The sequence below is a fragment of the Vibrio sp. S457-15 genome (assembly GCF_000960545.1).
Lineage (GTDB): Bacteria > Pseudomonadota > Gammaproteobacteria > Enterobacterales > Vibrionaceae > Vibrio > Vibrio parahaemolyticus.
The window spans coordinates 115343-172704 of record NZ_JYOQ01000177.1; the positions used below are offsets into that span (position 1 = coordinate 115343).

General features: G+C 45.6%; 60 protein-coding genes (2 of these 60 running past the window's edge). 33 read left to right on the plus strand and 27 right to left on the minus strand.

What is annotated here, in order from left to right; translation table 11 throughout:
* Positions 1–11, plus strand: partial view of a type II secretion system protein N gene (locus UF05_RS20130; RefSeq protein ID WP_021486905.1) — the final stretch only. Its footprint begins 751 nt before the window's first position; only the last 11 of its 762 coding nucleotides appear in the window; the start codon falls outside the window, past its left edge; its stop codon occupies positions 9–11.
* A 286-nt stretch (positions 12–297) separates the two neighbouring features.
* Here UF05_RS20130 and cysQ read toward each other — a convergent pair whose 3' ends face one another.
* From cysQ to UF05_RS20150, 4 genes are all read right to left on the minus strand, one after another.
* Positions 298–1125 (minus strand): 3'(2'),5'-bisphosphate nucleotidase CysQ, encoded by an 828-nt coding sequence (gene cysQ, locus UF05_RS20135; RefSeq protein WP_025518553.1) that lies wholly within the window; start codon positions 1123–1125, stop codon positions 298–300.
* Positions 1126–1166: 41 nt separating this feature from the next.
* Complete coding sequence (gene nudE / locus UF05_RS20140; protein ID WP_021448936.1) at positions 1167–1736, minus strand: ADP compounds hydrolase NudE; 570 nt, start codon at positions 1734–1736, stop codon at positions 1167–1169.
* A 220-nt stretch (positions 1737–1956) separates the two neighbouring features.
* A complete protein-coding gene (gene nfuA / locus UF05_RS20145; protein WP_005458964.1) occupies positions 1957–2541 on the minus strand; it encodes a Fe-S biogenesis protein NfuA in 585 nt (194 codons plus the stop codon).
* Positions 2542–2638: 97 nt separating this feature from the next.
* Positions 2639–3364 carry an amidophosphoribosyltransferase gene (locus UF05_RS20150; protein WP_017449060.1) on the minus strand — a complete coding sequence of 242 codons (726 nt, stop codon included), beginning with the start codon at positions 3362–3364 and terminating at the stop codon, positions 2639–2641.
* A gap of 84 nt (positions 3365–3448) precedes the next feature.
* Here UF05_RS20150 and bioH point away from each other — a divergent pair, with 84 nt between their 5' ends.
* Both bioH and UF05_RS20160 read left to right on the plus strand, forming a co-directional pair.
* Positions 3449–4216 carry a pimeloyl-ACP methyl ester esterase BioH gene (bioH, locus tag UF05_RS20155; RefSeq protein WP_031818739.1) on the plus strand — a complete coding sequence of 256 codons (768 nt, stop codon included), beginning with the start codon at positions 3449–3451 and terminating at the stop codon, positions 4214–4216.
* A gap of 123 nt (positions 4217–4339) precedes the next feature.
* The gene (locus UF05_RS20160) at positions 4340–4804 is read left to right on the plus strand and encodes a hypothetical protein (protein WP_021486912.1); all 465 of its coding nucleotides are present in this window, start codon (positions 4340–4342) and stop codon (positions 4802–4804) included.
* 128 nt (positions 4805–4932) lie between these two features.
* On the opposite strand, the gene UF05_RS20165 is transcribed toward UF05_RS20160, so the two are convergent.
* Entirely contained in the window at positions 4933–7254 is a 2322-nt protein-coding gene (locus UF05_RS20165) for a Tex family protein (RefSeq protein ID WP_045544786.1), read from the minus strand.
* A gap of 212 nt (positions 7255–7466) precedes the next feature.
* Here UF05_RS20165 and UF05_RS20170 point away from each other — a divergent pair, with 212 nt between their 5' ends.
* The 5 genes from UF05_RS20170 (at position 7467) to envZ (ending at position 12835) form a co-directional block, all read left to right on the plus strand.
* Positions 7467–9347 carry a putative ATP-dependent zinc protease gene (locus UF05_RS20170; RefSeq protein ID WP_082064075.1) on the plus strand — a complete coding sequence of 627 codons (1881 nt, stop codon included), beginning with the start codon at positions 7467–7469 and terminating at the stop codon, positions 9345–9347.
* Positions 9348–9501: 154 nt separating this feature from the next.
* Entirely contained in the window at positions 9502–9993 is a 492-nt protein-coding gene (gene greB, locus UF05_RS20175) for a transcription elongation factor GreB (protein WP_005458979.1), read from the plus strand.
* A 113-nt stretch (positions 9994–10106) separates the two neighbouring features.
* Entirely contained in the window at positions 10107–10499 is a 393-nt protein-coding gene (locus UF05_RS20180; protein WP_045544788.1) for a DUF1090 domain-containing protein, read from the plus strand.
* Positions 10500–10717: 218 nt separating this feature from the next.
* Positions 10718–11437, plus strand: coding sequence for an osmolarity response regulator transcription factor OmpR (gene ompR / locus UF05_RS20185; RefSeq protein WP_005459027.1), 720 nt, complete (start codon positions 10718–10720; stop codon positions 11435–11437).
* Between the two features lie 105 nt (positions 11438–11542).
* Positions 11543–12835, plus strand: coding sequence for a two-component system sensor histidine kinase EnvZ (gene envZ, locus UF05_RS20190; RefSeq protein ID WP_045544789.1), 1293 nt, complete (start codon positions 11543–11545; stop codon positions 12833–12835).
* Positions 12836–12899: 64 nt separating this feature from the next.
* Here envZ and UF05_RS20195 read toward each other — a convergent pair whose 3' ends face one another.
* The 13 genes from UF05_RS20195 to UF05_RS20260 all read right to left on the minus strand — a co-directional run bounded on the left by UF05_RS20195 (position 12900) and on the right by UF05_RS20260 (position 28647).
* Positions 12900–14291: a uracil-xanthine permease family protein gene (locus UF05_RS20195; protein WP_045544790.1), complete on the minus strand. Its 1392-nt coding sequence runs from the start codon at positions 14289–14291 to the stop codon at positions 12900–12902.
* Positions 14292–14523: 232 nt separating this feature from the next.
* Complete coding sequence (gene recG / locus UF05_RS20205; RefSeq protein ID WP_045544791.1) at positions 14524–16605, minus strand: ATP-dependent DNA helicase RecG; 2082 nt, start codon at positions 16603–16605, stop codon at positions 14524–14526.
* A 118-nt stretch (positions 16606–16723) separates the two neighbouring features.
* Complete coding sequence (gene trmH, locus UF05_RS20210; protein ID WP_045544792.1) at positions 16724–17407, minus strand: tRNA (guanosine(18)-2'-O)-methyltransferase TrmH; 684 nt, start codon at positions 17405–17407, stop codon at positions 16724–16726.
* Positions 17408–17464: 57 nt separating this feature from the next.
* Positions 17465–19585: a bifunctional GTP diphosphokinase/guanosine-3',5'-bis pyrophosphate 3'-pyrophosphohydrolase gene (gene spoT, locus UF05_RS20215; protein WP_025795496.1), complete on the minus strand. Its 2121-nt coding sequence runs from the start codon at positions 19583–19585 to the stop codon at positions 17465–17467.
* A 39-nt stretch (positions 19586–19624) separates the two neighbouring features.
* Complete coding sequence (gene rpoZ, locus UF05_RS20220; RefSeq protein ID WP_005379346.1) at positions 19625–19897, minus strand: DNA-directed RNA polymerase subunit omega; 273 nt, start codon at positions 19895–19897, stop codon at positions 19625–19627.
* A 181-nt stretch (positions 19898–20078) separates the two neighbouring features.
* A complete protein-coding gene (gene gmk, locus UF05_RS20225) occupies positions 20079–20702 on the minus strand; it encodes a guanylate kinase (RefSeq protein ID WP_005496750.1) in 624 nt (207 codons plus the stop codon).
* A 305-nt stretch (positions 20703–21007) separates the two neighbouring features.
* Positions 21008–22222, minus strand: a complete 1215-nt coding sequence (locus UF05_RS20230; protein ID WP_045544793.1) for a tetratricopeptide repeat protein — start codon at positions 22220–22222, stop codon at positions 21008–21010.
* 12 nt (positions 22223–22234) lie between these two features.
* Positions 22235–22867, minus strand: coding sequence for an energy transducer TonB (locus UF05_RS20235; RefSeq protein ID WP_005458947.1), 633 nt, complete (start codon positions 22865–22867; stop codon positions 22235–22237).
* Positions 22868–22871: 4 nt separating this feature from the next.
* Positions 22872–23279, minus strand: a complete 408-nt coding sequence (locus tag UF05_RS20240; protein WP_005458951.1) for an ExbD/TolR family protein — start codon at positions 23277–23279, stop codon at positions 22872–22874.
* 25 nt (positions 23280–23304) lie between these two features.
* Positions 23305–23832: a MotA/TolQ/ExbB proton channel family protein gene (locus UF05_RS20245; protein WP_005458945.1), complete on the minus strand. Its 528-nt coding sequence runs from the start codon at positions 23830–23832 to the stop codon at positions 23305–23307.
* A gap of 9 nt (positions 23833–23841) precedes the next feature.
* Entirely contained in the window at positions 23842–25203 is a 1362-nt protein-coding gene (locus UF05_RS20250; RefSeq protein ID WP_020904362.1) for a MotA/TolQ/ExbB proton channel family protein, read from the minus strand.
* A 3-nt stretch (positions 25204–25206) separates the two neighbouring features.
* Positions 25207–25971 carry a DUF3450 domain-containing protein gene (locus tag UF05_RS20255; RefSeq protein WP_005496754.1) on the minus strand — a complete coding sequence of 255 codons (765 nt, stop codon included), beginning with the start codon at positions 25969–25971 and terminating at the stop codon, positions 25207–25209.
* 72 nt (positions 25972–26043) lie between these two features.
* Positions 26044–28647 carry a TonB-dependent receptor plug domain-containing protein gene (locus UF05_RS20260; protein WP_021486907.1) on the minus strand — a complete coding sequence of 868 codons (2604 nt, stop codon included), beginning with the start codon at positions 28645–28647 and terminating at the stop codon, positions 26044–26046.
* 820 nt (positions 28648–29467) lie between these two features.
* Here UF05_RS20260 and UF05_RS20265 point away from each other — a divergent pair.
* The 6 genes from UF05_RS20265 (at position 29468) to UF05_RS20290 (ending at position 35700) form a co-directional block, all read left to right on the plus strand.
* Positions 29468–30493, plus strand: coding sequence for an ABC transporter permease subunit (locus UF05_RS20265; protein WP_005458995.1), 1026 nt, complete (start codon positions 29468–29470; stop codon positions 30491–30493).
* Position 30494: 1 nt separating this feature from the next.
* Positions 30495–31538 (plus strand): ABC transporter permease, encoded by a 1044-nt coding sequence (locus tag UF05_RS20270; RefSeq protein ID WP_025612223.1) that lies wholly within the window; start codon positions 30495–30497, stop codon positions 31536–31538.
* Between the two features lie 38 nt (positions 31539–31576).
* A complete protein-coding gene (locus UF05_RS20275; protein ID WP_005458972.1) occupies positions 31577–33403 on the plus strand; it encodes an extracellular solute-binding protein in 1827 nt (608 codons plus the stop codon).
* 9 nt (positions 33404–33412) lie between these two features.
* A complete protein-coding gene (locus tag UF05_RS20280) occupies positions 33413–34270 on the plus strand; it encodes an ABC transporter ATP-binding protein (protein WP_049878000.1) in 858 nt (285 codons plus the stop codon).
* Positions 34271–34306: 36 nt separating this feature from the next.
* Positions 34307–35146, plus strand: coding sequence for an ABC transporter ATP-binding protein (locus UF05_RS20285; protein ID WP_156147347.1), 840 nt, complete (start codon positions 34307–34309; stop codon positions 35144–35146).
* A 128-nt stretch (positions 35147–35274) separates the two neighbouring features.
* Entirely contained in the window at positions 35275–35700 is a 426-nt protein-coding gene (locus UF05_RS20290) for a phosphate-starvation-inducible protein PsiE (protein ID WP_005458957.1), read from the plus strand.
* Positions 35701–35754: 54 nt separating this feature from the next.
* Here UF05_RS20290 and UF05_RS20295 read toward each other — a convergent pair whose 3' ends face one another.
* Complete coding sequence (locus UF05_RS20295; RefSeq protein WP_015296114.1) at positions 35755–36621, minus strand: YicC/YloC family endoribonuclease; 867 nt, start codon at positions 36619–36621, stop codon at positions 35755–35757.
* Positions 36622–36835: 214 nt separating this feature from the next.
* Between UF05_RS20295 and rph the strand changes: the two genes are divergently transcribed.
* A complete protein-coding gene (gene rph / locus UF05_RS20300; protein ID WP_005459025.1) occupies positions 36836–37552 on the plus strand; it encodes a ribonuclease PH in 717 nt (238 codons plus the stop codon).
* A gap of 104 nt (positions 37553–37656) precedes the next feature.
* Positions 37657–38298 (plus strand): orotate phosphoribosyltransferase, encoded by a 642-nt coding sequence (gene pyrE, locus UF05_RS20305; protein WP_005458955.1) that lies wholly within the window; start codon positions 37657–37659, stop codon positions 38296–38298.
* Between the two features lie 60 nt (positions 38299–38358).
* Here the strand turns inward: pyrE and UF05_RS20310 are convergent, their stop codons facing one another.
* From UF05_RS20310 to coaBC, 3 genes are all read right to left on the minus strand, one after another.
* Positions 38359–39309 (minus strand): Kdo(2)-lipid IV(A) acyltransferase, encoded by a 951-nt coding sequence (locus tag UF05_RS20310; RefSeq protein WP_005496814.1) that lies wholly within the window; start codon positions 39307–39309, stop codon positions 38359–38361.
* A gap of 5 nt (positions 39310–39314) precedes the next feature.
* Positions 39315–39905 (minus strand): nucleoid occlusion factor SlmA, encoded by a 591-nt coding sequence (gene slmA, locus UF05_RS20315; RefSeq protein ID WP_005478760.1) that lies wholly within the window; start codon positions 39903–39905, stop codon positions 39315–39317.
* A gap of 160 nt (positions 39906–40065) precedes the next feature.
* The gene (coaBC, locus tag UF05_RS20320) at positions 40066–41265 is read right to left on the minus strand and encodes a bifunctional phosphopantothenoylcysteine decarboxylase/phosphopantothenate--cysteine ligase CoaBC (protein ID WP_020839956.1); all 1200 of its coding nucleotides are present in this window, start codon (positions 41263–41265) and stop codon (positions 40066–40068) included.
* A gap of 184 nt (positions 41266–41449) precedes the next feature.
* On the opposite strand from coaBC, the gene UF05_RS20325 reads away from it, so the two are divergent.
* The 7 genes from UF05_RS20325 to UF05_RS20355 all read left to right on the plus strand — a co-directional run bounded on the left by UF05_RS20325 (position 41450) and on the right by UF05_RS20355 (position 47007).
* Entirely contained in the window at positions 41450–43123 is a 1674-nt protein-coding gene (locus UF05_RS20325; protein WP_045544794.1) for a methyl-accepting chemotaxis protein, read from the plus strand.
* 113 nt (positions 43124–43236) lie between these two features.
* On the plus strand, positions 43237–43911 hold the full coding sequence (gene radC, locus UF05_RS20330; protein ID WP_005482037.1) for a RadC family protein: 675 nt from the start codon (positions 43237–43239) through the stop codon (positions 43909–43911).
* A 303-nt stretch (positions 43912–44214) separates the two neighbouring features.
* Positions 44215–44451: a 50S ribosomal protein L28 gene (gene rpmB, locus UF05_RS20335; RefSeq protein WP_005467944.1), complete on the plus strand. Its 237-nt coding sequence runs from the start codon at positions 44215–44217 to the stop codon at positions 44449–44451.
* A 13-nt stretch (positions 44452–44464) separates the two neighbouring features.
* On the plus strand, positions 44465–44635 hold the full coding sequence (gene rpmG, locus UF05_RS20340; RefSeq protein ID WP_004410866.1) for a 50S ribosomal protein L33: 171 nt from the start codon (positions 44465–44467) through the stop codon (positions 44633–44635).
* A 175-nt stretch (positions 44636–44810) separates the two neighbouring features.
* Positions 44811–45287 (plus strand): hypothetical protein, encoded by a 477-nt coding sequence (locus tag UF05_RS20345; protein ID WP_031818732.1) that lies wholly within the window; start codon positions 44811–44813, stop codon positions 45285–45287.
* A gap of 102 nt (positions 45288–45389) precedes the next feature.
* Positions 45390–46199 carry a bifunctional DNA-formamidopyrimidine glycosylase/DNA-(apurinic or apyrimidinic site) lyase gene (mutM, locus tag UF05_RS20350; protein WP_045544795.1) on the plus strand — a complete coding sequence of 270 codons (810 nt, stop codon included), beginning with the start codon at positions 45390–45392 and terminating at the stop codon, positions 46197–46199.
* Positions 46200–46308: 109 nt separating this feature from the next.
* Positions 46309–47007: a glycosyltransferase family 25 protein gene (locus tag UF05_RS20355; protein ID WP_017449080.1), complete on the plus strand. Its 699-nt coding sequence runs from the start codon at positions 46309–46311 to the stop codon at positions 47005–47007.
* Between the two features lie 24 nt (positions 47008–47031).
* Here the strand turns inward: UF05_RS20355 and UF05_RS20360 are convergent, their stop codons facing one another.
* The 5 genes from UF05_RS20360 to UF05_RS20380 are packed head-to-tail and all read right to left on the minus strand — an operon-like array spanning position 47032 to position 51109.
* Entirely contained in the window at positions 47032–47976 is a 945-nt protein-coding gene (locus UF05_RS20360; RefSeq protein ID WP_024700440.1) for a glycosyl transferase family 90, read from the minus strand.
* Positions 47973–48458, minus strand: a complete 486-nt coding sequence (gene coaD / locus UF05_RS20365; RefSeq protein WP_017449082.1) for a pantetheine-phosphate adenylyltransferase — start codon at positions 48456–48458, stop codon at positions 47973–47975. Before coaD ends, UF05_RS20360 begins: the two co-directional genes overlap by 4 nt.
* Positions 48451–49254, minus strand: a complete 804-nt coding sequence (locus UF05_RS20370) for a glycosyltransferase family 2 protein (RefSeq protein ID WP_025525627.1) — start codon at positions 49252–49254, stop codon at positions 48451–48453. The genes coaD and UF05_RS20370 overlap by 8 nt, the downstream gene beginning before the upstream one ends.
* Entirely contained in the window at positions 49251–50018 is a 768-nt protein-coding gene (locus UF05_RS20375) for a glycosyltransferase family 2 protein (RefSeq protein WP_005481414.1), read from the minus strand. Before UF05_RS20375 ends, UF05_RS20370 begins: the two co-directional genes overlap by 4 nt.
* A 35-nt stretch (positions 50019–50053) precedes the next feature.
* Positions 50054–51109: a glycosyltransferase family 9 protein gene (locus UF05_RS20380; protein ID WP_005459672.1), complete on the minus strand. Its 1056-nt coding sequence runs from the start codon at positions 51107–51109 to the stop codon at positions 50054–50056.
* Between the two features lie 107 nt (positions 51110–51216).
* Here UF05_RS20380 and UF05_RS20385 point away from each other — a divergent pair, with 107 nt between their 5' ends.
* The 10 genes from UF05_RS20385 to UF05_RS20430 all read left to right on the plus strand — a co-directional run.
* Positions 51217–51624 (plus strand): diacylglycerol kinase, encoded by a 408-nt coding sequence (locus UF05_RS20385; protein WP_005459671.1) that lies wholly within the window; start codon positions 51217–51219, stop codon positions 51622–51624.
* Between the two features lie 10 nt (positions 51625–51634).
* On the plus strand, positions 51635–52345 hold the full coding sequence (locus UF05_RS20390; RefSeq protein ID WP_045544796.1) for a 3-deoxy-D-manno-octulosonic acid kinase: 711 nt from the start codon (positions 51635–51637) through the stop codon (positions 52343–52345).
* A 92-nt stretch (positions 52346–52437) separates the two neighbouring features.
* Positions 52438–53502 (plus strand): dTDP-glucose 4,6-dehydratase, encoded by a 1065-nt coding sequence (gene rfbB, locus UF05_RS20395; RefSeq protein ID WP_045544797.1) that lies wholly within the window; start codon positions 52438–52440, stop codon positions 53500–53502.
* A complete protein-coding gene (gene rfbA, locus UF05_RS20400; protein WP_024700435.1) occupies positions 53502–54383 on the plus strand; it encodes a glucose-1-phosphate thymidylyltransferase RfbA in 882 nt (293 codons plus the stop codon). Before rfbB ends, rfbA begins: the two co-directional genes overlap by 1 nt.
* Positions 54370–54912, plus strand: a complete 543-nt coding sequence (locus UF05_RS20405; RefSeq protein WP_025525985.1) for a GNAT family N-acetyltransferase — start codon at positions 54370–54372, stop codon at positions 54910–54912. Before rfbA ends, UF05_RS20405 begins: the two co-directional genes overlap by 14 nt.
* 8 nt (positions 54913–54920) lie before the next feature.
* The gene (locus UF05_RS20410; protein ID WP_017449089.1) at positions 54921–55985 is read left to right on the plus strand and encodes a 3-oxoacyl-ACP synthase; all 1065 of its coding nucleotides are present in this window, start codon (positions 54921–54923) and stop codon (positions 55983–55985) included.
* A 13-nt stretch (positions 55986–55998) separates the two neighbouring features.
* Entirely contained in the window at positions 55999–56217 is a 219-nt protein-coding gene (locus tag UF05_RS26615; RefSeq protein ID WP_017449090.1) for a hypothetical protein, read from the plus strand.
* Between the two features lie 9 nt (positions 56218–56226).
* Positions 56227–56970 (plus strand): SDR family NAD(P)-dependent oxidoreductase, encoded by a 744-nt coding sequence (locus tag UF05_RS20420; protein WP_017449091.1) that lies wholly within the window; start codon positions 56227–56229, stop codon positions 56968–56970.
* 10 nt (positions 56971–56980) lie between these two features.
* Entirely contained in the window at positions 56981–57268 is a 288-nt protein-coding gene (locus UF05_RS20425) for a hypothetical protein (protein WP_017449092.1), read from the plus strand.
* Between the two features lie 9 nt (positions 57269–57277).
* Positions 57278–57362, plus strand: partial view of an SDR family NAD(P)-dependent oxidoreductase gene (locus UF05_RS20430; protein ID WP_017449093.1) — the beginning only. It continues 617 nt past the right edge of the window; 85 of the gene's 702 nt are visible here — the first part of the coding sequence; the start codon lies at positions 57278–57280; its stop codon lies off the right edge, out of view.

The following is a 57362-nucleotide window of genomic DNA, read 5'->3' on the forward strand; positions in this document are numbered from 1 at the left end:
GCCGATTCTAATCTCGATCCAACGTAATACAGAAAAGAGCTGCCAATGTGCAGCTCTTTTTGCTTTTGGATCATAGTAGGCCAAACCCTCTATTCGCTGTACGTAAATAAACGAGGGCCAAAGCTGATTATTTAAGTTTTTGTATTTTAATGGAATTGTGTGATTTTGTGCAGTTTAATTAGCTTTAGGTATATGGTAGGTCAAATACTGTTAAAGCTGCTCATGCGGGAAAAAGAAAAGGCCGTGAACGGAATTCACGGCCTAATGATACAAGTTGAGTTACGCAAGTATAAGTACTTAATCTTTGCGTTGCAGGATGTTATCCCAAGGCAAATTCGTATCGCCCAGCACGATAAAGTTCGGGTTCTCTAGCGTTTCCCGTTCGTTGTAAGACAAAGGTTCGAGGTGAGTGCTGAGAATGCGTCCGCCGGCTTCTTCCACGATGCATTGCGTTGCTGCTGTATCCCATTCGCCAGTAGGGCCCAAACGTAAATAGCAATCGACCGCTCCTTCCGCCACCAAACACGCTTTTAGTGCTGCAGAACCGAGAGGAATTAAGTCGTAGTTCCAAGCGCTGCTCATGCGGCTGGTGATGCGATTAATGTCTTGGCGACGGCTGATAGCAATGGCAATGTTTTGTCCTGCTTGTTCATGTTTGTGCGTGTGGATTTTCACGCTTTCAGACATGTCTGGGATTTTCCACGCACCTTTGCCGCTGTATGCGTAATACGTGACGCCAGAAACAGGCCCATACACCACGCCCATCGCTGGCTTGTTGTTGTCAATTAATGCAATGATGGTCGCAAAGTCGCCACTGCGTGCGATGAATTCTTGTGTGCCATCTAGTGGATCGACCAACCAATAACGCTGCCATTGTGCGCGCTGCTCTAAGCTGATGTCGGCGGCTTCTTCAGACAACACGGGGATGTCTGGCGTCAGTTCACTTAAACGTTCAGTGATGAGTTTGTGCGCGGCAATATCGGCGCTTGTGACCGGTGTTTCATCACTTTTGGTGTACGCTTCATATTGCTTTTTCTCGTAGATATCGAGAATCATTTGTCCCGCACTGCGGGCAATTTCGATAACTTGAGGAAGCAGGTGAGATAGATCTTTTGTCATTGGCATAGGTGATAGTCCTTACTCACAATATTTGTCGGTTTACACCGTTATTGATTGTTGTTGTGAGTGGTGTTTGGTAAGTGTTTCAGTGCCAACATTAACGCCGTGATGCTTCGTGCTTCACAGAAGTCCAAATGCGTTAATAGCTCTTCGGCTTGTGCGAGTGGCCAGCGCACAATTTCTAACGGCTCTGGTTCGTCGCCTTCTTGCTTTTCAGGGTATAGCGATTGACCTAGAAACAGCGTCATCTTGCTCGAAAAATAAGAAGGAGCAAGGATCACTTGTTTTAACGGGGTGAGTTCCTTACAACCAAAACCAATTTCTTCTTTTAGTTCGCGGTCAGCGGCCTGATGTGGCGTTTCACCGGGATCGATAAGACCTTTAGGAAAACCCAGTTCGTAACGCTCTGTACCAGCAGCGTATTCACGTACCAACAGTAAATCGCCCTGCTCGGTTATCGGTACAACCATTACGGCATCGCGGCCACTTGGCTTCATGCGCTCATAAGTGCGATGCTCGCCATTGGAGAAGCGAAGGTCGAGGGCTTCCACAGCAAACAGTTTTGATCGTGCGACCGTCTGACAAGAGAGAATCTCTGGTGGGGTCCTTTTCGACATGGCGCTGACTCCTTGGTGTCGTTGGCTTTTGTAAGGTGCGTAAGATTCTTAATATATGAGAACTCTGCAAGAGTTGCTAGTTTGATTTCATCGCTTCGGCAGTGTTCGCTCGATAACCTTGAAAGAGGTCGTGTGTGACGAAGAATCTCACGTGTTTGATGGATTGTTCAGATACAAAAATGGGAGACCAAAGCCTCCCATTTTCACCGACGATAAGCTCTTAGTAGTAAGAGTGGTCACCACGGTCGTGTTCTGTTGCATCTCGAACTGCTGTTAGCTCACCAACGAATTGGTTTAGTAGCTCTTTCTCGATGCCTTCTTTTAGTGTTACGTCAACCATTGAACAACCATTACAGCCGCCACCGAATGCAACGATAGCTACGCCTGCTTCAGTAATCTCAACCAAGTTCACATGACCGCCGTGGCCAGCAAGCTGTGGGTTAACTTGAGTTTGGATAACGTACTCAACACGCTCTACAAGTGGCGCATCGTCCGACACTTTACGCATTTTTGCGTTTGGTGCTTTCAATGTCAGTTGAGAACCCATTTTGTCGGTAACGAAGTCGATTTCAGCGTCTTCAAGGAAAGGTAGGCTTAGCTCATCCACGTAAGCTGAAAAACCTGCGTAAGGGATCTCAGTGTCGGTCGCTTCAACCGCTTCTGGTGGGCAGTAAGATACGCCACACTCAGCGTTTTGTGTACCTGGGTTCACAACGAAAATACGAATGTTAGTGCCTTCTGGCTGTTGGCCTAGAAGGTTAGCGAAATGCGTTTGCGCAGTTTCTGTAATAGTAATATTTGACACGACGAATACCTGAGTAATTTTGTAGGTTACTGCTGCTATTCTACTCCTGTTGACGTATGGGTCTAGTCTTTTTGATGCTAAGGCATGGCGAAGCGAACTAGACAGCACCAGGAGCAGGGGTTCTGCAGATGCAGTAAATATCGACGGTTTCTACGCCAACTTCAAGTAGTAAATGACATAATTGTCGAACCGTGCTTCCCGTCGTGACCACATCATCTACGATTGCGACGTGGTTATACTTTGGTGGCTGATTTAAGGTGAAAGCGCCTTTTAAATTCTGTTCTCGGCTGGATTTCTTGTACCCACGCTGCGACTGGACGTGTTTTACGCGGCGAAACACGTGATTATCAAACCTCACATTAAGGTGACCAGCCAAATGTCGCGCCAGTATGTCGCTCTGATTAAAGCCTCGATAAAAGTAGCGTTGCCAGTGCAAAGGCACTGTGGTGATAAGAGGAGCGGGAGTTGAAATGCGCTGGGCAAGCAATTGCGTTAAAGCGCGAACATGCCATGTTTGTCCGTGATCTTTGAAGCGTTGTACTTCTCGAGACAGCGGAAAATCGTAGTCTCCCAAGGTAAATAGCCGTTGCCAAGGGGGAGGCTCGGAGAGGCACTCGCCGCAAATACTCTCTATATTCGCTTCCTCTGCTTTTAAGCTCAATCCACAACGTTGGCAGCGTTTTACTGGCGTAAGATATTGATAACAGTGATCACACCAACGCAGCGCATTGGGTTGAGCGGCAGCCAGAATCGGGAAGCGACATAAACCGCATTGACTGCTGAGCACACGATGCATGATGTTTTGCCAGTGATGAGATAACATACCGCTTATTCAAGGTTAGATTTTGCACAGCCTAACGCTTGAGTGAAGCGATAAGGAATAAAATAAGTGGGAGAGATTGAGAGCATGAGCACGAATTTACACTGGCAGTCGTTCGGTCAGGGACCGGATTTGGTGTTGCTGCATGGCTGGGGGATGAATGGCGCGGTTTGGCAGCAAACGGTCGAATCTCTGCAGGCGGATTTTTGTGTCCATGTCGTCGATCTTCCTGGATACGGCTTTAGCGCTGAGCATCATGGTGAAGACCTCGCACAAATCGCTGCCATGGTACTAAAAGACGCGCCAGAGAAAGCAGTGTGGCTAGGTTGGTCGTTGGGTGGTTTGGTTGCCACGCACATTGCGCTCAATGCTCCTCAGCGAGTGAGTAAGCTGATCACCGTCGCCAGCTCACCAAAATTTGCCGCAGAAAAACCGTGGCGCGGCATTCAACCGAATGTACTGAGCGCGTTCACCTCTCAGTTACTAGAAGACTTTTCACTGACCATTGAGCGCTTTATGGCGCTGCAAGCCATGGGAAGTCCGTCTGCACGTAAAGATGTTAAACTACTCAAACAAGCGGTGCTATCGCGTCCTCAGCCGAACCCAGAGTCACTATTGGTTGGCTTAAATATTTTGGCGGATGTTGATCTGCGTGATGCTTTGATTTCCCTGACCATGCCAATGCTACGCCTTTATGGTCGCTTGGATGGTTTGGTGCCGATTAAAGTGGCGACCGATCTCAGCCAGCAACTGCCCCATACGCAACAGTTTGTCTTTTCTCAATCTTCTCATGCACCGTTCATGACCGAACATGATGAATTTTGTGCGCAAGTTCGAGATTTCGCTCGGGATTAAAATCGCGCAGTGAAAAAGGCTAAAGTTGATTAAAATTTGGCCGATATAATTGTCGGTAAGGTTTTATTCGTAAATAAGGCCAAGCCATATTGACGAGTTGGGCGACTCTGAGGAGGGTTCGCAATGATTGTGTCACCGACCAACGTAGGTGTGCCACTGATCGCCCCATCCGTTAATGTGCAGACGGAACAAGCTGCTCGTGACAACAGAGTCCGAGAACCTGTGACGCCGACGGTCGCATTGGCAAAAACCAATGCCGAGCGCAAAGTAAAAAGTGATGAAAAGCGACGACGTCAGTCCTCTTGGGATCCCTCTGAGCATCCCGATTACGAAGTGGACCATGAAGTTGATGCGCGTTATCACGAGGAGCCGGAAAACACGCTTGAAAGGCTTTTCGATTTACTGGCACTGAAATCGTACAGTGAAGATCAGGGAAAGGGCTATGCGATACGCTTTCGTTTACCGAAGCGCATTTTGGATGCTGCGATCAACCAAGGATTGATGGAAAAGCGCAGGAAGGTGATCAAATTTCATTATGGTCATTCGGTCGTGCCCCATACCCCGTCAGAAGTGATAGCAGTATTATGACGAATCAATATCCTATCCAATAAAAACGCTCCAATCAGCATGACTGACTGGAGCGTTTTCTTCTGGATGCTTGAAGCCGTCGCCCAGCTGCAACCTTAATATCTCAAGTGCAGCCGTTAAAACCTAGACTACTTCTTTGCTTTGGCGAAAGCCGCCGCAAATGCGCCACCCATCGCATTGTTCGATGAGGAATCATCACGGCGAGGTTGACGACGTTGTGGTTGGTCATTACGACGCGGCGCTGCTGATGAGCGTTGGCTGCGGTTGTCTTGACCCGGCTCGTCGTTTAAACGCATCGATAGACCGATACGCTTGCGCTGTACATCCACTTCCATCACTTTCACTTTAACGATGTCACCTGCTTTCACCACTTCACGCGGATCAGAAACGAAACGATCCGTCAGGGCTGAGATGTGCACTAAACCATCTTGGTGAACACCAATATCGACGAAAGCACCAAAGTTGGCCACGTTCGATACGACGCCTTCGAGAATCATGCCCGGTTCTAGATCTGCAACCGAGTTAACGCCTTCAGCGAAGGTCGCTGTTTTGAACTCCGGGCGAGGGTCTCGGCCTGGTTTATCCAGCTCTTTGATGATATCGGTCACCGTTGGGACACCGAAGTGCTCATCGGTGTAATCCACCGCGTGCAGACCTTTAAGGAACGTCGAATCGCCAATCAGTGCTTTGATGTCTTTACTGTTCTTCTCGGCAATCGCTTTGACTACAGGGTAGGCTTCTGGGTGCACTGCAGAGGCATCCAGTGGGTTTTTACCATCCATAATACGAAGGAAACCCGCACACTGCTCGAACGCCTTAGGACCTAAACGAGGCACTTTCTTCAAGGTTGTACGTGCTTCGAAACGACCGTTTTCATCACGGAAGTCGACAATGTTCTGTGCGATGGTGCTCGACAAGCCTGCAACGCGCGTCAGTAGCGCTGCAGAGGCAGTGTTCACATCAACACCCACCGCGTTTACACAGTCTTCGACAATCGCATCAAGACGTTTTGCCAGCATAGATTGGCTAACATCGTGCTGATATTGGCCCACACCGATCGATTTAGGATCGATTTTAACGAGCTCCGCTAGCGGGTCTTGCAGACGACGAGCAATCGACACCGCACCACGCAGAGATACGTCCATATTTGGGAACTCTTTCGCTGCAAGCTCAGATGCTGAGTAAACCGATGCCCCCGCTTCACTTACGATGATTTTCTGAATTTTCAGGTTGCCGCGTTTGATCACGTCAGCGACAAAGCTGTCGGTTTCACGCGAAGCCGTGCCGTTACCTATTGCAATCAAATCCACGTTGTATTTGCGCACCAACTGATCAACGATTTGCGCTGATTTTTCGTATTGCTTTTGTGGTGGGTGAGGGTAGATGGTTTCTGTTGCAAGCACTTTACCAGTAGGATCGACAATAGCGATTTTAGAGCCTGTACGCAGACCCGGATCGAGACCCAGCGTCGCACGAGGGCCTGCCGGTGCTGCCATCAACAAATCTTTTAGGTTGGTGGCAAACACTTCAATCGCTTCGATTTCAGCGCGTTCTTTCATTGCGCCCATCAGCTCGGTTTCCATGTGCATCGATACTTTGATGCGCCATGCCCAACTGATCACTTGTTTACGCCATGCGTCCGCCGGTGCGCTGCTTAGCGTCACGCCATAATGGTCGGCAATGATGGTTTCGCAGTACGATTGGCGTGCACCTTCTTCTTGTTCTGGGTCGGCGTTCATCGCCAACGTCAAAAAGCCTTCATTACGGCCTCGTAACATCGCCAGTGCACGGTGTGATGGCACTTTGCTCAGTGGCTCGTTATGGTTGAAGTAATCTTTAAACTTCTCGCCTTCTTGCTCTTTACCTTCAACGACACGAGAAACCAGTTCCGCGTTGCGGTTTAGATGAGCACGAATTTTTTCAAGCAGGTTCGCATCCTCAGCAATGCGTTCCATTATGATTGCGCGAGCGCCATCCAGTGCTGCTTTGGTATCTGTGATGCCTTTGTCCGCATCAAGATATTTCGTCGCTTCGCTTTCTGGTTCAGTTTGTGGCTGGTTCCAAAGTGTATCCGCGAGAGGTTCTAAGCCAGCTTCAATCGCGATTTGACCTTTGGTGCGGCGCTTTGGTTTGTATGGCAGGTAAAGGTCTTCCAGGCGAGTCTTGCTGTCGGCTTGCGTGATCTCTCGTTCTAGTTCTGGCGTCAGTTTGCCTTGTTCTTGGATCGACTTCAGAATGGTTTTACGGCGATCGTCGAGCTCGCGAAGGTATGACAGACGGCTGTCCAGAGTGCGCAGTTGGGTATCATCAAGGCCACCTGTCACCTCTTTACGGTAACGTGCAATAAATGGGACCGTGTTACCATCATCAATCAGGGCGACAGCGGCGTTGACTTGCTCTGGGCGAACATTCAGTTCTTGAGCAATCATGCGACAGATAGCTTGGCTCATCCGTGTATTCTCTTTTAATTCGGTTTGGATATTGGTTGTGTATAGAACATTGGGGTCATTCATAGAATTTGCAATGTTTTAAATTAGCTTCGCAAAAATTTACCGGGCGCTGGTGGACATCGGTCAGATTTATGTCAAAACTGTAATTAAATTGAGAACTTATAAGTTCTGTTGGCGACTAATTTTATATACCTTGGCTCACACGGATAATCATGATGAAAAAAATGTCTTTGGCTCTGGCACTCTCTAGTGCTCTCCTGATAGCCCCGTTTGGTTGGGCGCAATCCATCTCTGCAACCACGCAAGATCCCATCTATCAACTTGATGATAAGTTAGTTTTAGGGCGGGTCGAAAGTGTGTATTACAGCGAAATTCCTGAGCTAAGTGACGTCCCTTTCATCGGTAAAATTGATACCGGCGCTGACACCACCTCCATGCATGCAGAAAATATTCACGTAAGCAGCAGCAATCCCAAATACAAAAATCTTAAAGATGACAAACTGCTGTGGGCAATTGTCGACGATTTAGGTGGCACGCAAGCCAAATGGGAAGCCAACAGTTTTGAACCTTATCAAGTCACCGTCAGTTTCACGATTCAGCATCCTTATACTGGCAAAGAGATCACGGTAACCGACGATCTTGAGCGCATCAGTGCTATCCGCAGTCGCACCAGCAAAAAACCGATTTTGCGTCCAACCGTAAAAATGCCGATGACGATTGCTGGGCATACGGTAGATACCGTGGTGAACCTTACCTCGCGTAAACAGTTCTCTGCGCCAATCCTGATTGGCAAAACTTACCTAGATGATAACGCGTGGGTGTTTGCTGGGTATGACTACCTGCAAGAACAACCCAACGCGAAAATGATTGGCAAGAAAGAGACGGTAGAAATCGAAGGCATTCCCTACAAAACCAGCGTTTCGACAAGCAGCCGGTACACCAACGTTCACGCTCTCGACATCAAAGTTGATAAAAAAGCCAAGCAAGTGTCGTTTACTTTAGAGGGTGAGAACGGTAAGCGCCATCCTATGACACTGCCATTGGTGCGCATGTTGAAAACCACCAAGAGCGAGCGACCTTTGGTGTATCTGCCTGTCAAGATTGATGAAAACGAAACTCAGCAATGGTTGGTGTACTTACGAGACCGCAGCAAGTTCAGTTCGCAAATCCGTCTGGGTCGAGACGTAGTGAGCCAAAATTTCGTGATAGATACCGACAAAGAGAATTTGCTCGGTGGTGTGGAAAAAACCTTTAAGAGTGCACTGAAGTCCAAGCCATTGGTGATTTCACCGGAAGAGGAAGTGAACATTGATGGCTACGTGGTTCCCGCTTATCCAACCTTTACCGTTAAAACGCCATTATTACGCGTGAATGGATTTGAACTGAGTGAAAAGGGCAAAGACGAAGTCGCGACGTTCTATTTGAGCAACGAAAAAGGCAAAGAAGAAAAAATCACCAAACCCGTGCTGAAGAAACTCAAAGTCGGCGACATGGTGCGTCCTGTGGTGGAAGGTGACTTCTTGTTCGGTAACAAAGAAAAGTCGATGGAGTTTGCTATTGACGTGCTAGATAAAGATGAAGAGCAGCCGTTTTTCGTTTTCGGCCACAACATGGCTAAAGGTGGCGTGCTACTGAATACGCGCGCAGACCACTTGCTCGATGCCAAACCTTTGTTCCGAGCTGGCCACATCGAAGTGGCCGAAGTGGAAGGTATGTCTTTCCCGGTCAAACTGGACACCGGTGCGGATGTCAGTTCTATCAATGCTAAGGACATCAAACTGTTCCAAAAAGATGGCAAAGACATGGTGAGCTTTACCTACGAAAATGACCTCGGTATGCAAAAAGCCTTTACTCGCGAAGTGGTAGACGTAATGAAAATTACTGCGAAAAAAGGCGAGAAAGCAAACGTACGTCCGGTGGTGGAAATGCACGTCAAACTGGGTGACTTAGAGAAGAAAATTCGTGTGAATTTGCAAGATCGCGGACGCTTTCATTACAGCATGATTTTGGGTAAAAACTTCTTAAAGCACGGTGCGTTAGTAGCGAGTGAAACCAATTACATCGTGACGAAAAAACCAGATTACGAAAAATAGTCGAACCGTCGCCTAACCTAATTGCCAATACCCAAAGTCCGCTCTGAGAATCTTGTGGCTTTGGGTATAATTCTAGGTTTAGGATGAAGATCGCGTAAGCGTCGATGCTGCTGAATGTGCGGCATTTTTTATGCCGAAATGAATAGGAGCCAAATTGAAAACTAAGCTGATTACCCGTGAAGGTTATAACAAACTCAAGCAAGAGCACGATTACCTCTGGAATGAAAAGCGTCCAGAAATCACCAAGATCGTGACGTGGGCGGCCAGCCTTGGCGATCGTTCGGAAAATGCTGACTACACCTTCAATAAACGACTGCTGCGTCAAATCGATCGACGCGTTCGTTTTCTCAGAAAGTTTTTACCTGAAGTCACCATCGTAGATTACTCACCTCAACAAGAAGGCAAAGTCTTTTTTGGTGCTTGGGTCGAGATTGAAAACGAAGCTGGTGATGTGAAGAAGTTCCGCATTGTGGGGCCAGAAGAAATATATGGCGATGCCAAAGATTACATCTCCATTGATTCCCCTATGGCCAGAGCCATGTTGAAAAAGCAAGTGGATGAAGAATTTACCGTTCGAACGCCGGAAGGTGACAAAGAGTGGTTCATTAATTCGATTGAATACAACAAGCAAAGCGCAGAATCTTAACTTCCTCGACCTTGAAACATTCGGCGAGCGAAGTGCGTTTGCCAATGATGTTGACCTATTTTTTATGCGCCCTCATTTGAGGGCACGAGCTGTATTTACTGGAGAGGTTTAAAATGAAAGCCGTGATTTGTGGTGCTGTGTTAACGATGGCTATTTCGCTTCCTACTGTCGCTCAAGAAGAGCTAAAAGGGTGTGATGCCAAAGCGTTTGCACTTGAGCAGCAAATTGAATACGCCACAGTACAAGGTAATCAAAAGCGCATTGATGGATTAAAACGAGCCCTTGCTGCGATTGAGGATGAATGCTCGGAAGAAGATTTACGCGAAAAACTGCAATCAGAAGTCGAACAAAAAGCGCAAAAAGTAAAAGCTCGCGAGCTAGAATTGACAGAGGCACAAACGTCGGGTTCGAGCGACAAAATCGAGAAAAAGCGCCGAAAGTTAGATGAAGCGCAACAAGAATGGTTAGACGCTAAACGTGAGTTGGAATGGAATTACGGCCAGTAGGCACACAAGCTTGAGCTGCGGTTAATACCACCTCTCATCGCGTTTTTGTGGCGTTGTTCACATCTCGAAACAAAGTCAATATCGCTAAATACTTAGGGCGGCGCGCAAATAATTTCCCAAAACCGCGTCTAAGATAAAAAGAGTAACAATTTGCACAAGCACGTTTGAAAAAACAGTGATACATTTTCGTCAATAGATGCTTCTGAAAGGATGTTTCAATGCAGGAAAATCATAAAATTTTAGTGGTTGATGACGATGCTCGTTTGCGTGCTCTGTTGGAGCGTTACCTTTCTGAGCAAGGTTTTCAAGTCCGTAGTGTAGCAAACGGCGAACAAATGGATCGCCTACTAACACGCGAAAACTTTCACCTAATGGTATTGGATTTGATGTTGCCAGGCGAAGATGGTTTGTCGATTTGTCGCCGTTTACGCCACGCCAATAACATGTTGCCAATTCTGATGCTGACAGCAAAAGGTGACGAGGTTGACCGTATTGTTGGTTTGGAAGTTGGTGCGGACGATTACCTACCTAAACCGTTCAACCCGCGTGAACTACTCGCTCGTATTAAAGCGGTTTTACGTCGCCAAACGGTTGAGCTACCGGGGGCGCCAAGTACAGAAGAAAAAGTGGTCGAGTTTGGTGAGTTTCGTTTGAATCTAGGCACGCGTGAAATGTTCCGTGGTGATGAGGCTATGCCATTAACATCGGGTGAATTTGCGGTGTTGAAATCACTGGTAACCAACGCGCGTGAGCCAATGTCGCGTGATAAGCTGATGAATATGGCGCGTGGTCGTGAATACTCGGCGATGGAGCGTTCTATCGACGTACAAATTTCTCGTCTACGCCGCATGCTGGAAGACGATCCGAGCAAACCTCGCTACATCCAGACCGTATGGGGTTTAGGTTACGTATTTGTCCCAGACGGCAAAGAGTCGTAATTCTTACTCGCTTAACCGGCAATCGGTTTTTAAAACTTCGGCCATCAAATTTCCTTCTTATTTGGTGGTCGAGGTTTTCGCAATTAGGGTCATCAGGAAATTTCCATGCGAATCCGAAGTTCACTGACACAATCTATTCTACTGTTCATCTCCTTGCTTCTCGCTAGCCAAGTCTTTTCTTATTACGCCGTTTTTAACTACGCGTTGATGCCAAGCCTGCAACAGTTCAACAAAATTCTTGCTCATGAGTTGAATCTGGTTCTCGATGAAGATGGCCCGCTAAAATCGGATGCACCATTGCGTCGCCAGTTATTAGAAAGGTTGGGCGTGACAGTTCACAGCATCAACAGCGAGAAGGCGGTTGAGTTTAACCATGCGATGTCTATTGATTTGATGTCGGAGGAAATGACTCAAGAGCTAGGCTCACCAACCGAAGTACGCCTGCTGCTAGGTAGTGAAAGCTACATTTTGTGGATGCACATCGAGAAGCTGCCCAATTCCATTATTCGCATCCCGCTGTCTGAGCTGCAAGAAGAGGACTTTGCGCCGCTATTTCGTAACAGCCTGATCATGGCGCTATTAATTATCGCAGGTGGTTGGTTGTTTATTCGCTTGCAAAACCGGCCATTATTGGCGTTGCAACGTGCGGCAGAAGGCGTTGGGAGAGGGGAAATTCCCCCACCGCTACCAGAAAAAGGCGCATCGGAAATTCGTTCGGTAACTTGTGCGTTTAACCAGATGTCGAAAGGGATTCAAGAGCTCGAAGAAGACCGCGCTCTGTTAATGGCAGGCATCAGTCATGATTTACGTACGCCGCTGACGCGAATTCGTCTCGCTACTGAAATGATGTCGCCAGAAGACAGCTATTTGGCGGAAGGGATCATCAGTGACACGGAAGAGTGCAATGAGATCATCAGTCAATTTATGGATTATCTAAAGCCTGTAAACAAAGAATCGTTTGAGTCGGTTGATGTCAGTACCATCGCTAGTGACGTGGCGAGCTCTGAAGGGGGATATGAAGTCGAGATTGAAACGGACTTGAACATGCACCTTCCTCCTGCGAAAGGCAGCCCGATTGCTATTAAGCGAGCGGTGAGTAACTTAGTTGTCAACGCACTGCGTTACGGCAACGGTTGGGTGAAAATCAGCACAGGCGTGACGGCAGACAAACAGTTGGTTTGGATATGCGTAGAAGATAACGGTCCGGGGATTGAGCAGTCGCAAATCGCGAAGTTGTTCGAACCGTTTACCCGTGGTGATACGGCGCGAGGCAGCGAAGGTACTGGTCTGGGTTTAGCGATTGTAAAACGTATTGTTATCCAACATTCAGGTTCGGTGGTAATGCGTAATCGCAGTGAAGGCGGCTTGATCGCCCAAATCAGTTTCCCGACCAAATAATCCTCTAAAACCAAAAAGCCCAACCAAAAATGTGGTTGGGCTTTTTAATTTCTAAGTACAGGTATTAAGACTCTTTCACTTCTTGAGCGACAAGTTCATCTTCTTCTGCCAGTTTTTCTGGAAGCAGCAAGTTCAGCAGTATCGCGGTGATACCGCCAGCAGCCACACCAGTTGAGAAGATGCTTTTAATAAACTCAGGCATAAACTGCAGAATCTCAGGTTTCTGAGCGATACCTAACCCCATCGAGAATGACAACGCCATAATCAGAATTGCGCGGCGGTCGAGGTCAACACGCGAGATAATACGCACGCCTGCAGCGGCAATGGTACCGAACATCACGATAGTTGCACCACCAAGTACAGGTTCTGGGATCAGCTGAACAAAACTGGCCACGCCCGGGAATAGACCAAGAATCACTAACATACCCGAGATAAAGTAACCCACGTAACGGCTTGCGACGCCCGTTAGCATGATAATGCCGTTGTTTTGACTGAAGGTAGAGTTTGGAAAGCTGTTGAATACCGCAGCGATAGCCGAGTTCAGACCGTCCGCTAATACCCCACCTTTGATGCGCTTCATGTAAATAGGGCCTTTAACCGGCTCGCCAGATACTTCAGACGTTGCGGTAATGTCGCCGATCGCTTCCAACGCCGTGATAAAGAAAATCAGCACGAGAGGGATAAACAGTGACCAGTCAAATGACAAGCCGTACTGCATCGGAATCGGTAGCGCAACGAGGTTGGTTTCCCCCAATTTTGAGGTGTCGACCATGCCCATGAAGTATGCCATTACATAGCCAACCAGCATGGCAATCACGATCGAAGCCACGCGAATGTATGGGTTTTTAGAACGATTCAAAATCACAATTAAACCAAGTACGGTACCAGCGAGCGCCAGTTTGTCTAAGCTACCAAAAGTACCGTCGCCCATTGCAGCATAGCCACCACCCATAGAAACCAAGCCGACTTGGATCAGCGTCAGGCCAATCAGAGTTACGACAATGCCAGAGACGAGAGGTGTGATGATGCGACGTGCATGCTCAAGCACACGAGACAGTAAGATCTCGGCAAAGGAGGCAACTAAAATCGTCCCGAAAATCGCCGCCATCATGGTGCTGATGTCCGCGCCACCTGCTTTGAGTGATAAACCCGCACCGATGATTGGACCCAAAAAGTTAAAGCTGGTGCCTTGCACCGATAGCAAGCCGGAGCCGACAGGGCCAAAGGTACGGATTTGGATAAAGGAAGAAACACCAGATGCAAACAGCGACATGCTGATAATGGTGTTGGTTTGATCGGCCGGAACGCCCAAAGATTGGCAAATGATTAAGGAAGGTGTAATCACCGCAACGAACATCGCCAATAAATGCTGAAGTGCAGCAAAAATCGTTTGTGGCAGTGGTGGGCGATCATTTAATTGATAGACCAGTTCCGAAGATCGGTTTGAAGTTGTCATGATTTGTCTCGCTAGTCGCAATGTGTTCCCAGATCTCGCTGAATGGGAGGGCTGGGTGGAGTTGACGTCGTTACCTGTGATTGCTGTTAATCAGTGTCAACTCAGGTTGGTGAAGTGTGATGAGGCACACTCTAGAAATTTTGAGCGCGATTATAGAGAGATTTGTCCAAAAAGCAATCGTTTGCTATTGGTGGCAGCACTAAAAAACGAGCCATTTGGCTTGCTTTAAGATTTACGCTTTGGAGTAGATATCACGCTCGCCTAGCCAGCGTTCGATGATGGCGGCTGCATTGCTTGGGTAATTGTCGTGAATATGACGTGCAATACGCTGAACTTCTGGGATTAAGCGTTGATCTCGAACTAAATCGGCAATTTTGAAATCAGCCAAGCCTGTTTGTTTGGTGCCCAACAATTCGCCGGGCCCGCGGATCTCGAGGTCTTTCTGCGCAATAACAAAGCCATCGTTACTTTCACGCAGCACACCGAGTCGTTTTTGTGCGGTTTTCGACAGGGGGGCGTGGTACAGCAGGACACAGTGACTGGCAACCGAGCCTCGACCGACGCGGCCTCTTAACTGGTGTAATTGAGCCAAACCAAGGCGTTCAGGGTTTTCGATGATCATCAAGCTAGAGTTTGGCACGTCTACGCCAACTTCTATCACCGTCGTGGCTACGAGCAGGTGGAGCTTGTTGTCTTTAAACTCTTGCATGACAGCTTGCTTTTCGGCGGGCTTCATACGACCATGAACTAGGCCAATTTTTACATCTGGCAGTTTGCGCTGCAACTCTTCAGCGGTGTCTGCTGCGGCTTGCGCTTCTAACACTTCTGATTCATCGATCAGCGTACACACCCAATACGCTTGCTTGCCTTCGTTAAGACAAGCGTTTCGTACCCGCTCGACAATGTCGTCACGTTTGGTATCTGGAATGGCGACGGTTTGAATCGGCGTTCGGCCTGGTGGTAATTCGTCTATCACCGACGTTTCCAAATCAGCATACGCTGTCATTGCTAGCGTGCGAGGAATCGGAGTCGCCGTCATGATGAGCTGATGCGGATACGCGCCTTGTTTTGCCCCTTTCTCACGTAACTCTAATCGCTGATGGACGCCAAAGCGGTGCTGCTCATCAATGATGACTAAAGCTAGGTGATGAAATTCCACATGTTCTTGGAAGAGGGCGTGAGTACCCACTATCATTTGCGCTTCACCGCTGGCAATACGAGCCAGTTCCGTCTCTTTGGCTTTGCCCTTGAGCTTACCAGCAAGCCAGCCAACTTGAATGCCCATGGCATCAAACCAGTTGGCGAAATTGATGGCGTGTTGTTCAGCGAGCAGCTCAGTTGGTGCCATTAAGGCCACTTGGTAACCGTGCTCAATGGCTCTGACGGCAGCCAGTGCCGCGACGAGGGTTTTCCCTGAGCCTACGTCACCTTGGACAAGACGCATCATTGGGTGCGGCTTTTCGAGGTCGGATTCAATCTCTTTCACCACGCGTGCTTGAGCATTGGTCGGAGAAAACGGCAGTTGCGCCAACAGCTGTTTTTTCAGTTTGTCACATGGTGCGAGCGGTAAGGCGATATCTTGCTGGCCTTTGCTGCGAACCGCCAACATCGATAAGTTCTGAGCGAGCAACTCTTCCATGATCAAACGGATTTGAGCGGGGTGCTTACCTTCATCAAATTCATCTAAATTAATGGTTGGCGGCGGGCGATGAATGGTGTGCAACGCCTGCGACATAGTAATCTGATGGTTATACAAGCCAGAAGGTAGCAATTCTTGCACTGCCACTTTATCGAGTAGCACCAATGCTTGCTCTGTAAGGTTACGTAAAGTGATTTGACGCAGGCCATCGGTGGTTGGATAAACCGGGGTTAAGCTTTGTTCCACATCTGGCTTTTGTTCACTGGCGTAAAATTTGTAGTCAGGGTGCACAATTTCCAGCCCCATACCACCACGCTTAATTTCTCCGTAAGCGTGTACTAACTTACCCTGTGAAAAATTGTTCTTCATCGCTGCAGTAAAGTTGAAAAAACGCAGCGTGATGGTGCCATTGCCATCACTGATTTTGACTGTCAGCATTTTGCGTTTACCAAAAATGGTATCGACGGTCATGACTTTGCCTTGTACGGCCGCCCAAAGGCCTGCGTGCAGTTTGGCAATAGGATAAATGCGGGTGCGATCTTCGTAGCGTAGGGGCAGGTGGAACAACAAATCTTGAACGCTATGCAAGCCGACTTTAGCGAGTTTTTCTGCGACTTTGGCGCCAACTCCTGATAGAGAAGTTAAAGGAACAGCAGATAGCATTTGGGCAGACATAGAAAGCTCAAGAAAATGGTTAACATAGCAGTATGTTAACCATTGAGCTGTGTTTTTGTACAGGAAAAACTATAAGAAGTGGCGTAGAAAGCGAGGGCTTTCGACGTTATGTTTCAGCTTAAGCTTTTTGCATCTCTTGCCACCACGCCTCATCTGCGATGATTTGACCTTCATCGTCGAGTGGTGGGTATTCCAGTTTCTTGCGTTTCGCTACTTTGGCAAGCACTGGGTGACCACGTTCAAATAAGATGCGATGAATGGTTTCTTTTGGTAGTGCGCTTTCTTCTCGATCATACATGCCTGCCGCTTCACGTTGGCGTTGCGCTTCATACAGAATCACAGCACTGGCGACCGAAACATTCAAAGATTGCACCATTCCAATCATCGGAATAATGATGTCTTGATCGGCGAGTTTTTTCGCTTGTTCAGACGCGCCAATTTTTTCACTACCCAGGATGATTGCAGTCGGTTTGGTGTAGTCGATTTCACGAAAATCGACCGCGCTGTCCGATAAGTTGGTCACCAATACTTGCATGCCTTGGGCTTTGAGCTCGGTAATGGCGGTTTCAATCGAGTTGTGAGTTTCTACTTCAACCCAGTTACGAGCACCTGCAGAAGTGTGGGTTAAAGTGCGCATTTTATCAGGCCAGATAGCATGAACTTTGTGTAAGCCCGTGGCGTCAGCCGTACGAATAACGGCAGAGACGTTGTTAGGTTTGTGAACCTCTTCTAGGCACAAAGTAAGGTCGGTTTGGCGTGCTTTAAGCACCTGATGGATACGGTGGTAACGTTCTAAATTCATAGTAAATAAATAGGGTATAAAAAAATCGCCACCCAGTGCGAGTGGGTGGCGATGAGTTTAGTTCTTTCTTCGTCTGACTCGGGTCGCCTGCGGCATCGCTTTGATTTTTCGCATGATACCTGCAAGGTGGACACGATCTTTGGTGGTCAGCAGAACGGTGACAGTATACAGTCGGCCATCACGTTCTTCGGTCGACAGGCCATGGATATTGGAGCCTGTTTTCGAAATCACGTTGGTCAATTCTGCCAGAGCACCTTGGTGGTTGAGCATGTCGACTTTCAGTTCTGCGATAAACTCTTTGTCGTAATCGTCAGACCACGCAACGGCCATGTATTTGTCCGGCTCTTTTTGGTAACCGCGCACATTTGGACACGTTTCACGGTGAACAACCAAGCCACGGCCAGGAGACACATGCGCAATGATGTGGTCATCTGGAATTGGGTGACAGCAATTAGCAAACGTCAGCAGCAAACCTTCCGCGCCACGAATTGGAAGTTTCTTCTTCGAGTCGGTTGGAATGGAACTGGTTGTCGTTAGTTCTTCAGTATCGCCCAGCAAACGACGAGCAATCACAATACTCATGAGTTCGCCTAAGCCAATTGCTGCGAGTAAATCGTCTGTGCTTTCTAAGCGCAGATCGGTCAGTACTTCTTTAATGTTCTCTGGGTAGATGGAGTCAATCGAGTGACGACCCAAAGCGTGATTCAGTAGGCGGCGGCCGAGCGTGATGGATTCTTCACGACGCATGGTTTTCAGTACTTGACGAATCTTAGTGCGAGCGCGAGAAGTCACGACATAGTTCAACCAAGCGGCATTTGGACGAGCACCTGGCGCACTGATGATTTCTACCGTCTGGCCGTTCTTCAGTGCCTTACTTAGTGGGTAAGGGTTACGGTCAACACGAGCACCAACACAGGAATTACCTACATCGGTATGTACCGCGTAAGCAAAATCTACGGCTGTCGCGCCAAGTGGAAGTTCAACAATACGACCTTTTGGTGTGAAGACGTAAATCTCATCTGGGAATAGATCCGATTTTACGTTTTCAATGAATTCGAATGAGTTACCTGCACTTTGTTGTAGCTCAAGCAAGCTTTGCATCCAACGTTGCGCTTTCACTTGTGCGGTCGTGCCCGACTTATCGCCCTTGTCTTTGTAAGACCAGTGCGCTGCGACACCTTTGTCCGCCATTTGATCCATATCTTCAGTACGGATCTGCACTTCAACAGGCACACCGTGTGGGCCAACCATGGAAGTGTGAAGCGATTGGTAGCCGTTTGCTTTTGGTACCGCGATATAGTCTTTCATGCGACCTGGGCGCGGCTTATACAAGCTGTGCACTTGGCCTAGAACGCGATAACAAGTATCGGCAGTATCAACAACCACTCGGAAAGCGTAGATATCCATGATGGTGTGAAAACGCTGTTCTTTGGTTTTCATCTTGTTGTAGATGGAGAACAGGTTCTTTTCACGACCTACGACGCGTGCATTCAAACCAACATCTTGCAGTCGGCCTTCGATTTCACTGTGAATACGCTGAATCATCTCTTTGCGATTACCGCGAGCCGCTCTCACGACTTCTTTGAGTACGCGATAACGGTTTGGGTACAGCGCTTCGAAACCCAGCTCTTCCAACTCAGTTTTGATATTGTGAATACCAAGACGATGAGCTAATGGGGCATAGATTTCTAGTGTTTCACGAGCGATGCGACGTTTTTTGTCTGGTCGAAGTGCACCTAACGTGCGCATGTTGTGCGTACGGTCAGCCAGTTTGATCAGGATAACGCGGATATCTTGCACCATCGCCAGAACCATCTTGCGAAAGTTCTCAGCTTGAGCCTCTTTCCTGTCACGGAATTTGAGTTTGTCCAGTTTAGATACACCATCAACCAACTCAGCGACGGTGTTGCCGAATTTCTCTTCGAGATCTTCTTTTGTAACGTCACAGTCTTCAATGACGTCATGCAGCAAAGCAGCTTGGAGGGTTTCAATATCGAGGCGCATTTCGGCCAAGATACGAGCCACAGCGACAGGGTGGATGATGTATGGTTCACCGCTAGAGCGGGTTTGCCCTTCATGGGCATCTCTCGCTACCACATAAGATTGACGCAGAGCCTCAATTTGAGGCTCTGTTAGGTATTCTTGGGCAACGTCTTTGAGGCTATCGAATAGATACAAATTATAGGCCCGGGAGGTTGTTGAATTCTAAAGACAGAATTAACGGTTGTGAGCGATGCTGCTTACTGCCGCTAGCTCTGCCGCTTCTTGCTCTTGCTGCTCTTGACGTTCACGAGCGTCTAGAACTTCTTTAGTAATTAAACCTTCTTCGATTTCGCGTAGAGCGATAACCGTTGGCTTATCGTTCTCTTCTGGCACTAGTGCATCTTTACCGCCAGTTTGCATTTGACGAGCGCGGCGAGCCGCAATCAGTACTAGGTCGAAACGGTTGCCAACTTTTTCAACAGCGTCTTGAACAGTTACGCGTGCCATGAGGACTCCAAATAGTTAACTAAATTTTAGAATGACGAGAAAGTATACAACCTAACTACTTTATTTACTAGCAATTAGACAAGCCACAATGTGTGGGCTTTCTCTCTTGTTTATTATGGCTACTTTGCACAATACAAAGTAGCGGAAATTCTGGTTAAACAGACTGACTCTTTGGTGAGAGCTATTCTGCTAATAACGCGTCAAGCATACCTTTATATTTAGCAGCTTGTTTTTCTTCCTTCAATCTTTCTGCACGAAGGATAGCTTTAAAGTCCATTAATGCTGTGTCGAAATCATCATTCACGATGACGTAGTCATATTCGCTGTAATGTGAGATTTCCGATTTTGCTTCAGCCATGCGCTTGGCGATGACTTCTGCGCTGTCTTGACCACGAGTATTTAAACGACGTTCAAGCTCACCGTTTGAAGGTGGCAGAATGAAGATGCTTTTTGCTTCTGGCATTTGCTCTCGAATTTGGCGAGCACCTTGCCAGTCGATATCTAGGAATACATCGATGCCTTTCTCTAGCGTTTCTTCAATCCATACGCGAGACGTACCGTAATAGTTACCAAACACTTCGGCGTATTCTAGGAAGTCGCCTTTAGCAATCAGAGTTTCAAACTCTTCTTTTGCGACGAAGTGGTAGTGGACACCGTCTTCTTCACCAGGACGCATGTTGCGAGTAGTGTGAGACACAGACACTTTCATTGCGTATGTTGGATTACGTTCCAACATTGCTGAGATCAAGCTAGATTTACCTGCGCCGCTAGGTGCAGATACGATATAGAGAGTACCTTTGCCCATTGTACTGTTCCACTTTTGATTGGATTGATTGAGTGCCGAAGGAAAGTTTCGACAGTCTTATAACGATAGCACTGGCGGCAAGGAATCAGCCATTATGGAAATGGTGATTGGTGATAATCCCGCCAGAAAAATGGAGGCGAAGAGTATCATGATCTCTATGTGGTTACCAGTTGATCTTTTGGTCCGCATCCCCATCAATGACAACGGATTGAGAACTGAAAAACGACGAAAAAAGGGGAAGCTTTCACTTCCCCAGGCGTGCGACTGACTCACACTTAATTTTCGCGCCATGATAAATGCATGACTTACCCTTGTGACTCTAGGAAATTAATCCAAGGGCTCGCCATTGCTCTCATATCCGGAGATTGAGCCGCACTTTTCATTGCTTTTAGAGCATTACTCGGTTGGTTTAACTCAAAATATGCCATGCCACGAATGTAAGAGAGCTCTCCTTTTTGTTCGTGCTTAGCATCTGGGGCGGCGTTTTGCGTAAACTTCGTCGCCTCCGTATATTGCTTGTCTAAAATCATTAGACGAGCAATTTTTATTTGAGTTTTTGCTTGTGGAGCAAGATTGTAAGCTTGTTGATAGACGTCGATAGCCTGTTCAAGTTCTTGTGCTTGCTGCCAAAACGAACCAAGTGTTTCCAAATTTTTTGCGTTGCGCTCTACATGACCATTATCAAAGGCTGCTTGAAGTGTTTTCGCTGCGCGGAAAGGCACTCCTTGATAAGCTTGGAAGTTTACTAAACGCAGGTATTCTTTCTCACCTTCTAAGAGACCCATCTTATGAGCCATTTCTAGTGTTGAAAGGGCATTGCGCTCTTGATTTAACTCCATGTAAATACCAGACAATTGAGTCCAGTAACGCTTATTTTTTGGATATTTAGTGGTTAATATTTTCAATACACCCGCAACGCTCTTGAACTGCTTAAGTTCATAATGCGCAGACATCAGTAGCTGATACCAAGATTCACTAGGTTCTTTACTCATAGCGATTGCTTGGTTAGCTGGTGGAATCGCGTTTTTGTAATCTTCTAGCTGAACATAAGCACTCGCTAGAGTGATGTATGCATGCGCTTGTGGCTTTTCTTCGGTGGTTTCTGCAATTTTGAACCACTCATTCATGGTTGCTACTGACTTTTTAAATTGCCCTTCGGCTAAGTAAAGCTGCGCCAAGCTATAACGAACTTGCTGGGCTACAGGCACTGGAAGTGCGTTTAAACTTAACGCATCAGCAAAATACTTTGCTGCTTTCGGGTAGTCATCTTGCAGAGAGTACAAAAAGCCCATCTGTTGCAGTAAGACTGCACGGTCATATTGTTTTTTGCTTGTACTACTTAATGCTGAGTTCAATTTAGAAAGGGCATCAGCGTACTTTTCTGTAGCAATGAGTTCCTGAACTTTGTTTACCGTTCGAAACGTTTTGTCTGACAACTCCGGAGTGTTGGCAAAACCAGACGCGCCATACGCGCCTGACAATAACACTAGAGAAGCCAACAGTTTGGTATATGCTTTCATACGTATGACTCCTTAGTTTGTAGAGAACTCAATTTCTTGAGAAAGGCGAGAGCTAACCGCTTTACCATCAACCATTTTGGGTTTGAAGGTCCACTTAGATACGGTTTTCTTCGCGGCTTGTCCCAAGCCCAACTTACGTGGTGTCTCTTTTAAAACTTTGACGTCCTCGACGCTACCACGTTCGTTAACAGTAAACTCTACAAGTACGATACCTTTCTCAAGTCCAGAACGGGCAGCCTTACGAGGCATCTGAGGTTGGAATGTTGCTAAAGGCACAGGGCCTCCGCTACCTGCCAGTCTCGCTCCGCCACCTTGGCTGTAATGACCGAGCACTGAGCCACCAGTGACGTTAACTGGTAGATCGAGTTTTGGCATATCCATTGGAACTTGGTCCATCACCGGTTTTACTGTCGACGTCACCTTCATTTCTGGTGGCGGCGGCGGACGCTTAGGTGGTGGCGGTTTCGGGAGTTCGCGTTTTTTCTCCTGTACTTTTTCGTCCGGTTTAATGCGAATGAAATCGACCATACGCTGATCATCATTCGACACTAGCTCGTGGCGCTCTTTGTTTACCAGCTTGTCCATCCCCCAGAACAATCCGAGGGAGACAATGAGCGCCAGTGCAATTGAGGCCAGATACCGCATAAGCTTAATCCTTATTCGTTGCGGCAATGGAGATGCTTTCGACACCTGCCATCTTAATCTGGTCCATAACCTTCACGACTACCCCTGCATTGGCCTCGGTATCCGCTTGGATAACAACAGCGCCATCAGGGCTTTCTGCGCGAAGACGTTCGATGTTGGCGCGAACAGCGTCGACTTCAATGCGTCGTTTATCAACCCATACGTCTCCAGCGGCACCGATGGCAACCATAATGTTCCCTTTCTTCACGGTTTGTGCTGAGCTTGCTGTTGGGCGGTTTACTTCCAAACCTGCTTCTTTAACGAACGATGTTGTTACGATAAAGAAGATCAACATGATGAATACGATGTCGAGCATCGGTGTCATATCGATAGCTGTTTCGTCACTGCTATCACTGCTATAGCGTCTTTTCATGACCTATACCTCTAATTCCATTTACTCAGGCAATATGCTTTAGCTTATCTTCCAGCTTTTGCGTTGTGACTTTGGCTAAATGATCAAGACGTGAACTAAAGAACAGTCCTGACAGAGAAGCCACCATCCCGGCTAAAGTTGGGATTGTTGCCTTTGAGATCCCCGAGGCCATTGCTCGAGGGCTTCCTGTTCCGGTTACCGCTAAGATGTCGAATACTTGGATCATGCCGACTACGGTGCCGAGCAGGCCAAGTAGGGGACAAAGCGCAATCAGTACTTTAACGATTGGTAGCCCCTTTTTATTCTCAATATCCTGACGAGATACAATTTCTTGTCGGATCATCTTTGCGTTCCAGCTTTGATGTTCTGAACGCTCACTCCAAAGAGTCACGGCTTTTTTAGCGGCTCTTGGAGCGACGGCGGCAAAGTAGAACCAGCGTTCTAGCAGCACTGCCCATAACATGAAGCTGAGGATGAAGATAGCGACGAGTACATCGCCACCCATTCCCAAGAAGCGCCTAATTGATTCAAGTTCTCCAACTAACCACCACATAACGCCTCCTTAGCTTTCGGCTTTATGTAGTTTTTCCTGATAGCGAGCGATGAAACCTGCACTCTGTTCTTCAAGAGTTTGAACCAAACGACGACCTTTACTGTGTACGATGGTGTAAAGGAACAGTAGAGGAATTGCGACAACCAGACCTAGCATGGTGGTTACCAATGCTTCAGAAATACCGCCAGCCATTAGTTTCGGATCGCCGGTACCAAATAGCGTGATTGCCTGGAAGGTACCGATCATACCCATTACTGTACCTAGTAGACCCAGTAGTGGTGCTACAGAAGCAAACAGTTTGATTGAGCTGATAAAGCGTTCAATGCTTGGTGCATTGCGTAGGATGATTTCGTCCAACTTCGCTTCCAGATCTTCAAGGTTGTCGCCTTTGTGATCTTGGTAAGCTTGGATAACTTCACCTAGAGGGTTGCCAGGGATAACTGTGTCTGATTTCGCCTGTTTACGCATTTTGCCACCGATGATCTGAAGGCGTAGGAAGCACAATAGCGCGATGATGACACCAACAGCGCCCATTGCTAGGATGACGTAACCAACGATACCGCCTTGGTCAATACGCTCCTGAACGGTAGGGCTCTGTACTAGTAGCGATAGAATTACGCCACGAGATGGATCAAGGAATAGCGGCTCATAAGTGCCTTTTGCTGATTCAAAACCAGCCACTTGGCTTGTGATGTTCTTGCTTGGCTGACGTGATAGTTCTTCGAACTTGCCAGTTTGAGGTACGTAAATGACGTATTTGCCATCTGCAATTGCGTTAAATTCACCTACTAGCGTTACGTCGCGAACGGCTTCTTTACCTTCACCGTAAACAACCGTTGCTTGTGTTGTTGATGTATCACCAGATACGACAACTTGTTGAAGAATAGTGTGCCAGAAAGTTTCTAACTCTTGTGTTGATGGTAGTTCTTTACTTTCTGCTAATTTAGTTAGCAGCGCATCGCGCTCTGGGAACTGAACTGCGTTTTGTGAAGCTGCAAATAGGCCTTTAAATTCACCTGCGTACTGACGAACCACACCAAACATTTCACCCAAGGTACCGGAGCGAACACGCAGTGTTTCGGTTAGTTCAGTTAGTTGCTTGTCATTTTCGTCGAAAGTAGCTTTCAGTTGATCGCCAAGCGCTTGCTGTGCAGCTAGCTCTTCACGAGCCTGTTGTAATAATACAGCTTGTTGGTCACGATCGCGCTTGAACACAGCTTCACGTTCTTTGTTTTCTTTTGATTCTACAATGCTTTCTGATTTTACGTTTTTTAGTAGTTCAGAAAGCGTTTGTGGGGTTTCAGCTTGAACGCCACAAACCATAAATAAGCTGGCTAGTAGACCAGCGGCTAGAGTTTTGAATCCTTTCATCTCTTATTCCTCCCCAGCAAATACAGGCAATTTGATTAGCGCTGGTGGCGCTTGCTTCTTCGCAATACGAAGGCCTTGCTGTACCGCAATACGGTAGCTTTCAGGTAGTGTCTCCCATTGACGTGTTTGTTGGTTCCACATACCTGTTTCACCGCCGTCTGGAGACTGGAATAGAAGTGCTGTACGACCAATACGTAAGAAATCGTACGTTACGATTTCGCCGTTACGATCTAAGCTCGCTTTGTAAGACTCAATTGAGCGAGAGAAGCCTTCTTCAATTTGGTACGCTTCCATCACTTTACGGAATTTCTCAGAAGTCGTTACGTCTGCGCGATCCATCAGGCGGCGTAACTCTTGAACGCGTTTGTTGCGTTCTTCTTTTTGGAAAGGCAAATCGAGTGTAACGAACTCATCTAGCGCATCGATCATTTTTAGTGTTAGAGGAACAACTTCTGTTGCCGTTTGATCGATTTGAGCAATTTGGTTATTCAATGAGTCCAGTTCGCCCTGTTGCGATTGAACCATTCGATTAATTTGCTCGTTGTAGACTTTCATACTATCGATTTGACGAAGTAAGCCCTTATATTCTGCCAACATACCTTCTGTGCTTTCAGCGTAAGTATCGATTTTTTGCTGAGAAGCTTGAGAAGACTTCGTTGTTTGTGCTTGATTGGCGACTACGGTTCCAGAGTCTGCAGCAATCGCTGCACCACTTACCGAGAGAATCGCGGCAGTAACTGCACTTACGCCAAATTCCTTTAACGTCATAGTAGCATCCTTGTTAGTGTAAATAGTCAGTCGAATAGGGCGCAGGAAATACTCCTGCGCCAAAGGTTTTAATTAAAAGTTTTGAGAGTATTTCAAGAAGTAAACGCGGCCTTGAATGCTGTATAGGTCTGAGTTGTAAGTTACACCATCAGATTCAAATGCAGGATCTTCATCAGTAAGGTTACGAACACCTGCCGTGAATTTTGCATCCCACGGAGCTAGGTAGTTGTACGCAATGTTCCACGTTGTTTGTGAAGATATGTGACCGATTTTATTGTAGTTGTCGTCAACATCTTGAGCTTGGTCTGCGATGTGGTCTGCAGATAGATAGATGTCATGGTCTTCTAGGAAGTTTAAGCCAACACCAGTGTTAAAACGGTACTCAGGCAAACCATTACGACCTACTTGATTATTTACTGGGCCACCAACGTATTCAGGTGTGCTGTAGTCCAGAACATAGCTTCCCATGAAGTCGTAACGAACTGTCGCAAAATCAAAGTCGTAACTGTAGCCGACTTTGAGGTCGATACCTGAAGTATCGAGTGTACCTAAGTTTTGCAGCCCCGCTGTTGCTTCAATGATGCGGCCATTTGCATCACGGATGATGTTCGGGTTAGAAACACCAGAGCTACGCTCTTCGTCGATCATGCTTTGCAGAGTATTCAGTGTGATCATGTCATCAATACTGATGTTGTAGTAATCCACTGTTACGTCTAGGTCGTCGATTGGTGAGTAGCTCACACCAAAGTTAAACGATACTGATGTTTCTGCTTCTAGATCTTCGTTTGCTGTACGAGTTACATCATATTGAGTTTCTGGACAGTCTGCGTATGCAATACCATTTGCTGAACAGTAGCTGTAGTCTTTTGCGAAGTCTGACGAGTAGCTGTCAGCCGCGTAAAGGTCAGATAGTGTTGGAGCACGGAAACCCATACCAGCACCAGCACGGAACATCAGATTATCAAGAGGCTGGTAACGGAAAGATACTTTTGGCGAGATCTCATCACCGAAGTCGCTATAGTGGTCGTAACGAGCCGCAATGTTCATTTCCAGCTCATCAGTAAACGCGATCATAGATTCTGCGTAAAATGCATAAGTTTCTCGATCGCCACCCGCAGAGTTACCAGCACTACCGATGATGTTGCCTGCTTCACTTTGTGGGTCGTATTTATCGAAGTAATCGTAAGTGGTAAATTCAGCACCAACATACAATGGAATAGTGATGTCACCAACTTCTGCTAGGTCAAATTGAAGGCCGCCAGAAAACTGATGCATTTCCATTTGGGATTCACGACTAGTACCTGCAGACAACTGATTTGTTGCATCTGCACTGAACTCGCCATTCACAAACTGACCTGATTCAACTAGGTTCGATGCCGCTGAACCGAATACGTAACCAGTACCAACTTCATTACTGTTAGAGAAGTTTAAGTGGTAACCAGCTTCCCAAATTACCTCACCGAAAGAGTCGGTATAAAGCGTGCCATCAAGACCTGCTTTGAAATCAGCTTGGAAATCTTTAACTGTAGTATCACGAGTTCCCACGTTGTTAAAACGGTAGTATACAGAAGCTGGACCTTTGGTTGTATCAAGGCCATTCTCTGCGAAGAAATCAGCGCCACCACTCGTGTTAGGATCTACGTCGAATGAGCCTGCTGCAGGTGCGAAACGACCAAAACTTTCATTGCGGCTTAAAAGCATTTGTGCATTAAAAGTAGTGTCGTCAGACAAGAAGATATTACCGTTCATAAATACGGTATTACGTTCTAAAGATGCCGTTTGAGCTGCTTCCGATGTGTAGTCGTAGCCACAGATATCGCCCAAACCAGGGTAGTTTGTTAAGCCTACAAAACCTTTTGAAGGATCACATGACGCGTTAGTGTCGTAGCCCTTAAGTGCTTTCAACTCGCCATCATGGTAAACGTTGCGACCAAAGATACTAACGCCTGACATATCGAAATAGTTTGCAGAGCCGGTGTTGGTTGAACTTAGGTAATCACGATCGCGTTGGTAGATTTCGTCTTTGCTATCATGCTCGAAAGAGAACATGATGTTGCCTTTCTCACCGCTTGTGCCCATCACGAGTGCAACGTTTCCTTCGTCGCCGCCGTCTTGACTTGGAATGCCAGAACCCACGCTTACGTTGATACCATCAAATTCTTCTTTAAGAATGATGTTTACTACGCCTGCTACAGCATCAGAGCCGTATACAGCAGAACCGCCGTCAGCCATCACTTCAACGCGTTCTACGATTGCCGATGGAATTACGTTGATGTTTGCAGCGCCACCACCCATGGTTGCAGAGCCTGGTAGACGTTTGCCATTAATCAAAACTAGAGTACGAGAAGAGCCCAAACCACGTAGAGACATGGTTGCTTGGCTTTGCCATGAGCTGCCTGAACTTTCACTGTAAGAACCAAATGAGTTAAAAGATGATTTACGCAATACATCGGCAATCGATACGTCACCAGCGCGTTCAATTTCAGCTCGACCAATTACTGCTACTGGAGTGCTTCCTTCCATAGATGCGCGCGTTAGGCGCGAACCAGTAACTTTCATCTTTTGAAGTTTTTCAACTTGTTGCTCTTCTGCCTGTGCTGTTAGAGGGGCCACTGCTGCCGCTGTCCCCAAAGCAAGACTGATCGCAACAGATAAAGCGGTTGTGTTTTTATACATCCTTGTTGCTCCGATTATTATTATTTCCTATGTCTGGTCGCATAGCGACCAAATGTGACGTTAATATTTCGTTAACGGTCGGCCAATGTATAACCGAGAAGAAAAAAGGAAGTCAAACCAGTGGTAAACGGAGATGTGGAAATGTAAAAAAGATGTAAACAACTAAAAGTGATTTAAATCACGGAATAATTTACTGTGTAGGTTCTATAAATCGAGATCAAATTTTAATAAAACACCGTATTTTGTGTTTCTTGTAAACTTTAATGACATATATTGCCTATGGTTTTTAAGCGGGTAATTGAATCTGAAAATACTCATTTATCCAGTGAATTATTCTAAAGGTGGAATTTTATCGAATGCTAACCATGTTGACTTGGTTGCACTGGGTGGTATCAAAATATGATACCCATTGCTGTAAAAGGGCTCACTCGTATTTTTCAGTCAAATGTAACCACAGCTTATGTGTCTATTTATTCTTGCTATGTGCATTTTTATATAGGGTTTTGGCTCTAAAGTGCCTAGATTGATATTCTGCAGGAATTCTTTTTGTGGTTTTTTATAATTTTTTACAAAAACATTTCTGTTTTTCGACATCGGAGGAAGTTTGTCATGTTTTGGTTTCAAACACTTGAAGCTGATGTGGATTCAAGATAAATATGACGCTGAAATTATTGCCGTAGAAGAAAAAACTAGTTATTGAATCGCAGGGAGTGTGTTTCAACAGCTTTAGTTACTACGCGGATAGATATGCACCATTTTGGGCCGGAAACTTCCCACCAAACCCGCCTAATTTGGACAGTAGACAAGGAGCAAGTTGTATATGCTGTCGTACTTTTTACGCCGTTTAGCGTTAGTCATTCCGACGTTTCTCGGTATCACCATTCTTATCTTTGCCATCACTCGATTTGTACCGGGTGGGCCAGTTGAACGCATGCTGTCACAAATGCAGTCTCAGGGAGACGGCGCAGCATCGATGACGTCAGCGGGTGGCAATACTGCACTGTCTGATGAGCAAATCGCTGAGCTAAACGCATTCTACGGGTTGGATAAACCTGTGATGGAAGCTTACGTTGATTGGTTGAGTCGATTAGTAACGTTGGACTTGGGTGAATCAACGCGTTATTACGAACCAGTATCGGATATGATTGCAGAGCGTCTGCCTGTTTCGCTGTTCTATGGTGGCATGACTTTCTTTATCAGCTACTTCATCTCGATACCGCTTGGCTATTACAAAGCCCTCAAGCACGGTTCTGTGTTTGATTCTACCTCCTCCATTTTGATATTCGTCGGTTATGCCTTGCCTGGCTATGTGGTTGGCGTGTTATTGATTACTTTGTTTAGTTATCACTTGGAATGGTTCCCTATGGGGGGCTTTGTCGGTGATGATTTCGATGACTATGAAACCTTCTTTGAACGCGCAAAAGACGTGATGTGGCATGCTGTGCTTCCGCTGATCTGTTACTTGATTGGTGATTTCGCAACGCTCACCATGACGATGAAAAATAACCTGATGGAAAACTTATCATCGGATTACATCCGTACCGCGATCGCAAAAGGCTTGCCGTTTAAGAAAGCGGTACGCAAACACGCGCTACGCAATAGCTTAATTCCAATTGCTTCTCACTTTGGCAACTCACTGTTGTTCTTCATGACAGGGGCATTTTTGATCGAAGTTATCTTCAACATCGACGGCATTGGTTTATTAGGTTACGAATCCATTATGGAGCGTGATTACCCAGTAGTGATGGGCATCGTTGCTATCAACGCGGTATTGCTGCTGATCGGTAATATTATTTCGGATATCTGTGTTGCTTTAGTCGACCCACGTGTGAAGTTTGGAGCGTAATATGATTAAAGTAAGTCCATTAACTCAAAAGAAAATCCGTCACTTTAAAGAAATTAAACGTGGTTATTGGTCGTTTGTGATCTTATCTATCATGTTGATTCTTTCACTATTTGCCGAGCTGTTAATCAACAGTAAAGCGTTGATGGTGAAGTACGATGGTAGTTACTACTTTCCGGTTATCAGTGACGTTCGTTTAGGTAGCGAGTTTGGTCAAGATTCTTCAAGTGAAGCTGATTACCGAGTTCTCCAACAAGTCTTTGAGGAAGAGGGGGGGGACAACTTTGTGATTCTACCTATCGTTCCTTGGAACCCATACGAACAAGACTTCAGTGGCGATTTCCCTCCGACCGCGCCAAGCGCTGAGAATAAACACTATCTAGGTACTGACGTTATTGGTCGCGATATTTTAGCGCGCTTGGTGTATGGCTTCCGTACTGCGATGGGGTTTGCGTTGTTAACGATGGCGGTGTCCTACGCTATTGGTACCGCTGTAGGCTGTGCCATGGGCTTCTGGGGAGGCAAGTTCGACCTATTTGTCCAACGTTTGATTGAGGTTTGGTCAATGGTGCCGTTCCTGTACGTCATTATGATTTTGGTGTCCATCGTTCAACCGACTTTCACGCTCTTTGTCGCCATCAACGTGTTGTTTGGATGGATGGGGATGACATGGTACATGCGTACCATGACTTATAAAGAATCTGCACGCGAATACGTAATGGCAGCTCGTGCGTTGGGTGCCTCGACAGGCCGAATCCTGTTTAACCATATTCTGCCAAATACCATGGTCATGATTGTTACCTTGGCGCCATTTACTATTGCCGCCAACATCACCGCACTGACAGCGCTTGATTATCTTGGTTTAGGCTTGATGCCACCAACACCAAGCTGGGGTGAGTTACTGCAGCAAGGTAAGTCCAACTTGGACTCGCCATGGATTGTGGCGTCTGTTGTGACTTCCATTGTACTGGTACTAGTGATGGTCACCTTTATCGGTGAAGCGATTCGAGCGGCATTCGACCCGAAAAAATTCACACGCTATGTTTAAGCATGCATTGTGAGCAAAACATAAAAAAGGGAAGTTTTATGAAAAGAATAATTTTAGCGTCCACGCTAAGCGCCCTAAGTTTTGGTGCGATGTCAGCTACGCTACCGACTGACTTAAACTGGCAAACGAACTGGGATGAGCCTCAATATGGCTCTCCTGAAGCAAAGCGTGGCGGGACTTACCGCACTTTCATGTCGAGCTTTCCTCAGACTCTACGCAGTGTTGGTCCTGATGCAAACTCTGGTTTACGTTCTTTCATCTTGGATGAAACGCCAGGGTTGGTGGTTCGCCACCCAGATACGCTTGAATTCATCCCTGAGCTAGCCAATGAGTGGGCATTAGCGGGTGACAATAAAACGGTTTATTTCAAACTGAACCCACAAGCTAAATGGTCGGATGGCAAGCCAGTCACGGCAGACGATTTTGTTTTTATGCTTAAGTTTTACCGCTCGAAAGACATTTTAGAGCCTTGGTACAACGACTATTACAACAAAACGGTTGCTGATGTTATCAAATTTGACGATCACACCTTCGCCGTGAAGGCCGCGAAAGAGCTCAATCCAGAAGAGTTGTTGTTGAGAATGGGGGCGCTACGTCCTCGTCCTGCTCATTTCTATGCGAATCCGAAGAAAGACGAGAACGGTGACGGCATTCATGATGATTTTGTGCGCTACTACAACTTTAAAAGTGAACCAACCACCAGCGCTTATTACTTAGCCGACGTCAAAAAAGGTAAAAGCGTTACCTTTAAGCACGTAGGTGAGGACTGGTGGGGTTATACCAATAAGTACTACGAGAATCGCTATAACGTCGACAAAATTCGTATCACGGTTATCCGCGATAGTGATATTGCGATGAAGCACTTCGAAAAAGGTAAGTTGGACGCATTTGGATTGGTTTTGCCAAGTCTATGGCATGACAAATCCAATACTGCCCCTTATCAAAAGGGTTACATTGAGAAGTTCTGGGGTTACAACCAATATCCAGTTGGTGCTGGTGGCGTGTGGATAAACACGGCCATGCCTCTACTTGATGACTTAAACATTCGCAAAGGGATCACTTACGCGACAGATTTCGACGGCATGATCGAGAATGTTATGCGTGGAGACTACAGCCGTAAACCCAACCCAACGGGCTTTGGGCATGGTAAGTACACGTTGCCAGATGTGAAAGCGCCAAAGTTTGAACCAGAAAAAGCGGCGGCAGCGTTTGAAGCTGCAGGCTTCGATAAGATTGGTTCCGATGGTATTCGCGTGAATGATAAAGGTCAGCGTTTGAGCTTTGAATTGACGTACTCCTCTCCAGTTCATACACCGCGTATTGCTTTCTTACGTGAACAGGCAAAATTGGCAGGGTTGGACATTGAGCTGAAGCTGATTGATGGTTCATCGATGTTCAAGTATGTGCGTGAGAAAAAACACGAACTTGCTTTCTTTGATATGGGGACTTCGGAAATCCCAACTTATTGGGAATACTTCCATTCCGTGAACGCGAACAAACCACAAACGAACTCATTCACTAACTACAGCACGCCAGAGCTAGATGAAAAGATCATTGCGTATCGCTTTAACATGGACATGGATAAGAAGATCCAACTAGGTCATGAGATTCAGCGAGACATTATTGATGCGCACGTGATTGTCACTGGCTACATGGTACCTTACGTTCGTTATGGACACTGGCGTTGGTTGAAATTGCCAGAGAAACCAATGAATCGAATGACAGAAGCGTTGTTCAGTGGCGGAATTATCGGTGATGGCACGTATTGGATCGACAAAGACGTGAAGAAAGAAACCCAGAAAGCGATGAAGTCGGGTAAAACCTTTGAACCGGTTGTTGTCGTTGATGACACGTATAAGCTGTAAGGATGTGTTATGGAAAACGATGTAATTTTGAGTGTAAAAGATCTCGAAGTGGAATTCATCACGGATGATGGCCCGGTAAAAGTACTCCATGGCGTGAACTTTGATGTTCGCGCAGGACGAACGCTCGGTCTCGTTGGTGAATCTGGCAGTGGTAAGAGCGTGACCTCCATGTCCATCATGGGATTGTTGCCAAAGCCTTACGGCAATATTGTTAATGGTGAAGTTAACTACCGAGGTACCAATCTGGTGTCGCTACCAGCGGAAGAAATGTACGCCATGCGCGGCGACCGCATTTCGATCATTTTCCAAGACCCAATGACGGCGTTGAATCCAGTGCATACCATTGGCCGCCAACTGTGCGAAGTGTTGGAATTACACCGTCCTGAGTTAGGTAAAAAAGAGCGCGAATCCTACGCGGTAGAAATGCTGGCTAAAGTGAAAATTCCAATGCCAGAAAAGCGCCTCAACGAATACCCGCACAACCTATCTGGTGGTATGCGCCAGCGCGTGATGATCGCAATGGCACTCGCATGTAAACCAGATATCTTGATTTGTGATGAGCCAACGACGGCATTGGATGTAACGGTACAGGCGTCTATCCTTGAACTAATGAATGAACTTCAAGAAGAAACGGGCATGGCAATGATTTTCATTACCCATGATTTAGGCGTAGTAGCTGAAGTATGTGATGACGTTGCGGTAATGTATGGTGGTCGTATTGTCGAAAAAGCGGAGATTTTTGAGCTGTTTGACAATCCGCAGCACCCTTACACGGAACGTTTGATGGGCTTAATGCCAAGCTTGGACAACGCACCTAAGCAGATGATTGATATCAAACCAATCGATGCCAGCATGTTTGCGAGCTAACTGGTGCAAAGTGAACAAGTCATAAAAGAGGATGTTATGGCCAAAGAAGTATTAAGAATTGAAAATCTTAAGCAGCACTTTGTATCTGGTAAAGGACTGTTTAAGAAGGGCTACACGATCAAAGCTGTAGACGGCGTTTCCTTGTCGGTTTCAGAAGGAGAAACATTGGGACTCGTTGGTGAATCTGGCTGTGGTAAAAGTACCTTAGGACGTACGATTCTAAAATTGTACGAGCCAACGGAAGGTAAGATTTTCTTTGAAGGCAAAGACATCACAAAGTTCTCTGTCAAAGAGATGCGCTCGTTGCGTAAAGACATGCAGATTGTCTTTCAGGACCCAATGGAGTCACTTAACCAGCGTCACACCATTGGTATGATTTTGGAAGAGCCGTATATCATCCATAAAATAGGCACTCCTACAGAGCGTAAACAATGGGTGAAAGAGCTGTTGGTGAAAGTTGGCTTGCCTGAAACGGCTGTGAACCGTTATCCGCACGAATTCTCTGGTGGCCAGCGTCAGCGTATTGGTATTGCTCGTGCGATAGCACTGAAGCCAAAGCTGTTGATTTGTGATGAATCAGTATCTGCACTGGATGTATCGGTTCAGGCGCAAATTCTCAACTTGTTGCTGCAACTTCAACAAGAAATGAACCTTGCCATCATCTTCATCTCTCACGATTTGTCGGTGGTTAAGCATGTCTCCGATAAAGTTGCGGTGATGTACTTTGGTAAAGTGGTGGAAGCGGGGAATGCGAAAGAAATTTACGCGAACCCACAAAACGATTACACCAAGAAACTGCTCTCCGCGATTCCGATTACCCATCCTAAATATCGCAAGAAAAAGCGTTTAGCAGAAAAAAAGCAGCAAGTGGCGTAAGCCGTGCCACCATCGCATTCAAGAAAACACGCTCCGTTAAATAAACGGGGCGTTTTCTTATGTATCCTTTTTTATCTTGCATGCTAAACTCAAAGCTTATCTCTTTGGTTTTGCTTGGATAATTGGCTATGCCATCAAATTTACCTAAATCGTTCAGTCGCCCATTTTTAAAGATGTTCCACATCTTAGAAGCAGTTCTGTTGGTCGCTATTACCTTGGCAACTATTTATGCCATGGCTCAAGAGTTCATTCACGTCTTTGTTGAGAAGCGAGTGCTGTTGACGGACATCTTATTGATGTTCATCTATCTTGAGGTTTTAGCGATGGTGCAGCAGTTTGTGATGAACGGTAAGATCCCCGTTCGCTATCCTATCTATATCGCGATGATGGCCATTGCTCGCTACATCACCTTAGGTATGAAAGAGTTGGATGCCACTTTGGTGGTTTGGCTTTCTATAGCGGCGTTTATCTTGGCGGCAGCGACCTTGGTGATTCGCGTTGGACACCACTATTGGCCGTATGTTGACAACCGAACCTTGGAAAAAGACGAATAAAATAAAGCCCCGCATTAAGCGGGGCTTTCAATATGTAATCTAAATGTTTTTAGATTATTCGATGTTTTGGATCTGTTCGCGCATTTGCTCGATCAGAACTTTCAGTTCAACACCCGACGCAGTGATGTCGGTGCTGATCGATTTAGAAGCGAGCGTGTTTGACTCACGGTTGAATTCTTGCATCATGAAATCCAGACGACGACCAACTGCGCCACCTTTTTTCAGGATGTTGGTCGTTTCTTTCACGTGAGAATCCAGACGATCTAGCTCTTCTGCAACGTCTGACTTTTGCGCTAGCAAGATAAGCTCTTGTTCTACACGAGAAGCATCCAGTTCAATTTTCGCATCTTCAAATTTTGAGAATAGACGTTCACGTTGCCATTCTAGGATTTCAGGCATGCGAGCACGAACTTTCACCACTTCTGCGGTAATCGCGTCTAGGCGTTGTTCGATCAGCGCTTTCATGTTGTCGCCTTCACGGCCACGCGCTTCAATAAATTCACTAATTGCTTCATCAAATGCAGCAAGCAGCTCTTTGTTGACCTCATCCATGTTTTGCTCAGGAGTTTCCATCACACCAGGCCATTGCATGACTTGAAATGGATTGATGCGGCTAAGCTCACCAGTCATGTGCATAACTTGTTCAGCAGCTTTAATCACTTGGGTTGCCAACGCTTCATTGATGCTAAGCTCGGCTTTTGCTGCAGGGTTCGCTTCGAAACGAAGGCTACATTCCACTTTTCCTCGCGCTAGACGTTTACGAAAACGCTCGCGTAGAACTGGTTCTAAAGCTCGGAATTGTTCTGGCATGCGGAAATAGGTTTCTAGGTAACGCTGGTTTACACTGCGGATTTCCCATACCGCTGAGCCCCAATCGCCTTTTACTTCTTTGCGCGCATACGCAGTCATACTGTAAATCATCGAATTTTCCTGTCTTCATTTTTTGAAAATTACCTAGAGAGTGTATCACGGAGCGAGAAGAGGTGCGCGGGCTGTCTTACATCAGTGTCTCGCAAATAGGTTCCCAGGAAATGTTTAGAGGGAGTGAAGCTGTGACCTAGGAATCCGAAATCGATTCCGCTATAATCTTCGCCCAACCAAATCGTCTTCTCCTCATTATTTAAGGTAGATGCCCATGCGTCCAAACGATCGCAAGGCGGATCAAGTTCGCCCAATCAAAATTACTCGTAACTACACGGCTTACGCTGAAGGTTCAGTGTTAGTTGAGTTCGGTAACACCAAAGTGTTGTGTAATGCGACCGTCGAAGAATCAGTGCCACGTTGGTTAAAAGGCCAAGGTAAAGGCTGGGTGACCGCTGAATACGGCATGCTACCTCGTGCGACTCACTCGCGTACTCGCCGTGAAGCGGCAAACGGTAAGCAGGGGGGCCGTACAATGGAAATCCAACGCCTTATCGCGCGTAGCCTACGTGCAGTTGTCGATTTGCAAGCTATGGGCGAATTCATGATCACGGTTGACTGTGATGTAATTCAAGCTGACGGCGGCACACGTACTGCATCAATCAGTGGTGCAAGCGTTGCAATGGCAGATGCATTCCAACACCTTGTCGATAGCGGCAAGCTAAAAGCAAACCCAATGAAAGGTCACGTAGCGGCAGTATCAGTTGGTTTGCTTGGTGATGAAGTGCTGTGTGACCTTGAGTACGTTGAAGATTCAGCCGCAGACACCGACATGAACGTTGTGATGACAGAAGAAGGTAAGATGATTGAGATTCAGGGCACCGCAGAAGGTGAACCGTTCAGTCATGAACAGCTGATGGCATTACTCGAGTCGGCGAAAGTCGGCATTACGGAAATCGTCGCGGCGCAGAAGGCGGCGTTAGCCAATTGATTTAAATAGCTCCCATTATGGGGGCTATTTTTTTATCTCGGGAATAGAGAATTGAATGATTGCCGAGAAGAGATAAAAGAAACCAAGGACATAGAGAGAAAATAATGAAAGCATACCAGCGTGAATTTATTGAGTTTGCACTTGAGAAAGAAGTTCTTAAGTTTGGTGAGTTTACTTTGAAATCTGGCCGTAAAAGCCCGTACTTCTTTAACGCTGGTCTTTTCAATACAGGCCGTGACCTAGCGCGTCTTGGTCGTTTCTACGCGGCAGCACTTGCGGATTCTGGTATCGAATTCGATGTTCTATTCGGCCCTGCATACAAAGGGATTCCAATTGCGACAACTACGGCGGTTGCACTTGCGGATCACCACGATATCGACACGCCTTACTGCTTCAACCGTAAAGAAGCAAAAAATCACGGCGAAGGCGGTAATCTAGTAGGTTCTGCTTTAGAAGGTCGTATCATGCTGGTGGATGACGTGATTACAGCGGGTACCGCGATTCGTGAATCGATGGAAATCATCAAGGCGAATGGTGCAGATCTGGCTGGCGTATTAGTGGCTATCGACCGCCAAGAGAAAGGCAAAGGCGAACTTTCTGCGATTCAGGAAGTTGAGCGCGACTTCGGTTGTGCGGTGATTTCTATCGTGAGTTTGGGTGACTTAATCACTTACCTTGAAGAAAAAGGTAACGCGACCGAGCATCTTGAAGCGGTGAAAGCATACCGCGCGGAATACGGCATCTAATTTCCCACTTTTCGAATTCAATAAAAAAGGTATCCAATTGGATACCTTTTCTTTTGCGATTTATTTGTAGCGAATGCCTTTGGGCTCGTTTTCATCTTGCATGGTTTTGTAGCGTTTGTGCAGCCACATCCATTGCTCAGGTGCTCGCAAAATCACTTCTTCCACGTACTTGTTCATGTAAGCCGCCGCAGCCACTTCATCTTTTTGTGGGTAATCGGCTTCAATGCACTTATCAGCGATGATTTCGTATTTGCCTTCGTCATTGCGGAAACCAGAACCTGGAATGATCGCGCATTTTGAGGTGTAGGCTAAAATGCTGGTGCCGGTTGTTGTACAAGCGTCATCAATGGCAAAAAACGGCACGAAGACCGATTTATTGCGGCCGTAATCGTGGTCAGGTAAGTAGAACAAACGCTCGCCGCTGCGCAGTACGCGAATCATCTTTTTCACATCTTTGCGATCAATCAGTTTGTTGCCGTTGTGCGTGCGCCCCCAATATTGGATGAAGTTGTACGCAGGGTTGTTGTGAGGACGAAATGCGCCGTAACCCGCAACACCTAAAACAGCAAAAGCTCGCGCGGTAATTTCTAAGTTAAGAGCGTGTACACAACACAACAATACGCCTTTACCTTCCGCGCCTTTTTCTTTTAGAGCGTGGATGTCTTTCTCGACAATGAGCGTTTTGAAGCGCCATGTAGGCCAAAACCATGTAATACCGGTTTCGATCAGTGCCATCCCGGTATTCTTGAAGTTTTCTTCCACGATATGTTGCACTTCTTCTGGCGTTTTCGCGGGGAATGCCAGCTCAAGGTTGCGCTTCGCGATATGCACGCGCTTTTTGCCATAGCGCATGCCTAGCTTGCCAAGTGAACGCCCCAAAGACAGTAATAGGCGATAAGGAAGAATATTGACGATGATAGCCAGTAGACCAAACCCAAGCCAAACTCCCCAGTTACGAGGATGGAGAAGGGAAAGAGAAAACTCGGGCTGCGTGTATTTGTCTTTACTCATAATCTCTACTTAATTTGTGCACTGAGTAGTGCCCAATACTCGTCAAAGTTTGCAGTAGGTTGGTACTTGAAATCGCTGCGCACAAAACGGTTCAGGCTGCCTTCAACTTGCCCAAGAATTTGCGCAGCAAGAATGCGCTCTTCTACAGGGAAAGATTTACCTTCACGAATTTTACGCTCACGCAGAATCTGACGTAGTTGGGTTTCGATACGTTCAAACAGCTGGTTGATGCGTTCACGTAGACGTTCGTTTTCAAACATTAAAGCATGACCAGACAGAATACGTGTCAAGCCAGGGTTACGTTCTGAAAATGCAAGAATCAGGTGCATTACCATACGAATACGCTCTAGTGTATCTTTCTCATCATCTAAAATGCGGTTGATGCGAGTCATCAAGGCTTCTTCGATGAACTCAATCAAACCTTCAAACATGCGAGCTTTACTTGGGAAATGACGGTACAACGCGGCTTCGGAGACGCCGACTTGTTTTGCCAATTTTGCCGTAGTAATGCGTGAAGCGCCTTCTGCAGATTCAAGCATTTGTGCTAATGCTTGCAAGATCTCTTCACGACGATTGGATTTTTTACTGCCGGCCATTAGTTACTTCCTTTCAAAATACAAAGTTGAGCGGAGGGGATTATAAGATGCTAAGTCGCATCACACTAGACTGCTGAGGGCGTAATGGGAGATTTAACACCCTCAGTTGTCATGTTTAGACTAAATTTGTGCCAGTTCTTAATTAGAAAATAAGTACGAATTACATCAATTCACGCATTTTCTCGAGGATTTTGAAGCTCAGGGCTTCTTTTGACTCTAGAGCTAATGCAAGCTCACCATCAGGCCAAAATAGGGTGATGGCGTTGTCATTACTATTGAAGCCTTGGCCTTCGACTGACACATCGTTAGCGCAGATCATATTGAGGTTTTTCTTCGCTAACTTTCCTCGGGCATAAGTTTCGACATCGTTGGTTTCTGCTGCAAAACCTACCGTAAATGGGCGCTTGTCAGTCAGTGCTGCGACGGACGCTACAATATCAGGGTTTTTCACCATTTTGATGGTCATCTGATCGTTGTCTGCCGTCTTTTTCAACTTTTGAGACGCAATGGCCTCTGGTCGATAATCCGCTACTGCTGCGCAGCTGATGAACGCATCGTGACTGATGGCTTGAGCCATCACGGCCTCATACATTTCTTGTGCGCTAGACACGTTAATGCGCTCCACTCCCATCGGTGTGCTCAGGTTGACAGGGCCGCTCACTAGCGTGACTTTTGCGCCTAACTGCGCGGCAGCGTTTGCTAGTGCATACCCCATTTTCCCGGAGCTGTGGTTCGTAATGTAACGCACTGGGTCGATGGCTTCTCGCGTTGGGCCTGCTGATATCAAAATGGACTTGCCTTCCAAGACTTTAGGTTGGAAAAACTGTTCACACAGATGCACTAATTGCATTGGTTCGAGCATTCGACCCGGGCCAACATCACCACAGGCTTGTTCACCTGCCGCTGGACCCCAAATGTGCATACCGCGACGAGCTAGAGTCGCAATATTCTCTTGCGTCGCGATGTTGCGATACATCTGTTGATTCATTGCTGGAGATACCGCAACAGGCGAATCCGTTGCCAACACTAACGTCGTCAATAAATCATTGCCCATGCCAGCTGACATACGAGCAATGAGGTCTGCCGTAGCAGGAGCAAGCAGCACTAAATCCGCCCATTTAGCTAACTCGATGTGACCCATTGACGCTTCAGCCGCCGGATCGAGCAAACTATCGGATACTGGTCGTCCTGAGACGGCCTGCATGGTTAACGGAGTAATAAACTCTTTTGCAGCTTTCGTCATGACGACTTGAACTTGTGCCCCTCTCTCTATTAGGCGACGGGTTAGCTCCGCACATTTATACGCGGCAATACCGCCACTGATGCCGAGTAGAATTTTCTTTCCTGCTAGTGTTTGCATGTGAGATCTCCAATTTTTCTGGCAGCGAGTTTAGCATAACGGACTGTTTCAGCACCCAAGCAAATCAAATCCACATCAAACTCCGCGGCATTAGTTACGCAAGTGGAGAAAAAACTCCCGCCTATCTCACAGACAATTTGAGCTGATTTTGCAAGATTGAAAAGAAAAAAGAGGTAGTACAAACATGGTGTTGAAAAGTCGAAACAAATTGCTGCTGATAACCTTAATTCCTCTGTTGTTGATCACGACATTGATCTCTGTGGTGTATTACATCAACAGCAGTAAGAGTTTGGAAGCGGAGCTCGTCCGAGACAGACAGGAGCTGATTGATGCGCGTAAGAAAGAGCTAAAAGCCTACATGATGATGGGTGTAACGGCGATTAAGCCGCTGTATGACTCTGACGTTAATGGCAGTAATAAACAAGCGGCGAAAGAAATCTTAAAAGCGATGCGCTTTGAAAGTGACGGTTACTTTTTCGCGTATGATTCTCAAGGCATCAATACCTTACATGCCATCAAACCGTCGCTGGAAGGTAAAAATCTGTATGACCTTAAAGATGAAAATGGCGTAGCGGTTATTGCTGGCTTGATTGATGCATCGCAAAAAGGTGATGGCTTTTTGTATTTCTCTTGGCACAAACCAACCATCAACGCTCAGGCACCGAAATTGGGTTACGCTGAGTATCTACAAAAATGGGACTGGGTGCTTGGTACTGGGATCTACATTGATGACATCGACCAACAAGTTGCCATGCAGCGTGAATTGCGCACGCAAGAGTTAAATCAACACACTTTATCTGCGGTGACAATCTCGGTGATTGGCCTGATTATTACCAGCATCTTAACCAGTATTGCTGTCTCGAAAGGCATTAAACCACTTCAGCACGTCGCCGATTCTCTCAAAGATGTTGCTGCGGGTGGCGGTGACTTAACTGCGCGTCTAAAAGTGGAAAGTAAAGACGAAGTTGGCGAAGTCGCGGCTGCCTTTAATGAGTTTATGGATAAACTTCACCCACTGATGCAGGACATTCATCGATCTGCTTCTGCCGTTCAAACAGTTTCTGAAGAACTGAATGATCAAACGCGCACAGCGAGCGGTCAAATGCAGAGTCACTGTTTGGAAACGGATAAAGTGGTGACGGCCGTAACAGAGATGAGCATGACGGCAAAAGAAGTCGCAAGCAATACAAATGCCACTGCGCAGGCCATTGACGATGCGAACGATCAGGTGACCGAAGCCCAGCGAGAGGTCGAACAAGCGATTCAAGGCATTACTGAGTTGGTTACAGAGATCAACAGCACATCGGATGCTATCTCTGAGTTGAGTCAGCAAACGGAGCAGATTACCAAAGTATTGGATGTGATTGGCGAGATTGCTGAGCAGACCAACTTATTGGCGCTCAATGCGGCAATTGAAGCCGCGCGAGCGGGCGAGCAAGGGCGTGGATTTGCAGTGGTGGCCGATGAAGTGCGTTCACTAGCGAGCCGTACGCAAAATAGCACTCATGAAATTGGCGATATGCTTAAACAGCTACAAAGTGGTGTATCTCGAGCCGTCACGACCATGTCCGCCAGTCAAGAACGCGGCGTGAAAACGGCTGAAGAGTCTGCGCTAATTCAACAGTCTTTGTCTGGTGTCCACCATTCTATTGGTACAATTCGAGATATGGGAATTCAAACCGCATCAGCGGCAGAAGAACAAAGTGCGGTGGCGGAAGACATCAACCAGAACTTGGTGGCGATTCAACAGATCGTCAACAACATCAATGACACCTTGCAATACGCAGAAACGATCAGCACTCAGTTGTCACAATCCGGCACGGAAATTCACGATCTGGTCGGCAACTTTAAACTCTGATGAACCATTAAATTGCACATAAAATCAGTGTGGAACGAAGAAAGCGAAAGTCACCCTCGACTTTCGCTTTCTGTTTTGTGGAATAGGGATTCTTACCTTCAAAGAGAGTTCCGATGATACTCAAAGCTTTGCCAAATGAGTCGATGCCACGAGAGAAACTTCTGCAACGTGGGCCGCAGGCGTTAACCGATGCCGAATTACTGGCGATATTCCTCCGCACGGGCACGCAAGGCATGAACGTGATTGAGTTGGCCGATTTTCTTATTCAAGATTTTGGTTCGCTTAGGCAGCTGTTCTCTGCTTCAGAACAAGAGTTTTGTCAGCATAAAGGGTTAGGGCAGGCCAAATATGTGCAATTGCAAGCGGTGTTAGAAATGACTCAGCGATATTTGGCGGAAACCCTCAAGCGTGGCGACGCCTTAACCAGCCCTGAGCAAACTAAATTGTATCTCTCCTCTATATTAAGAGACCGCCAAAGAGAGGCTTTTTACATTCTTTTCCTCGATAACCAACACCGAGTAATAAAAGATGAGATTTTATTCGAAGGAACCTTGGATGCTGCATCAGTTTACCCTAGAGAAGTAGTAAAAAGAGCCCTGCACCACAACGCGGCTGCTTTGATTTTGGCGCATAACCACCCGTCCGGTGTCGCCGAGCCAAGCCAGGCAGACCGCAGGATTACAAGGCGATTAATTGATGCGTTGGCGCTGGTGGATATTCGTATTTTGGACCATTTCGTTATTGGCGATGGGGAAAGTGTCTCTTTTGCTGAAAGAGGATGGATATAACTGTGCGTTTTTTAGGTTGTTAGTTGCTAAAAATCTGCTATCATCCTCGCCACTAAATTTTTAACTGAATTCAGCTTGGACTGCTAGAAAAAACCTGCTGTCTAAAAAAAGATCACGAAAACCTGTAAAAAGGATCTGTTCGGGTCTTGAGCAATGCATATCAAGTTAGTATAATGCGCGACCTTTGATAGCCTTGTATGGATTTTCCATAGCGGTTCTTAACCTCTAACTTCTTTTCGAGAGATAGAGAGGTTCGGCCACCAAGGTTGATATCGAGCTGAAACGATTTTGGAGAAGACATTCATGTCACGAGTATGCCAAGTAACTGGTAAGCGTCCAGTAACGGGTAACAACCGTTCACACGCACGAAATGCTACTAAGCGTCGTTTTCTGCCGAACCTACAAACTCATCGTTTCTGGGTAGAGAGCGAAAAACGTTTTGTTAAACTACGCCTTACTGCAAAAGGTATGCGCATCATCGACAAGAAAGGTATCGATACTGTTCTTGCTGATATCCGTGCACGTGGCGAAAACGTTTAAGAGGAAATAGGCAATGGCAAAGAAAGGCGTTCGTGAGAAAATCCGTCTAGTATCTTCAGCAGGTACAGGCCACTTCTACACAACTGATAAGAACAAGCGTAACATGCCAGGCAAATTTGAGATCAAGAAATTTGATCCAGTTGTACGCCAGCACGTTATGTACAAAGAAGCTAAAATCAAATAATTGGTTTTGTCTCTTTGACGATTTGAAAAACCCAACTTTCGAGTTGGGTTTTTTATTATCTGAAATCCTCACTATTCCTTCAAATCCACCTTCACCATGTTTACATGCTGATGCTCTAGTCAATTCCTGTAACCTTTGTTAGTTTGTCACTAGAACTAAGATAGTAGGAACCGTTATGCGTATTAGTCCGACTCGCCGTCGCCGTTGGAACAATATTCTAATATTGGGCATTATCGCGTTTATCGTGATCTTAAATGCGCCGATGTGGATCAAAACGTACTTGTTGTCAGAGAACGTTGATCCTTATCCGCATTTACTTCGAACTGATCATTCGGTTAGCGCTATTTATTCCAATAGTCTTGAATTGGAGTTTCGCGATGGGCGATGGCATGCGAATACAGATGTTCCTTTCCCTCTATCTGAACTTATTGCTCGCTGGCAAGCGCTCGAAGGTACGGAGTTATCTGCGCAGCAATACGACACTCTTAAAGATAAGTTAGGCACACCGGAAACCATCGAAGTCTGGTATCAAGGTTTGGAAGAGCCACAACGTATCACCTTCTACCGCCTTGACGATTTTTGGCTATTTAAAAATTGGCAAGACAAGTGGATCGCGATTTCTGTTGATAGCAATTACATCATGCCTAAGTGATAGGTGGTCAATAACCTCGTAGGTAAGCAGTGTTTACGCTTGTACTTTTCGATTATGCTAACTGCCTTTCAGTAAGGCTTTGAGTGTTTTAAGGAGAATTAAATGCCTGAATTACCAGAAGTTGAAGTAAGCCGGATGGGTATTAGTCCACATATGGTTGGACAAACGATTAAGGCATTTGTTTTTCGCACACCCAAACTGCGCTGGGATATCCCGCAAGAGCTGAAATTGCTTGAAGGGCAAGTGATTCGAGCTATTCACCGCCGCGCAAAGTATTTGCTCATAGAAACGGATACAGGGACTGCCATTGTGCACCTTGGAATGTCCGGCTCGTTACGTGTGTTGGATGCTGATTTTCCTGCGGCTAAGCACGATCATGTCGATCTCAAACTTACAAATGGTAAAGTGCTGCGTTATAACGACCCTCGACGCTTTGGTGCTTGGCTATGGTGCGCTCCTGGTGAGTCACATGCGGTACTTGAGCATATGGGACCAGAGCCTCTAACTGATACGTTTAATAGCGAGTACATTGCTGATAAAGCGCAAGGTAAGCGTGTCGCGGTAAAGCAGTTTATCATGGACAACAAAGTCGTGGTCGGTGTGGGGAATATTTACGCCAATGAATCTCTGTTTAAATCTCGTATTCTCCCAACCCGACAAGCAGGTCAAGTGACGCCCCAAGAATGGGTACTGTTAGTGGAAAACATCAAAGCCACGCTAAAAATTGCCATTAACCAAGGTGGTACGACTTTAAAAGACTTCGCTCAAGCCGATGGCAAGCCGGGTTATTTTGCTCAAGAACTTTTAGTGTATGGAAAAGCGGGTGAGCCTTGCCCAGAATGTGGAGAGCCGCTTCAAGAGCTAAAAATTGGCCAACGTAATACCTTCTTCTGTAATGAGTGTCAGAAGTAATCGGCTTGCAGAGTTATTGATAGTTCTCGCTCAACAATGAGTATCCTTGCTAATAATTATTGGGGTAGATACTATACTGAGCTGCACTAAATCAGCTGAGGGTTTAACGGTGGAACTAAGCAGTAATACACCATTGAAAGTGTTTGTTATTACAACTGGAAATGAAGAGCGAGTAAATCGCATTCAAAATTACCTAAAGGGTATCGATTTTGAATTTGTTTACTCAGATTCTTATGATGATCTTCTTAAGCTAGAGAAAGAGTATGAAAGTTACTCTCATAAGTTTCGCCAAAAAGCGATCATGGCTGGAGAGATTGGTTGCTTTAAGACACACTCTCAAGCATGGGAATTGATTGTTGCGTCAGGAACGCCTGCGATTGTTATTGAAGACAATATTGAGTTCATCGGTGAAGCATCAAGATTACTTGCTGATGACGTACTAGCTTATATCCAAAGTTGTGGCTTAGTGAACTTTACTAACTTCTGCTACATTTTAGACCCAGAAAAACCTTTTAAAATATCAGATGTAAAAGAAAAGAAGCCGTTTCCAACCGTGTGCTATGGCATTACACCATTAAGAGCTAGAGATCTATTAAGCAGCATGAAAAAAACGGCTTATGCTGTGCCAATTGACAAGTGGTTATCGATTCCAAAATTAAGTGGTTGTTATGGTTACATCAGCCCAATAGTGGTAGCGAAAAGAGAAGATAACCTGACTAGCATTGCTAATAAACGTAAGGGGAAAAAGACTTTTAATCCCCTTAATATGATTCAGCGTGTTATCAATAAAGTTAAGTACAATTACTAGTTGTTTCAGGGTTACCTAATAGATTTAGGTAACCCTTCTTGTTTCTGCAAGATTAAAATACTTCTCTGCGACTAATAGGGAAATCAACCTTTCTCTTTTAGTATCTTTAAATTGCTCAACCCATTGATGAGCATTCTGTATAATTTTTTCTGCCTTGTCAGGGTGTTCCAAGTAGTAGTCCATTTTTTCATCTAGGTCAGAAAAATCATCTTTGACTTGAACAAAGTGCACACCCGCTTTTAATTTCCCTTCCATAAACCATGTTTCGTAGCGCAGTTTAGGGGTAAAGCACAAAGAATTGGAGGACATGATCCACTTAAGATTAGTTGCGACGTCCATTCCCTCCAAGCTTAGAATGAATTTGTACTCAAGTTGTTCTGAGATACTCATTGAAGGGGTCACGTAGCTCAGTTGTTCTGGATCTTTATCCTGCGTATCCACTCGACCGATGTTGCAGCGAGGATTATGGAAATGACAAGAAAGTAGTTTTCTTCGATTTGGTCGAAATCCCGTCCCACGCCATACAATCATGTCTTTTTTAGTTTGGTACGGCTTGTCTTTATCCACAAAAAAGTAGTGTCTAACGGCGTTTAGTTTTAGTAGGACCGAGTTGGTGTTCTCTCCTTCAATAGGTCGACTTTTTAAAAAACTCGGCTCGTTTGGTACATCAATGACATCGCCATTGACATATTTGAAGACGGCCTTTTTAGGGAAGCATTTAATAACCTTCAACAGATCATAGTAATAAGCGCTGCCGCCCGTTTTTTTAAAGTCTTTTACTTTCGTAAGATCTGGAGGAGTCAGTTCGAAGCTCGTGGTATGTTTATTGTAGTAATTAACTCGTTCACGCAAGTACTCTTCATCATAGCTTGGAGCCCGTGCTAACAGTTTTTTTGCGGAATAACGAAACAAAAAAGAAGGTAAATAAGCGAGTATTCCGTTAGATAAGTAATACTTTAACTTTTTCATGCTGAACGTAGTTTTTCTAAGATGGCTGTGTTTACAGGATTCGGAACGAATTGGGCGACATTTCCGCCATGAATTGCTACTTCTCTTACTATTGTTGAGGACAAGAACGCGAACTCTTCTGAAGGGGTAAGAAAAATACTTTCTAGTCCGGGTAGTAACTTACGGTACATGCTCGTCAAACCAAACTCGTACTCAAAGTCCATTGTTGTGCGAAGCCCTCTGATTAGGATCGAGGCTTGTTGTTCTTTGGCGAAATCCACAAGTAAACCACTAAAGCCGACAACGTTGACATTGCTTAAGTGTTGACAGCATTGGTGGACCAGGTCTACACGCTCATCCAACGAGAACATGGTGTTTTTCGAAGGGCTAGCTGCAACTCCAATTGTTACTGAGTCGAACATTTTTGCTGTACGTTCGATTAAATCTAGATGGCCATTAGTAATTGGATCAAAAGTTCCAGGATAGATCACCTTTTTATTCATAGCTGCAATCCTCTGAAATAAACTGGTCAACACCGTTTTCACAACGCTTAAGCTTGTTTTTAATGGTTTTCTCTAAGATTTCATCGTTTTGGCCCAATGACGCGCGAGAGTTTTCTACGTGGTACAAGTGGTAGCCTACACCTGCGAATTTTAGGTACAGACGTGATTTGCCCGCATTCAACATGCGATGAACAAACTCGCTGTCTTCGCGTCCCCATCCAACAAAATCTTGGTTGAAGCCATTCACCTCGATGACATCTTGTCGCCAAAACGCCATGTTACAGCCGCGAGTTGCTTTATCGTTGTTGCGTTCGTATGAGAACCAGTTCGATAGCAGTGAGTTTGTGATGCAGTTCTTGCGGTTGCGGATCCCTTTGCTAAACACCGAAGGAACCAATCCGTTTTCCATAATTTCACGGCTGCACACTTCGTCAGTCAGAACTCGACCGCCTTGAACAAACCAATTTGGTTTTGCCACGCGTTTGTGGGATTCGATAAAAGTTTGCGACAACACCATATCGCCATCGACCATGATTAGGTAGTCACCTGATGCTTTAGCGATTGCACGGTTACGGCTCATGGAAAGCTGGAAGCCATTATCCTCGTGCCAACTATGAATCAGTGGAACCGGAAAACCTTCACGCATTTGGTCAACCGTTGCTTTGGTGTCTTCTCGAGAACCATCATCTGCAACAATCACTTCGTCAGGCAAAACGGTTTGACGTTTCACGCTTTCTAACACCGCTTTTAATGCTTCTTTCCAGTTATAAGTGGTGATTATTAAAGTCGTTTTCATGATTTCTTTGCCTGTTCACGTAAGTAAAGATCAATGTATTTCACAAAGGTAGAGTGCATGCTAAGCCACGCCAGAATAAAGCCATGTTTACCGTCAAGAAAGCCTCTCTTGAGGATGTACATTTTTAAAAAACTGGCAAGAGCATGAACAATTGCAGTGGTTAAGCCGGATTTCTTTTTACCTTCACGCTCATCCGTCCAGGCCTTGAGGTAACCAGTGGTTTTATTGATGTAATGATGAAGATGCTCGTAAGTGTAGTGATGCAATCGACCATCTAACTTTTCAGTCTGATAGCTTTTCTCATCGACTTTTTCATGCACGAGTGAATCGTTGTAGTGCGTATATTCAGTGCGATACAAGCGAACAATCCAATCTGGAGACCAGCCAGAATGGTAGATGAACTTTCCGAATGCCGAGCTAAGTCGATTTAGTTTATACAAAACGTTCGGCTTATCTGCTGAAACAGCCTGTAAAATGCTTGCTTTTAGCTCAGGAGTAACCTGTTCATCGGCATCTAACCACAATACGTAGTCGGCCGTAACATATTGCTGCGCAAGTTGGCGTTGTTTTCCAAACCCCGGCCAGTCTAAGTTGGTATAGAACTTATCGGTGTATTGTCGGGCAATTTCTTCAGTGCGGTCGGTACTGCCCGAGTCGAGGATGACAATCTCATCAACCCAACCTTTTACGGTGTCTAGACAAGCTTTTAAATGCTTCTCTTCATTTTTGACGATTAAGGCAACGGCTAAAGTTGGCTTGGACAAATTGACTTCCTTCTTAACAAATCTATACAGGGAGTTTACTGGTATTGCGGGTACAAATCTTCTACGACTTGATTGAACATTGTAATCACTTGCTTGCTTGTGATGCGATTCATTGCTTTTTCATCTTTCGCACGAGTTCTCCAGCTTAGTTGTTGGCTGGTTTTTCCTGTTTCAGCCAAGATGACTTCCTCATAAACTGAGACGGCATACTGTAGATAGCGATATGGGCCCACTCGAACCGGATTATGGTGGGCATATAAACCAATGATCGGTGTGTTCATGGCGCTTGCCATGTGAGCTGGCCCGGTATCAGGCGCGATGACCATGTCTACTTTGTCAATCAGAGCCAGCATTTGCAGGATTGAGCTTTGCCCAACTAAATTTAGACATGGCTCTTCCAGTCGAGATTGAATGGCATCTGCCAAATCCAGTTCGACTTGAGCTGGGCTGCCAGCCAGAATTACATTCCAACCTTTCGCCCTCGCATGGTGGATGACGTCTATGTACCCTTCAGCATTCCAGTTTTTATATGCTTTACTGGCTCCTGGCACAATCAGTAGGTTGGGTTTGTCGCAAGAAACATGACTCTCTGCCCACTCTTGGTCTTGTGTGGAGTAGGAAAGTGCCCAGTCTAACTCATTGTTAGGGATGCCAATTTGATGAGCAAATGCCATCAAACCATCCGCCACGTGCAGAGATTGTGGTGAGGGAACTTTGACATTAGTGAATAGTGTTTGAAAATCTTGGCTTCTGTCAGATGAAAAACCAAGTTTGTATTTTGCCTTAATGCCCAAAGTCGCGACGCTCGCTCGAATCGCATATTGCATATGTAACAGAGCATCAAATTCTCGGCCCTTTAATTGTTTCCACAAGGCTTTATAGCCATCTAAACCAGCCTTTTTATCGAATACAATGACTTCGACCCCCTCAATCGCCGCTAGCAACTGAGCTTCTAACTTGCCAGTAATCCAAGTTATTTGCGTGGTTGGCCACTGTTTCTGGATTGCTTGCACAGTAGCGATGGTATTACACACATCTCCAATAGCGGATAAACGCAAGATGCATAATGACGACGGGGCAGAAGTGAACATAATTATTGTCTGACTAGATGAATAGAGGCAGGTAAATTATGCAGACATCCCGAATAAATGTAAAATACACGGCTCCAATATAACGAAGTACCGATAAGTGTTCTGCAATGTCAAAGACAACACCGCATCAATCGCAAGAATCTGGAAAGCCAGGCAATACTGGGGTAAAGCGCATTATCAAAGCGACAGGTTATTCTATACAGGGATTAAAAGCCGCTTTTAAACATGAAGCTGCTGTTCGACAAGAGCTCGCTTTGCTAAGCATTGCTGTGATTTTGGCGTGCGTGGTTGATGTCGGGATGATAGAGCGCATCTTATTGATTGGTGTCGTGGTATTAGTTCTGATTGTCGAACTGATTAACTCCGCGATAGAAGCAGTGGTGGATCGCATTGGTGTTGAACGCCATGAATTAAGTGGCCGCGCTAAAGATATAGGATCGGCAGCCGTTATGGTTGCGTTGGCGTTCGCAGCTTTTACTTGGCTATACATATTGGCCAGTCGCTACCTAGGCTAGAGGTTACAACATGATTCAGCAGTATCGAGATAGCAACCAAGTCATTTGGTTTGATGAGGAGCTTATTGAAGATCCTAGTCAGCCTATTTTTGATATCGAGTATTGGCAGTCCTCCGACAAGGTGGTTGGCAGTGCGACGGGGCGAGGCACGACATGGTTTATCCAACTAGAGAACATGCAAGCGGCACTACGTCATTACCGTCGTGGCGGTTTGTTTGGGAAGTTAGTTAAAGACAATTATTGGTTTTCAGGTTGGGAGCAAACGCGTTGTGCGCAAGAGTTCAAACTATTACTTACACTGATTAATGCAGGTGTTCATGTGCCAAGGCCAATTGCTGCAAGAGCTGTGAAATCTGGATTGACATATCAGGCCGATTTATTGAGTGAGCGCATTCCTAACGCAAGAGACCTGGTCAGTATCTTGCAGGAAAAATCGTTACCGGAAGGAATGTATCAAAAAATAGGGCAAGAAATTGCCAAAATGCACAACGCTGGCGTTAATCACACTGACCTGAATATCCACAACATCTTGATCGATGACAAAGATAAAGTGTGGATTATTGATTTTGATAAGTGCCGCAAACAAGAGCACGGCGACTGGAAAAAGCAAAACTTAGAAAGGCTTCTTCGCTCATTCAAAAAAGAACTGCTCAAACGCCAAATCATTTGGCAAGCGTCCGATTTTGATCATGTACAAAAAAGTCATACTGAAAATACGTAAAGTGAGCTTTTTGTCAGTTATTCGTGAGACAATCCAATGGCGCATTTCGGTACACCCACTAAAAGTACCCATTAAAGTAGGTAACATTTGCAATGAAAATACTAGTAACAGGCGGGGCAGGCTTCATTGGCTCAGCTGTCGTTCGACACATTATTCGTGACACCCAAGATAGCGTCGTGAATTTAGACAAGCTCACCTACGCAGGAAACTTGGAGTCGTTAGTGGATGTCGCGGGCAGTGACCGTTACTGCTTCGAGCAAGTGGATATCTGTGACCGAACTGAACTAGACCGCGTGTTTTCAGAGCATCAACCCGATATGGTGATGCATTTGGCCGCTGAGTCTCATGTCGATCGCTCCATTGATGGTCCTGCTGCTTTTATTGAGACCAATGTGATGGGCACTTACCATTTGCTTGAAGCGGCCCGTCAATATTGGTCAAACCTTGAGGAAGCGAACAAATCGGCGTTTCGTTTTCATCATATTTCTACGGATGAAGTGTATGGCGATTTAGAGGGTACGGATGATTTATTCACCGAAACCACCTCATACGCTCCAAGCAGCCCATACTCGGCGTCTAAAGCGTCGAGCGATCACCTTGTACGCGCTTGGCAGCGTACTTATGGTCTCCCAACACTCGTAACCAATTGCTCAAACAACTATGGTCCGTACCACTTCCCAGAGAAGTTGATCCCACTAATGATTCTGAATGCCCTCGATGGCAAGCCTTTACCTGTGTATGGTGATGGCATGCAAATCCGAGATTGGCTGTTTGTGGAAGACCATGCTCGCGCGCTTTACAAAGTCGTGACGGAAGGTGAAATCGGTGAGACCTACAACATCGGTGGCCATAACGAAAAAGCAAACATCGAAGTAGTGAAAACCATTTGTGCTTTGCTTGAAGAGCTGCGACCAGACAAGCCGGCAGGTGTTGAGTCTTATGAATCTTTGATCACTTATGTCAAAGATCGCCCAGGTCATGATGTGCGCTACGCAATTGATGCGACCAAGATTGCTCAAGAGCTTAACTGGACGCCAGAAGAAACCTTTGAAAGCGGCATTCGTAAAACCGTGGAATGGTACCTCAATAATCCGCAATGGTGGCAACGCGTGCTTGATGGTTCATACAGTTTAGAGCGATTAGGAGCGGGCGAATAATGAAAGGCATTATTTTAGCAGGTGGCTCGGGCACTCGCCTTTACCCTATTACACGCGGTGTCTCTAAGCAGTTACTGCCGGTTTATGATAAACCAATGATTTACTACCCGTTGTCGGTACTCATGCTTGCTGGCATTCGTGAAATCTTGATCATCACCACGCCAGAAGACCAGGAAGGATTTCAGCGCCTATTGGGTGATGGCTCAGAGTTTGGCATTGAGTTGCAATACGCGATTCAACCAAGTCCAGACGGCTTAGCTCAAGCCTTCATCATCGGTGAAGAGTTCATTGGCGATGACTCAGTATGTTTAGTGCTGGGTGACAACATCTTTTATGGGCAAGGATTCACTCCTATTCTTCAGCAAGCTGCGATGAAGAGCCGTGGTGCGACTGTATTCGGTTATCAGGTTAAAGATCCTGAACGATTTGGCGTTGTAGAATTTGATGCCAATATGCAGGCGATTTCGATTGAAGAAAAACCAGTAAAGCCTAAATCCAATTATGCTGTCACTGGGCTGTATTTTTATGATAACCGAGTCGTCGAATTGGCAAAAAAAGTCAAACCTTCAGCTCGTGGTGAGTTAGAGATTTCGACGCTAAACCAAATGTACCTTGAGCAAGGTGACCTGAATGTTCAATTACTAGGGCGCGGTTTTGCTTGGTTAGATACTGGAACGCATGAAAGCCTACATGAAGCCTCTTCGTTTGTTCAAACCATTGAAAATGTTCAAGGTCTTAAAGTTGCCTGTTTAGAAGAGATTGCGTGGCGCAATGGGTGGTTGAGCTCAAAAGATGTACTCAACATAGCTTTGTCAATGTCAAAAAATGATTATGGTCGATATTTAGATGGTCTAATAAGAAGTTGCGATGACACTTTCTAATTCAATAGTTTTAAAAAAACATGGAGTTACATTAACTCCACTTGATTCATCACATTTAGAGATGTTGAGAAACTGGCGCAATAGTGACTTTGTGCGAAGCTTTATGCTCTATCAAGATGAAATTTCTCAAAGCGAACAACAACAATGGTTTGTAAAACTCCAAGATAGTCAAAAATTCTACTTCATCATTTCGGATGAAAATGGTGAGTATGGTTGTTGTAACATTAATATTGAAGTTGATGAAGCAGGTAATCTATGTGCAGAAGGCGGTATTTTTTCTGCGGATGAAAGTAAGCTAAACAGCCTTACTCCCATAAAAGCAATCTGCACGTTATATCAGTGGGCTTTCACTGAACGAGGCATCAATTATGTTAAAGCGCGAATTCGCTCTGAAAACAAACGTGCTATTAGATTCAATCATGGTTTGGGTTTTCAAGTTGATAATGTCGCAGAAGGGATTACCTATGCAACATTGACCAGAGAATCTTTTGAGCATCGATATAACAAAATTGAACGAGTATTAGGGTAGGTGCAGAAATGACAACTGCGAGCTTTCATAAAGCAAAAATTGTTGGAATAACCACTGTAGTTCCGCCAGATATAAAGTGTATAGACGACGAAATACATCTTTATGGTGGTAATGAGAAACAAATTGCAAGAATCAAAAAAGCGATTGGCTTAAACAAACGCCATGTAGTTGCTGACGGTGTCACGAGCTTAGATTTATGCTTGGCTGCATCATTAAAACTGTTCAATGATTTAAATGTCGAGCGAGGCTTGATCGATGGTGTTATTTTCGTAACACAAACTCCAGATCATTTTCAGCCATCTAATGCGGCAATTATTCATGGAAAATTAGGGCTGAATACATCTGTTGCTGCTTTTGATGTATCTCTAGGTTGTTCGGGATACGTATATGGTCTTTGGCTTGCTCACATGATGATAGAGACAGGAGCTTGTAAGAATGTTCTTCTTTTAGCTGGGGATACATTGAGCAAATGTGTAAATCCTAGAGATCGATCAACAGCCCCTCTTTTCGGTGATGCTGGTTCTGCTACATTGATTTCAACTACAGAAGAGCCGTCAAAGAGCTATTTTAGTCTTCACACAAACGGGGAAGGCAGTCAGCATATCGTTCAGCCTGCTGGAGGTTTTCGAGAACCGTTCTCTGAAAAAACGCGAGAAATCTCTGTTGATGACGAGGGGAATTATCGAAGTCTAAATGATTTATACATGAATGGCGGTGAGGTATTTAACTTTGCAATTAAAACTGAGCCTCAAGCTATTACTGATATTTTAGAGTTAAGTGGTAAGACGATGGATGACATTGATTATCTATTCTTCCACCAAGCTAATCAGTACATTATTTCAAATATTGTTAGGCGAATAAAAGCGCCCAAGGATAAAGCGCCGAGTGATATCGTTAGCCTGTATGGAAATCAAAGCAGTGCATCTATTCCTTGTGCTATATCTCATACTTTGGGAGGAACAGTGTCACCTGTACGGGATGTGATTCTATCCGGATTTGGTGTGGGTTTGTCTTGGGCTAGTAGCATCCTATCGCTTAACGAAGCATATGTTTCTGAAGTTGTGGTTTTGTAAAAGAGAGATATAAATGAACAAAGAGCAGTTTTTGGAAGAATTGACAGAGGTTCTTCAATTAGATGATGTTGTTAGTGAATCGACTAACCTCCAAGAACTAGAGGAGTGGGATTCTATGGCTCATCTTGGTGTTATTTCCATGTTTGATATTGAATTTTCGAAGAGTATCACTAACGCTGAACTTAAAGAAATCGAGATGGTTTCAGAACTGATGGCTTTAGCTGGGTTGTAAGGCTTCAGCGTGTCAGATTTGTATTTAGTCACAGGTGCAAGCTCGGGAATTGGTCTGTCAATTTGCCGCAACTTGCTTTTTTCTGGTCATCGTGTTGTTGGTATTGCACGAACCGAAAAAGCAGGTATTCAGGAACTTCTATCGGAATATTCAGACTCTTTCTATTTTTGTTCTAGAAATTTAGCTGAAGATATTGATGGTTTATCTCGTTTACCTATTCAACTAGCAAAACAGTATGGAAAATTCTCTGGTTTGGTACATGCCGCAGGAGTTCTTTCGGTTCTACCAAATCGTTTTAACTCTCACGACAAAATGTTGGAAACCTTTAATTTAAATGTTTTTAGTGGGTTGGCATTATCTCGAGGTATTTCGGATAAGAGAGTATGTAATGAGCTTGGGGCTTCAATAGTCTTCATCTCATCTATTGCTGCTAGTGTTGGAGCTACAGGCACAGTTAATTATGGAGCCTCGAAAGCCAGTTTGATTGGAGCAGCCAAATCTTTAGCTAAAGAATTGGCAGCACAAAATATCAGAGTTAATACCATTTCTCCTGGTCTTATTAAAACTGAGCTTACGAATAATTATCATGACACAGATTTTTTTGAGAGGCTTGAAAGTGTCTATCCTTTAGGGTTGGGAGAGGTTGAATATATAGCTGATGCTGCTGAGTTTTTATTATCCAATAAATCAAAGTGGATTACCGGTATAGATTTAGTTGTAGATGGTGGCATCACGTTAGGAATAAATGAATAAAGGGTGAAATATGGAAAAATATATTGATTTAATTTTGTCAACCTTGCATGAAATGGGTGAGGATGAAGATAACGAAGCTTTAATTGAAGCTCATGTTAAAACAAAACTATTTGGCACTAATGGCGTTCTTGATAGTGTGGGTATCGTATTCTTAATCACTGAGTTGGAAGAGAAAATAAGTGATGAGTTTGATATTGACGTTACCTTGGCTGATGAAAAAGCAATGAGTCAAGTTACTTCGCCATTTAGAAATGTTGAAACTTTGGCTAAGTATATCTCACAATTAGTAGAAGGTTAGATTTTAGTTATGCCGTTGAATATTGTTATTACGGGTACTCGTAAAGGGTTAGGAAAAGCGCTTGCAGAGCATTATCTTTCTCTAGGTCATACAG

Bases quoted from the DNA above. Each gene is read 5' to 3' on its own strand.
- cysQ (WP_025518553.1), bottom strand. From the start codon at position 1,125: ATGCCAATGACAAAAGATCTATCTCACCTGCTTCCTCAAGTTATCGAA.
- UF05_RS20230 (WP_045544793.1), bottom strand. From the start codon at position 22,222: ATGAAAGCATATACCAAACTGTTGGCTTCTCTAGTGTTATTGTCAGGC.
- UF05_RS20180 (WP_045544788.1), top strand. From the start codon at position 10,107: ATGAAAGCCGTGATTTGTGGTGCTGTGTTAACGATGGCTATTTCGCTT.
- UF05_RS20385 (WP_005459671.1), top strand. From the start codon at position 51,217: ATGTCAAAGACAACACCGCATCAATCGCAAGAATCTGGAAAGCCAGGC.
- UF05_RS20405 (WP_025525985.1), top strand. From the start codon at position 54,370: ATGACACTTTCTAATTCAATAGTTTTAAAAAAACATGGAGTTACATTA.
- UF05_RS20265 (WP_005458995.1), top strand. From the start codon at position 29,468: ATGCTGTCGTACTTTTTACGCCGTTTAGCGTTAGTCATTCCGACGTTT.
- UF05_RS26615 (WP_017449090.1), top strand. From the start codon at position 55,999: ATGAACAAAGAGCAGTTTTTGGAAGAATTGACAGAGGTTCTTCAATTA.
- UF05_RS20160 (WP_021486912.1), top strand. From the start codon at position 4,340: ATGATTGTGTCACCGACCAACGTAGGTGTGCCACTGATCGCCCCATCC.
- slmA (WP_005478760.1), bottom strand. From the start codon at position 39,905: ATGGCCGGCAGTAAAAAATCCAATCGTCGTGAAGAGATCTTGCAAGCA.
- rph (WP_005459025.1), top strand. From the start codon at position 36,836: ATGCGTCCAAACGATCGCAAGGCGGATCAAGTTCGCCCAATCAAAATT.
- trmH (WP_045544792.1), bottom strand. From the start codon at position 17,407: ATGAATTTAGAACGTTACCACCGTATCCATCAGGTGCTTAAAGCACGC.
- pyrE (WP_005458955.1), top strand. From the start codon at position 37,657: ATGAAAGCATACCAGCGTGAATTTATTGAGTTTGCACTTGAGAAAGAA.
- radC (WP_005482037.1), top strand. From the start codon at position 43,237: ATGATACTCAAAGCTTTGCCAAATGAGTCGATGCCACGAGAGAAACTT.
- recG (WP_045544791.1), bottom strand. From the start codon at position 16,605: ATGTCTGCCCAAATGCTATCTGCTGTTCCTTTAACTTCTCTATCAGGA.
- UF05_RS20240 (WP_005458951.1), bottom strand. From the start codon at position 23,279: ATGAAAAGACGCTATAGCAGTGATAGCAGTGACGAAACAGCTATCGAT.
- UF05_RS20250 (WP_020904362.1), bottom strand. From the start codon at position 25,203: ATGAAAGGATTCAAAACTCTAGCCGCTGGTCTACTAGCCAGCTTATTT.
- UF05_RS20360 (WP_024700440.1), bottom strand. From the start codon at position 47,976: ATGAAAAAGTTAAAGTATTACTTATCTAACGGAATACTCGCTTATTTA.
- rfbB (WP_045544797.1), top strand. From the start codon at position 52,438: ATGAAAATACTAGTAACAGGCGGGGCAGGCTTCATTGGCTCAGCTGTC.
- UF05_RS20165 (WP_045544786.1), bottom strand. From the start codon at position 7,254: ATGAGCCAAGCTATCTGTCGCATGATTGCTCAAGAACTGAATGTTCGC.
- UF05_RS20235 (WP_005458947.1), bottom strand. From the start codon at position 22,867: ATGCGGTATCTGGCCTCAATTGCACTGGCGCTCATTGTCTCCCTCGGA.
- UF05_RS20380 (WP_005459672.1), bottom strand. From the start codon at position 51,109: ATGTTCACTTCTGCCCCGTCGTCATTATGCATCTTGCGTTTATCCGCT.
- coaBC (WP_020839956.1), bottom strand. From the start codon at position 41,265: ATGCAAACACTAGCAGGAAAGAAAATTCTACTCGGCATCAGTGGCGGT.
- UF05_RS20195 (WP_045544790.1), bottom strand. From the start codon at position 14,291: ATGACAACTTCAAACCGATCTTCGGAACTGGTCTATCAATTAAATGAT.
- UF05_RS20280 (WP_049878000.1), top strand. From the start codon at position 33,413: ATGGAAAACGATGTAATTTTGAGTGTAAAAGATCTCGAAGTGGAATTC.
- coaD (WP_017449082.1), bottom strand. From the start codon at position 48,458: ATGAATAAAAAGGTGATCTATCCTGGAACTTTTGATCCAATTACTAAT.
- rpmB (WP_005467944.1), top strand. From the start codon at position 44,215: ATGTCACGAGTATGCCAAGTAACTGGTAAGCGTCCAGTAACGGGTAAC.
- mutM (WP_045544795.1), top strand. From the start codon at position 45,390: ATGCCTGAATTACCAGAAGTTGAAGTAAGCCGGATGGGTATTAGTCCA.
- rpmG (WP_004410866.1), top strand. From the start codon at position 44,465: ATGGCAAAGAAAGGCGTTCGTGAGAAAATCCGTCTAGTATCTTCAGCA.
- UF05_RS20290 (WP_005458957.1), top strand. From the start codon at position 35,275: ATGCCATCAAATTTACCTAAATCGTTCAGTCGCCCATTTTTAAAGATG.
- rpoZ (WP_005379346.1), bottom strand. From the start codon at position 19,897: ATGGCACGCGTAACTGTTCAAGACGCTGTTGAAAAAGTTGGCAACCGT.
- UF05_RS20275 (WP_005458972.1), top strand. From the start codon at position 31,577: ATGAAAAGAATAATTTTAGCGTCCACGCTAAGCGCCCTAAGTTTTGGT.
- bioH (WP_031818739.1), top strand. From the start codon at position 3,449: ATGAGCACGAATTTACACTGGCAGTCGTTCGGTCAGGGACCGGATTTG.
- ompR (WP_005459027.1), top strand. From the start codon at position 10,718: ATGCAGGAAAATCATAAAATTTTAGTGGTTGATGACGATGCTCGTTTG.
- UF05_RS20325 (WP_045544794.1), top strand. From the start codon at position 41,450: ATGGTGTTGAAAAGTCGAAACAAATTGCTGCTGATAACCTTAATTCCT.
- UF05_RS20170 (WP_082064075.1), top strand. From the start codon at position 7,467: ATGATGAAAAAAATGTCTTTGGCTCTGGCACTCTCTAGTGCTCTCCTG.
- UF05_RS20425 (WP_017449092.1), top strand. From the start codon at position 56,981: ATGGAAAAATATATTGATTTAATTTTGTCAACCTTGCATGAAATGGGT.
- UF05_RS20390 (WP_045544796.1), top strand. From the start codon at position 51,635: ATGATTCAGCAGTATCGAGATAGCAACCAAGTCATTTGGTTTGATGAG.
- UF05_RS20255 (WP_005496754.1), bottom strand. From the start codon at position 25,971: ATGACGTTAAAGGAATTTGGCGTAAGTGCAGTTACTGCCGCGATTCTC.
- UF05_RS20150 (WP_017449060.1), bottom strand. From the start codon at position 3,364: ATGTTATCTCATCACTGGCAAAACATCATGCATCGTGTGCTCAGCAGT.
- rfbA (WP_024700435.1), top strand. From the start codon at position 53,502: ATGAAAGGCATTATTTTAGCAGGTGGCTCGGGCACTCGCCTTTACCCT.
- gmk (WP_005496750.1), bottom strand. From the start codon at position 20,702: ATGGGCAAAGGTACTCTCTATATCGTATCTGCACCTAGCGGCGCAGGT.
- UF05_RS20410 (WP_017449089.1), top strand. From the start codon at position 54,921: ATGACAACTGCGAGCTTTCATAAAGCAAAAATTGTTGGAATAACCACT.
- UF05_RS20260 (WP_021486907.1), bottom strand. From the start codon at position 28,647: ATGTATAAAAACACAACCGCTTTATCTGTTGCGATCAGTCTTGCTTTG.
- nudE (WP_021448936.1), bottom strand. From the start codon at position 1,736: ATGTCGAAAAGGACCCCACCAGAGATTCTCTCTTGTCAGACGGTCGCA.
- UF05_RS20285 (WP_156147347.1), top strand. From the start codon at position 34,307: ATGGCCAAAGAAGTATTAAGAATTGAAAATCTTAAGCAGCACTTTGTA.
- UF05_RS20245 (WP_005458945.1), bottom strand. From the start codon at position 23,832: ATGTGGTGGTTAGTTGGAGAACTTGAATCAATTAGGCGCTTCTTGGGA.
- envZ (WP_045544789.1), top strand. From the start codon at position 11,543: ATGCGAATCCGAAGTTCACTGACACAATCTATTCTACTGTTCATCTCC.
- UF05_RS20370 (WP_025525627.1), bottom strand. From the start codon at position 49,254: ATGAAAACGACTTTAATAATCACCACTTATAACTGGAAAGAAGCATTA.
- UF05_RS20310 (WP_005496814.1), bottom strand. From the start codon at position 39,309: ATGAGTAAAGACAAATACACGCAGCCCGAGTTTTCTCTTTCCCTTCTC.
- UF05_RS20270 (WP_025612223.1), top strand. From the start codon at position 30,495: ATGATTAAAGTAAGTCCATTAACTCAAAAGAAAATCCGTCACTTTAAA.
- UF05_RS20345 (WP_031818732.1), top strand. From the start codon at position 44,811: ATGCGTATTAGTCCGACTCGCCGTCGCCGTTGGAACAATATTCTAATA.
- UF05_RS20295 (WP_015296114.1), bottom strand. From the start codon at position 36,621: ATGATTTACAGTATGACTGCGTATGCGCGCAAAGAAGTAAAAGGCGAT.